This is a genomic window from uncultured Brachyspira sp. (assembly GCF_910588665.1).
GTDB lineage: Bacteria > Spirochaetota > Brachyspiria > Brachyspirales > Brachyspiraceae > Brachyspira.
The window spans coordinates 1-57,671 of the sequence record NZ_CAJUPR010000005.1 but is presented as its reverse complement, the minus strand read 5'-3'; the positions used below and the strand labels follow the sequence as shown (position 1 = coordinate 57,671).

Annotated in this window: 49 protein-coding genes, 3 tRNA genes and 1 other RNA gene (1 of these 53 running past the window's edge); 29 read left to right on the top strand and 24 right to left on the bottom strand. The window is 28.2% G+C overall.

Annotated features, from left to right (window positions below):
- On the bottom strand, positions 1-92 hold the beginning of the coding sequence (locus QZ306_RS04965; protein ID WP_295161770.1) for a hypothetical protein. It extends 529 nt beyond the left edge of the window; the window shows 92 of its 621 coding nt (coding positions 1-92); its start codon is at positions 90-92; its stop codon lies beyond the left edge, outside the window.
- A gap of 281 nt (positions 93-373) precedes the next feature.
- Positions 374-1,774, bottom strand: coding sequence for an NADPH-dependent glutamate synthase (gene gltA, locus QZ306_RS04960; RefSeq protein ID WP_295161768.1), 1,401 nt, complete (start codon positions 1,772-1,774; stop codon positions 374-376).
- A gap of 203 nt (positions 1,775-1,977) precedes the next feature.
- Here gltA and rpmB point away from each other — a divergent pair, with 203 nt between their 5' ends.
- Positions 1,978-2,169, top strand: a complete 192-nt coding sequence (gene rpmB / locus QZ306_RS04955) for a 50S ribosomal protein L28 (RefSeq protein ID WP_295161766.1) — start codon at positions 1,978-1,980, stop codon at positions 2,167-2,169.
- Positions 2,170-2,194: 25 nt separating this feature from the next.
- The gene (gene ispH, locus QZ306_RS04950) at positions 2,195-3,931 is read left to right on the top strand and encodes a 4-hydroxy-3-methylbut-2-enyl diphosphate reductase (RefSeq protein WP_295161764.1); all 1,737 of its coding nucleotides are present in this window, start codon (positions 2,195-2,197) and stop codon (positions 3,929-3,931) included.
- Between the two features lie 58 nt (positions 3,932-3,989).
- On the opposite strand, the gene QZ306_RS04945 is transcribed toward ispH, so the two are convergent.
- Complete coding sequence (locus QZ306_RS04945) at positions 3,990-4,778, bottom strand: DUF4912 domain-containing protein (RefSeq protein WP_295161762.1); 789 nt, start codon at positions 4,776-4,778, stop codon at positions 3,990-3,992.
- Between the two features lie 169 nt (positions 4,779-4,947).
- Here QZ306_RS04945 and QZ306_RS04940 point away from each other — a divergent pair, with 169 nt between their 5' ends.
- Positions 4,948-5,478 carry a hypothetical protein gene (locus QZ306_RS04940; RefSeq protein WP_295161760.1) on the top strand — a complete coding sequence of 177 codons (531 nt, stop codon included), beginning with the start codon at positions 4,948-4,950 and terminating at the stop codon, positions 5,476-5,478.
- A gap of 65 nt (positions 5,479-5,543) precedes the next feature.
- Positions 5,544-5,616 (top strand) — tRNA-Asn (locus tag QZ306_RS04935).
- A 25-nt stretch (positions 5,617-5,641) separates the two neighbouring features.
- Here the strand turns inward: QZ306_RS04935 and QZ306_RS04930 are convergent.
- From QZ306_RS04930 to QZ306_RS04900, 7 genes are all read right to left on the bottom strand, one after another.
- On the bottom strand, positions 5,642-7,318 hold the full coding sequence (locus QZ306_RS04930) for an AarF/ABC1/UbiB kinase family protein (protein WP_295161758.1): 1,677 nt from the start codon (positions 7,316-7,318) through the stop codon (positions 5,642-5,644).
- Positions 7,319-7,394: 76 nt separating this feature from the next.
- Positions 7,395-7,706: a phasin family protein gene (locus tag QZ306_RS04925; protein WP_295161757.1), complete on the bottom strand. Its 312-nt coding sequence runs from the start codon at positions 7,704-7,706 to the stop codon at positions 7,395-7,397.
- Between the two features lie 138 nt (positions 7,707-7,844).
- Positions 7,845-8,057, bottom strand: coding sequence for a hypothetical protein (locus QZ306_RS04920; RefSeq protein WP_295161756.1), 213 nt, complete (start codon positions 8,055-8,057; stop codon positions 7,845-7,847).
- A 25-nt stretch (positions 8,058-8,082) separates the two neighbouring features.
- Positions 8,083-8,859, bottom strand: coding sequence for a TM2 domain-containing protein (locus QZ306_RS04915; protein WP_295161754.1), 777 nt, complete (start codon positions 8,857-8,859; stop codon positions 8,083-8,085).
- Positions 8,860-8,933: 74 nt separating this feature from the next.
- Positions 8,934-10,232, bottom strand: coding sequence for a glutamate-5-semialdehyde dehydrogenase (locus tag QZ306_RS04910; RefSeq protein ID WP_295161752.1), 1,299 nt, complete (start codon positions 10,230-10,232; stop codon positions 8,934-8,936).
- A 57-nt stretch (positions 10,233-10,289) separates the two neighbouring features.
- Complete coding sequence (locus QZ306_RS04905; RefSeq protein ID WP_295161750.1) at positions 10,290-11,159, bottom strand: 50S ribosomal protein L11 methyltransferase; 870 nt, start codon at positions 11,157-11,159, stop codon at positions 10,290-10,292.
- 25 nt (positions 11,160-11,184) lie between these two features.
- Positions 11,185-13,167, bottom strand: coding sequence for a DUF4954 family protein (locus tag QZ306_RS04900; protein WP_295161748.1), 1,983 nt, complete (start codon positions 13,165-13,167; stop codon positions 11,185-11,187).
- A gap of 230 nt (positions 13,168-13,397) precedes the next feature.
- Between QZ306_RS04900 and QZ306_RS04895 the strand changes: the two genes are divergently transcribed.
- The 5 genes from QZ306_RS04895 (at position 13,398) to QZ306_RS04875 (ending at position 18,473) form a co-directional block, all read left to right on the top strand.
- Positions 13,398-13,766, top strand: a complete 369-nt coding sequence (locus QZ306_RS04895; RefSeq protein WP_295161746.1) for a metalloregulator ArsR/SmtB family transcription factor — start codon at positions 13,398-13,400, stop codon at positions 13,764-13,766.
- Positions 13,753-15,690 carry a heavy metal translocating P-type ATPase gene (locus tag QZ306_RS04890; RefSeq protein ID WP_295161744.1) on the top strand — a complete coding sequence of 646 codons (1,938 nt, stop codon included), beginning with the start codon at positions 13,753-13,755 and terminating at the stop codon, positions 15,688-15,690. Before QZ306_RS04895 ends, QZ306_RS04890 begins: the two co-directional genes overlap by 14 nt.
- A 179-nt stretch (positions 15,691-15,869) precedes the next feature.
- A complete protein-coding gene (gene rsgA, locus QZ306_RS04885; protein ID WP_295161742.1) occupies positions 15,870-16,976 on the top strand; it encodes a ribosome small subunit-dependent GTPase A in 1,107 nt (368 codons plus the stop codon).
- Positions 16,977-17,070: 94 nt separating this feature from the next.
- Positions 17,071-18,249 carry a hypothetical protein gene (locus QZ306_RS04880; RefSeq protein WP_295161740.1) on the top strand — a complete coding sequence of 393 codons (1,179 nt, stop codon included), beginning with the start codon at positions 17,071-17,073 and terminating at the stop codon, positions 18,247-18,249.
- 65 nt (positions 18,250-18,314) lie between these two features.
- On the top strand, positions 18,315-18,473 hold the full coding sequence (locus QZ306_RS04875; RefSeq protein ID WP_295161738.1) for a hypothetical protein: 159 nt from the start codon (positions 18,315-18,317) through the stop codon (positions 18,471-18,473).
- Positions 18,474-18,584: 111 nt separating this feature from the next.
- Here QZ306_RS04875 and QZ306_RS04870 read toward each other — a convergent pair whose 3' ends face one another.
- The 3 genes from QZ306_RS04870 to QZ306_RS04860 all read right to left on the bottom strand — a co-directional run bounded on the left by QZ306_RS04870 (position 18,585) and on the right by QZ306_RS04860 (position 23,013).
- Positions 18,585-18,974 carry a hypothetical protein gene (locus QZ306_RS04870; RefSeq protein ID WP_295161736.1) on the bottom strand — a complete coding sequence of 130 codons (390 nt, stop codon included), beginning with the start codon at positions 18,972-18,974 and terminating at the stop codon, positions 18,585-18,587.
- Positions 18,975-19,384: 410 nt separating this feature from the next.
- The gene (locus QZ306_RS04865; protein WP_295161734.1) at positions 19,385-20,935 is read right to left on the bottom strand and encodes a peptide ABC transporter substrate-binding protein; all 1,551 of its coding nucleotides are present in this window, start codon (positions 20,933-20,935) and stop codon (positions 19,385-19,387) included.
- A 128-nt stretch (positions 20,936-21,063) separates the two neighbouring features.
- Entirely contained in the window at positions 21,064-23,013 is a 1,950-nt protein-coding gene (locus QZ306_RS04860; protein ID WP_295161732.1) for a methyl-accepting chemotaxis protein, read from the bottom strand.
- Between the two features lie 367 nt (positions 23,014-23,380).
- Between QZ306_RS04860 and QZ306_RS04855 the strand changes: the two genes are divergently transcribed.
- From QZ306_RS04855 to polA, 6 genes are all read left to right on the top strand, one after another.
- Entirely contained in the window at positions 23,381-24,898 is a 1,518-nt protein-coding gene (locus QZ306_RS04855; RefSeq protein ID WP_295161730.1) for a bifunctional UDP-sugar hydrolase/5'-nucleotidase, read from the top strand.
- 28 nt (positions 24,899-24,926) lie between these two features.
- Complete coding sequence (murJ, locus tag QZ306_RS04850) at positions 24,927-26,546, top strand: murein biosynthesis integral membrane protein MurJ (RefSeq protein WP_295161729.1); 1,620 nt, start codon at positions 24,927-24,929, stop codon at positions 26,544-26,546.
- An 80-nt stretch (positions 26,547-26,626) separates the two neighbouring features.
- On the top strand, positions 26,627-29,521 hold the full coding sequence (locus tag QZ306_RS04845) for a methyl-accepting chemotaxis protein (protein ID WP_295161727.1): 2,895 nt from the start codon (positions 26,627-26,629) through the stop codon (positions 29,519-29,521).
- Positions 29,522-29,622: 101 nt separating this feature from the next.
- A complete protein-coding gene (locus QZ306_RS04840) occupies positions 29,623-29,976 on the top strand; it encodes a rod-binding protein (RefSeq protein ID WP_295161725.1) in 354 nt (117 codons plus the stop codon).
- A 29-nt stretch (positions 29,977-30,005) separates the two neighbouring features.
- Entirely contained in the window at positions 30,006-30,449 is a 444-nt protein-coding gene (locus QZ306_RS04835; protein WP_295161723.1) for a DUF2752 domain-containing protein, read from the top strand.
- Positions 30,450-30,549: 100 nt separating this feature from the next.
- Positions 30,550-33,300, top strand: a complete 2,751-nt coding sequence (polA, locus tag QZ306_RS04830; RefSeq protein WP_295161721.1) for a DNA polymerase I — start codon at positions 30,550-30,552, stop codon at positions 33,298-33,300.
- A gap of 6 nt (positions 33,301-33,306) precedes the next feature.
- Here the strand turns inward: polA and QZ306_RS04825 are convergent, their stop codons facing one another.
- The 5 genes from QZ306_RS04825 to QZ306_RS04805 form a co-directional block, all read right to left on the bottom strand.
- A complete protein-coding gene (locus tag QZ306_RS04825) occupies positions 33,307-34,260 on the bottom strand; it encodes an N-acetylmuramoyl-L-alanine amidase (RefSeq protein WP_295161719.1) in 954 nt (317 codons plus the stop codon).
- Complete coding sequence (gene topA / locus QZ306_RS04820; protein ID WP_295161717.1) at positions 34,206-36,350, bottom strand: type I DNA topoisomerase; 2,145 nt, start codon at positions 36,348-36,350, stop codon at positions 34,206-34,208. The genes QZ306_RS04825 and topA overlap by 55 nt, the downstream gene beginning before the upstream one ends.
- A 40-nt stretch (positions 36,351-36,390) precedes the next feature.
- Positions 36,391-37,638: a DNA-processing protein DprA gene (gene dprA / locus QZ306_RS04815; protein ID WP_295161715.1), complete on the bottom strand. Its 1,248-nt coding sequence runs from the start codon at positions 37,636-37,638 to the stop codon at positions 36,391-36,393.
- Positions 37,635-38,348 carry a tetratricopeptide repeat protein gene (locus QZ306_RS04810; protein ID WP_295161713.1) on the bottom strand — a complete coding sequence of 238 codons (714 nt, stop codon included), beginning with the start codon at positions 38,346-38,348 and terminating at the stop codon, positions 37,635-37,637. The genes dprA and QZ306_RS04810 overlap by 4 nt, the downstream gene beginning before the upstream one ends.
- 113 nt (positions 38,349-38,461) lie before the next feature.
- The gene (locus tag QZ306_RS04805; RefSeq protein ID WP_295161712.1) at positions 38,462-41,836 is read right to left on the bottom strand and encodes an exodeoxyribonuclease V subunit beta; all 3,375 of its coding nucleotides are present in this window, start codon (positions 41,834-41,836) and stop codon (positions 38,462-38,464) included.
- A 193-nt stretch (positions 41,837-42,029) separates the two neighbouring features.
- On the opposite strand from QZ306_RS04805, the gene QZ306_RS04800 reads away from it, so the two are divergent.
- The 6 genes from QZ306_RS04800 to QZ306_RS04775 all read left to right on the top strand — a co-directional run bounded on the left by QZ306_RS04800 (position 42,030) and on the right by QZ306_RS04775 (position 47,555).
- On the top strand, positions 42,030-43,145 hold the full coding sequence (locus tag QZ306_RS04800) for an AI-2E family transporter (RefSeq protein WP_295161710.1): 1,116 nt from the start codon (positions 42,030-42,032) through the stop codon (positions 43,143-43,145).
- Between the two features lie 12 nt (positions 43,146-43,157).
- Positions 43,158-44,147, top strand: a complete 990-nt coding sequence (locus tag QZ306_RS04795) for a glycosyltransferase family 9 protein (protein ID WP_295161709.1) — start codon at positions 43,158-43,160, stop codon at positions 44,145-44,147.
- 453 nt (positions 44,148-44,600) lie between these two features.
- Entirely contained in the window at positions 44,601-44,861 is a 261-nt protein-coding gene (locus tag QZ306_RS04790; RefSeq protein ID WP_295161707.1) for a hypothetical protein, read from the top strand.
- Positions 44,764-45,240 carry a hypothetical protein gene (locus QZ306_RS04785; protein ID WP_295161705.1) on the top strand — a complete coding sequence of 159 codons (477 nt, stop codon included), beginning with the start codon at positions 44,764-44,766 and terminating at the stop codon, positions 45,238-45,240. The genes QZ306_RS04790 and QZ306_RS04785 overlap by 98 nt, the downstream gene beginning before the upstream one ends.
- 329 nt (positions 45,241-45,569) lie before the next feature.
- Positions 45,570-46,973 (top strand): amidophosphoribosyltransferase, encoded by a 1,404-nt coding sequence (purF, locus tag QZ306_RS04780; protein WP_363322627.1) that lies wholly within the window; start codon positions 45,570-45,572, stop codon positions 46,971-46,973.
- Positions 46,974-47,075: 102 nt separating this feature from the next.
- The gene (locus QZ306_RS04775) at positions 47,076-47,555 is read left to right on the top strand and encodes a hypothetical protein (protein ID WP_295161701.1); all 480 of its coding nucleotides are present in this window, start codon (positions 47,076-47,078) and stop codon (positions 47,553-47,555) included.
- A gap of 60 nt (positions 47,556-47,615) precedes the next feature.
- On the opposite strand, the gene purC is transcribed toward QZ306_RS04775, so the two are convergent.
- The 6 genes from purC to QZ306_RS04745 form a co-directional block, all read right to left on the bottom strand.
- Complete coding sequence (gene purC, locus QZ306_RS04770) at positions 47,616-48,332, bottom strand: phosphoribosylaminoimidazolesuccinocarboxamide synthase (protein ID WP_295161700.1); 717 nt, start codon at positions 48,330-48,332, stop codon at positions 47,616-47,618.
- Between the two features lie 81 nt (positions 48,333-48,413).
- A complete protein-coding gene (purE, locus tag QZ306_RS04765; protein ID WP_295161699.1) occupies positions 48,414-48,902 on the bottom strand; it encodes a 5-(carboxyamino)imidazole ribonucleotide mutase in 489 nt (162 codons plus the stop codon).
- A 47-nt stretch (positions 48,903-48,949) separates the two neighbouring features.
- Positions 48,950-49,558, bottom strand: a complete 609-nt coding sequence (gene msrA, locus QZ306_RS04760; protein ID WP_295161697.1) for a peptide-methionine (S)-S-oxide reductase MsrA — start codon at positions 49,556-49,558, stop codon at positions 48,950-48,952.
- A 45-nt stretch (positions 49,559-49,603) separates the two neighbouring features.
- The gene (gene msrB / locus QZ306_RS04755) at positions 49,604-50,068 is read right to left on the bottom strand and encodes a peptide-methionine (R)-S-oxide reductase MsrB (protein ID WP_295161696.1); all 465 of its coding nucleotides are present in this window, start codon (positions 50,066-50,068) and stop codon (positions 49,604-49,606) included.
- A 55-nt stretch (positions 50,069-50,123) separates the two neighbouring features.
- Complete coding sequence (locus tag QZ306_RS04750) at positions 50,124-51,107, bottom strand: hypothetical protein (RefSeq protein ID WP_295161694.1); 984 nt, start codon at positions 51,105-51,107, stop codon at positions 50,124-50,126.
- Between the two features lie 14 nt (positions 51,108-51,121).
- Positions 51,122-52,096, bottom strand: coding sequence for a hypothetical protein (locus tag QZ306_RS04745; protein WP_295161692.1), 975 nt, complete (start codon positions 52,094-52,096; stop codon positions 51,122-51,124).
- 268 nt (positions 52,097-52,364) lie between these two features.
- Here QZ306_RS04745 and QZ306_RS04740 point away from each other — a divergent pair, with 268 nt between their 5' ends.
- The 8 genes from QZ306_RS04740 (at position 52,365) to QZ306_RS04705 (ending at position 57,560) form a co-directional block, all read left to right on the top strand.
- Positions 52,365-53,582: an LCP family protein gene (locus tag QZ306_RS04740; protein ID WP_295161690.1), complete on the top strand. Its 1,218-nt coding sequence runs from the start codon at positions 52,365-52,367 to the stop codon at positions 53,580-53,582.
- A complete protein-coding gene (gene rsfS, locus QZ306_RS04735; protein ID WP_295161689.1) occupies positions 53,566-54,024 on the top strand; it encodes a ribosome silencing factor in 459 nt (152 codons plus the stop codon). Before QZ306_RS04740 ends, rsfS begins: the two co-directional genes overlap by 17 nt.
- An 18-nt stretch (positions 54,025-54,042) precedes the next feature.
- On the top strand, positions 54,043-54,786 hold the full coding sequence (locus QZ306_RS04730) for a hypothetical protein (RefSeq protein ID WP_295161687.1): 744 nt from the start codon (positions 54,043-54,045) through the stop codon (positions 54,784-54,786).
- A gap of 76 nt (positions 54,787-54,862) precedes the next feature.
- A tRNA-Arg gene (locus QZ306_RS04725) sits at positions 54,863-54,936 on the top strand.
- Between the two features lie 14 nt (positions 54,937-54,950).
- A tRNA-Ser gene (locus QZ306_RS04720) sits at positions 54,951-55,035 on the top strand.
- Between the two features lie 32 nt (positions 55,036-55,067).
- An RNA gene (gene ffs, locus QZ306_RS04715) (signal recognition particle sRNA small type) lies at positions 55,068-55,162 on the top strand.
- Between the two features lie 126 nt (positions 55,163-55,288).
- The gene (gene recA, locus QZ306_RS04710) at positions 55,289-56,566 is read left to right on the top strand and encodes a recombinase RecA (protein ID WP_295161686.1); all 1,278 of its coding nucleotides are present in this window, start codon (positions 55,289-55,291) and stop codon (positions 56,564-56,566) included.
- 139 nt (positions 56,567-56,705) lie between these two features.
- Positions 56,706-57,560, top strand: coding sequence for a toxin A (locus QZ306_RS04705; protein ID WP_295161684.1), 855 nt, complete (start codon positions 56,706-56,708; stop codon positions 57,558-57,560).
- The last annotated feature ends 111 nt before the right edge of the window (positions 57,561-57,671 follow it).

The window sequence follows — 57,671 nt, the reverse complement described above, 5'->3', positions numbered from 1 at the left end:
ACTCTCTCATATTCCTTTACGGGTAAGCCGCCGCATGAAATAAATATAAAAGCTATTAATGTAATAAAACCTATTTTTAACTTTAATTTCATAATCAGATTAATCCTCCCAATTTTCATAAAATATATTTTATGGATTTAAATAAATAAAACCATAATTATTAAAATAAGAAAAAATATAATTAAATTTTATTATAAAAAATAATACAGTTATGTTAACTATATTATTAACGGTATAAAAGTCAACAACTTTTATATTTTTTTACTTTTTATAAAACATAAAAAACAGCAGTAATTTAAGATAATTTTTTTAAATTAATTAAAAAAAAAGATTAAAGACCTTATATTATTTAATTAATTATTAAAGTAATAAATTATTTACTAGATAAATATTTATCTATTCCTGCGGCTGCTTTTTTACCGTCTCCTATAGCTAGAATAACGGTAGCGGCTCCTCTTACCGCATCTCCTCCTGCGAATACGCCCTCCATAGAAGTAGCCCCTGTTTCATCATTTATAGCATAAGTACCCTTTTTTATAGTTTTTAATTCAGGCACTTTTTTTGCGATAAGCGGATTGGGAGTAGTTCCTATGGCAACTATAACAGCATCAGCTTCTATATCTTCAGTTTTATCTTTTACAGGAATTGGTTTTCTTCTTCCGTCTGAATCAGCTTCTCCAAGCTCCATTACCTGAGTTCTTATAGCTTTGACATTATCATTTTCATTGCCTAAAATTTCAATAGGTGCTCTTAAAAATCTGAAATCAACGCCTTCTTCCATAGCATGATGTATTTCTTCCAATCTTGCTGGAAGTTCATTTTCGGTTCTTCTGTAAACTATATATACTTTTTCAGCGCCTAACCTTACGGCAGTTCTGCAGGCGTCCATAGCGACATTTCCTCCGCCTAATACAGCAACTCTTTTATGTCTTATAACTGGGGTATCAACTTCAGGAAATTTATAAGCACCCATTAAATTAACTCTTGTTAAATATTCATTTGCAGAATAAACTCCGCATAAATGCTCCCCATTTATATTTAAGAATGCAGGCAGTCCAGCTCCTGTTCCTAAAAATACCGCATCATATTCTTTTCTAAGCTCTTGAAAATTTAATGATATGCCTGCAACTTCATTAATTTTAAACTTTACGCCGTCTTTTTTTAAATTTTCAACCTCATAAGCTACCAATTCTTTAGGGAGTCTGAATTCAGGAATTCCGTACATTAATACTCCGCCTATTGTATGCAAAGCTTCAAGTACAGTAACATCATATCCTAATTTTATTAAATCTCCCGCACAAGCTAAGCCTGCAGGACCTGCTCCTACTATACATACCTTTTTTCCGTTTTTTGCAACTTTTAATTCTTTATGTTCGGCATATTTTCTCTCATAGTCTGCAACAAACATTTCCAATTTTCCTATAGCAACAGGTTCAAATTTTTTACCGACTATGCATCTCTTTTCGCATTGCTCTTCCTGAGGACATACCCTTCCGCAGGCTGCGGGTAAGGCATTGGTTTCCTTAATTTTTTTAGCCGCTTCTAAAAATTTCTTTTCTGCTATAAGCTGTATGAAGTCAGGTATCTTTACTTTAGCAGGACAGCCTTCCATACAATGCGGCACTTTGCAATCTAAGCATCTTAAAGATTCCAAATACGCCTGCTCTTCGGTATAGCCAAGAGGAACTTCTTTAAAATCATTTCTGCGTTCTTCGGCGCTTCTAGTTGGCATTTCCTGTCTAGGTATTTCACCCAATTTTGATCTTGGCGGCATATATATCTCCTATTTTCAGGTATTTTTTACTTAATTTATTAAATTAAAATTATTATACTCTAATTTTAAATATTATCAATGATAATTTTATATTCATAATAATTGATTTAAAATCATTTATAATCTATTGACTAGAATTATTTTTTATAATATAATTATTTGAATAGTTATTATAAAATATAATCATTTTCTTGGAGGAAAAAATGGCAAGAGTATGTGAAATATGCGGAAAAGGCAAGCAAAACGGTCATAATGTAAGCCATTCTAATATAAAAACTAAACGATCTTTTAATGCTAATTTACAAAACATAAGAATAGAGTTAAACGGTTCTGTAAAAAAAGCATTAGTTTGTACTAAATGCATTAAAGGCAGCAAAGTATCTAAAGCTAAATAATATTAATTCTTAGTTTCTGAATATAATGAATGTAGATATAGGTAAATTTGCCGGTTTCTGCGATGGTGTGAAGCATGCTGTTGAGAATACATTTTCTCAGGCTGCTAAAAATGATAATGAAATATATATAGACGGACACTTGATACATAATCCTCAGACTCTTGATATGCTTGAAAATATCGGCGTGAAAACTTATGATGATAATGAGGATATTTCGGTATTAGACGGAAAAACTGTTATTGTAAGAGCTCATGGAATTTCGCCCAAAAGAAGAGAAGTTTTATCAAGTCATGCTAAAAAAATAATAAATCTTACATGCAAATATGTGGCAAAGATTCAGGGGCTTGTAAAAAAGCATAGCTCACTCGGATACAGAGTAATAGTAATAGGCAATCCCGGGCACCCTGAAATTATAGGAGTTTGCGGATATGCTGATAATGTTTATGTTGTATATAAGGACATAGACTTAGATAAACTTCCGAATGATTCTCAAAAAACTTTAATAGTTGCTCAGACAACCTTGCAGAAAGATATATTCAGTAAATTTGTAGAACAGATAAAAAATAAATATGCCGATGCTGAAATAATCATTAAAAATACTATATGCGAAGCTACAGAACAGAGACAAAATGAAGTGCTTGAGATAGCAAAAAGAAATGATGTTGTACTTGTTATAGGAGGATCCGAAAGCTCTAATACAAGGAATTTATACTCTATAGCATCTTCCATTAAACCAGCATTTTATGTTGAATATAAAGAAGATTTGGAAAATATTGATTTATCAAATTATAAAAATGTAGGAATTATGGCTGGCGCATCAACTCCCGATTGGCTTATAGAGGATGTTGCTCAGACTATAAAAGATAAATATTCAAGTTCTGTATATAAAACATTATCAAAAGTATTTGATTTTTTAAATTACGGATACATATTTTTTTCTTTCGGCGCTTTTCTTATGTCTTATGCCATATATGATATATTATCTCAGCCGTTTCAATATAGAATAGGAATTATAATAGCTTTATATTATATGTATATGAGTTTGTCTAATGGGTATAGTAATTATACTATAAAAGTAAGCGATAAGAGAAGATATTTATTCTATCAGAAAAATAAGATTTTCTTTATGTCATTGATAGCTGTAAGTTCATTATTAATGTTTTATTTTGCATATAAAGTTAATACAGGCATATTAATGCTTTCAATACTTTCAAGTCTGCTTGGAATAGGATATAATATAAGTTTTGAAAATAAATCCAGATTTGAATCTTCTGTTTTCTTTAAATTATTTAAGAAGTTTATACCATTTAAAGCTATAGTAATATCGGTTGCTGTTACGGTATTATTAAACGGTTCAATATTCATTATGCATAGAAATATATTAAAAGATAAGCCTTTTTTATATTTGTTTTCAGCTGTCTCTGTATTTTTATTTATGTTTATAAGACAGGCTTTAATAGAAATAAAATTTTCTCAAAGCGATAAAATAGCAGGTGCTGTAACTTTAACTACATATATAGATTCTCATAAATTAGCAATTATAACAGGAATAATACCTATAATTTTGGCTTTATTTACAGCTGCAGGTATTTTTATTTATAAATTGCCGTTAGAAATTAAATATTTTATACCTATTGTGTACAGCAGTATAATTTCATTTGTTGTGATGAAAAAGAGAATTATAACAAGCAGACATTTATTTTCTATATTAATAGATTCCCCGCTTTATATATTATTTTTAGCGGCATTAATTAATGTTTAATTTATAGAGTAAAAATTATAAAAACAGAAAAACAAGTATTATTAATACCGCTTAATATTCAATTTTTTTTCATAAAAAGAGAAGATGAAGAAGAAGCGGCAAGGTGATTTCTTCTTAAATCTATAAGCTCAAATATTGTAGCCGAAGATAAACTTTCTCTTAAAGCTTTAGGAGATTTTAAAAGCTTAATAATTTCTTCATTAACCATCCATTCTTCATCATAAACATTACTCATAGAATCTCTAGGAGCATAAATCATATTACTTCTTGCAAGCACAATAAATCTATTATTTTCATCATAATAACCAAGCTCGCCTATAAAGTATGCATGAGGCATAGCTAAGTTTACATATCTGTCGCCATAGATGTAATTTACTTCTATTTCTTTATGAATTTCTCCGTTAGTAATATCATATCCGAATACATGGAATATTCTTACAGATATTCTCTTTCCTTTTAAAGAGTGATAATTTATATCATTATCCGATATATCCCAATAGAAAAAACACCATTCAGGATCGCACATCATAAGCATTAATTTTGTTTCATTATATCTGTCGGATAATTCTCCGACTATATCAACTTCATCAGGTATGTATTCTTCTTTTTTTATTTCTTCTGTCTTTTCCGTATCTTTGACTTTTTTTTCAGTTTTTTTCTTTGATGCTGCTTTTTTAGTTGTATCTGTTTTCTTAACCGTTTTTTTAGAAGCGGCTGATTTTACAGCGGCTTTTTTAGGAGTGCTGTCAGATTTTTTTTCGGCAACTTTTTTAGTAGCAGCGGCTTTTTTAGCAGCAGTTTTTTTGACGGTTTTTTCTGCCGCCTTCTCTGTTTTTTTAGTAGCCATTAAATATCTCCATAAATTTATATTTTATAAACCATTATAGAATAAATACTTTTATTGTCAACAATTAAATTCACTTTTTTACTTTTTTAAGTTTACAGGATTTTAATTATTACGATAATAAATAATATACATATATTATTTTGTTAGTATAATTTTTATAGGAGAATAAATGAAGCTTAGGATAGTTATATTATTTATTTTTAATACTTTATTATTTTCTCAGGAAGACTTTACCGTGCCAGTAACTCCTAGCAATGATCAGGAATTAGACAGAGCTGCTGGATATGCAAGAACATTATCTGAATTTGACGGAAGTATAAATGCATATACAAAATTAAAAGCTTATATCAATGTTTTAGATTCTAAGGGAATGGAGAAATTAAAAAAGCATCCGTCATATCCTATATTAGGAGATATTTATATGTACGGAGCTTCTTATTTGTCTAAAGAGTTTAAAGAAGATAAAATAATAGAATTATATAAAAAAGCTTTAGAATTGAGAGCGGATCCTAATTCAAATTACAGACTTGCATTAATATATAAAAAAAAGTTTGATGATGCCGTAAATAAAAATGATAAAGAGAAAGAAAAAGAATACGGAAAAAATGTTTATAATTATTTAAATGCTTATTTGTCGTTATCTGGAAATAAATCTTCTAAATATAATGAAATACTTAGTTATTTTAGTTCATATAAATAAAAAATATATATTATCTATTGACATTTTTTTTATTTATGCTATAATATTTACACATTAAAGGATAATCCGAGATAGCTCAGTCGGTAGAGCAGGTGACTGTTAATCACCGGGTCGCAGGTTCGAGCCCTGTTCTCGGAGCTTTGTTAAAGCCCCTTATTGGGGCTTATTTTTTCTTGACATAATTTTTTATGAATCTGCTTATTATCATAATAAATCCCATTACTGCAGATAAAGCAAATCCTATCATTCCTATAACCGATGTTCCCTTAAATAAAGGAGGCATTTTACTTGTTATAATTAAGGCACTGGACATAATTAAAGAAGCCAAAACTATAGAATAGCTTAATCTGTCGGCTAAACCGTCTAATATGGCAGATAATGATTCTAAATTTTTATGTTCAAGCTGAATTTTCATGCTTCCCTTTTTTATCACTGAAATCAGTTCTGCTATATCGCTTGGAAACTCTTTTAATATATTAGAATACCCTGATATTAATTTTTTTAACTGCCTAAATATATTATCAGGTTTTATTTGATCTTTAACATATCTGAAGGCAAAAGGTTTAATATGTTCTATTAGTTTCACATCTTTATCTAAATTTCTAGCTACCCCTTCAAGAACTATTAAAGATTTTATTAAAAGCATAATATTGCTCGGCAAAGTTAAACGGAATTCTTTTATAATAGATATAAGCTCATTGAATACATCTTCTATATTGATATTATCCAAAGGCATATCAATATATTTGCTTACTAAAATAAATATTGCCGTATTAAATTCATCTATATTATTTATCTCGCTGTGATAGCATAGATTCAGTATAGCATTAGAAAGATCTAAATAATCTGCGGAGCTTATACTTATAATAAGAGAGGAAAAAGCTTCTTTTGAGTTCGGCGGAATAAATCCTATCATTCCGAAATCTAAAAAACATAATATATTATTTTCCAAAACCATTAGATTTCCAGGATGAGGATCAGCATGAAAAAATCCAAGCATAAAAATTTGCTCCAATACGGCATCTATTCCAATAGAGACTAGTTTTTTTCTATCATATTTTTCATCGTCAGGCGATATATCAGATATTTTTATACCATCTATATATTCCATAGTTAATATGTTTTTAGTGCTGTATTCGTCATATACTTTTGCTATTTTTATATTTTTATTATTTTTGAAATATTTTGCAAATTTTAAAGTATTGTTTTTTTCAAAATTAAAATCTAATTCCTGCAAAAGCTGAGATTTAAAAGCGCTTATTAATTTTTGCGGCTGCATTAAAGCGAATTCTTCATTATATTTTTCTATAATATTTGACAGCCATACTATAATCTCTATATCAGTAAGTATATTTTCTTCTATATCTGGTCTTTTTACTTTTATGGCAACTTTTTCGCCGTTTTTTAAAACAGCGGTATGAACCTGAGAAATAGATGCACTGGCTTTAGGAGATGCTTCAAATGATTCAAAAATATCTTCTATTTTAGCTCCGAGCTCTTCTTCTATTATTAATCTTGCAGTATTATCATCAAAAGGCTTAACATGATTTTGAAGCTTGCTTAATTCTGCTATAACATCTTTCGGAAGTATATCTGTTCTGTTTGAAATTATTTGTCCAAGTTTTATAAAAGTAGTGCCCAAATCTTCGCATGCCATTCTTATTCTTTCAGCTCTTGTATATTTTCTTAAATCTACGCCTTTATATTTTATATTGAATTTGTCTATAGGATTTTTTATTATTTTTAATATGGGAGTTATTGCTATAATATCTCTGAAGCCGTAAGCTATTATTATAGATATAATTTCTCCTGCTCTGTTTATAGATTTTATGCTATTCATTATGTTTCCTGAAGATATAATTATGTATTGTGATATAAAATAAGGAGTTTAATAATATATCAAACTCCTTATTTTATTATTGCTGATTTTTGTTTATAGATTCTTTTAATTCATCTAACTCTTTTCTCATAGCATCATATTCTTCTTTTCTTACATATCCAATTTTATCAATTACCTTCTGTACTCTTTCATCTATAAACTGAGTAACTTCATCTTTAGTTTCAGACGCTTTGTTTACCATATCCTTTACAAATTTTTCTCCCTCTTCAGCGCTTACATTCTTATCTTTAATAAACTCACGAGCCGCTTCTTCCAATTTTTCCTTTCCTTTAAGCATCATTCCAATGCCTGCATAAAATCCTGATTTAATATCTTCTGATAAAGCCATAATACTCTCCTTTAATTTTAATTAATTAACTTTTATCACTAAAATATAAAAAGTCAATACAGAAAAATTTACTTTTATAAAATATAATCATACTATATATAACCATATAAAAATATAAATAATAAAAAAAATTAATTATTATTTATCGGCAGCATTAAAATAGCATGCCATAAAATCTCCTTCTCCGTTTTCAAAATCATTTACCATAGAGGCAACTTTTTTATTAAGTTCTTTTATCATAAAATATGCCATATCCTCCGCTTTGCTTTCTGTTATATCGGCGTTATTTTTTTGAATATTTTTTATAACTTTATTGATATTAACTCTTTTATATACTGAATCGCTGTCCATATCATAATCTCCTTATAATTTATATTTAAACATATCCGTCTTTTTTTAATGTTGTTTTAAGAACATCAATATCGCTTGTAATATCTATAATATTATTTTCATATATTTTTGAAAGTATGCATTTTAAAAACTCTATAACCGATAGTATGGAATCTTTTATTTCTGATTTTACATTATTTATATTTTTATTATTTACGGCAGATGATGTTAATTCTATATAAGAGTTAATTAATTTCAATGCTGTAGGTATATTATATTCAAGCATTTTATCCAGTTCTGCTGAATTATCTGCAGATTTATCTATTATTTCTTTAAATAAACTATTTAATTGTATTACATAAGATGAAAACTCATAATTTTTTATATATATAACGGTATCATTTATTAGTTTATGATATTCTAAAGCTTTTGCAATAATATTTATCTCTTCTTTTTTATTCAAACTTACTCTATTAATTTCTTCATCGTATGCATAACTGTATTGAACTTCTATAGCATCATCAAATATATTTTGATTATCTTTTTCTTCTTTTTCATCGTTTTTACAGCAATAAAATTTTTCCATATATTCTTTATTGTATTTCAAATTAAAAGCTTCATCGCTCATAAATGAAAATCTTAATAAATCTGCTATGCAAAGCAAATAAGGTATTCCTGTCCAGAAGAATAAAACATATAATATTCCTCTCTTAGTCTGTCCCAAATAGAATTTTTGTATTCCTATTCCTCCGCAAATAAGAGAAACTGCAGAACATATTACAGTCTTAATTCTATTTTTTACCAATCTGCTTTCTTTTTTCATATTGAACCTTTTTTAATTATTTATTACTTCTATAAATTAAACTCAGCTAATTAAAATCGGCATTGTAAATATAGTTATTTTATCCTTTTATGTTTAAAATCAGACTTATGATTTACATAATCATCAACTATCTGATAATTGCCGAAAATTTTGTATTTATATATGGTTAATCCTTCCAATCCTACAGGACCTCTTGCATGCGTTTTGTTTGTTGAAATACCAACTTCTGCACCGAAACCGTATCTGAATCCGTCAGAAAATCTTGTTGAAGCATTGCAGTATACATTTGCAGAATCAACATAAGTCATAAATTTATCTATATTCTTTTTGTTCTCAGATATTATTGAATCTGTATGATGAGAGCCGTATTTGTTTATATGATTGTATGCTTCTTCTGTATCCGATACTATTTTTAATGATACTTCTTTATCTCCGTATTCAAAATGCCATTCTTTTACTTCTTCTATATCAGATTTATTAAGTATATTTATAACTTCTTCATTACCGTTCATTTTTATGCCGTTTTCTTTAAATAGCTTATAAAGTTTAGGAAGGTATTGTGAAGCTATATTTTTGTTTATAAGTATTGTTTCTGCGGCATTGCAGGCGCTTGGATACTGAGCCTTTGAGTCCAAGCATATTTTTAAAGCTTTTTCCTGATTGGCAGATTCGTCTATATATAGATGACATATACCGTCGGCATGTCCTAATACGGGTATGCTGGTATTTGATTTTATATATTGTACTAAACTATTTCCTCCTCTTGGTATTATAAGGTCTATATATTTATCCATTGATAATAATTCTTTTATATCTTCTCTTGTAAATACCAAATTGACGGAGTTTTTTGGAAATTCTTTTATATTATTTAAAGTTTCTTCTATTATCCTGAATATTGCCTTATTAGTGTTTTCTCCCTCGCTTCCGCCTTTAAGTATAACGGCATTGGAAGATTTTATACATAAAGAAGATATTTGAGATAGGCAATCTGGACGCGCTTCGAATATTACCGCTATAAGTCCTATAGGACATGATATTTTTTTTAATATTAAATTATCATCAATTTCAGTTTCTAATAATGTTTTATTAATAGGATCTTCAAGTTTTGCTACATCTTTTATGCCCGAAATAATATCCGTTAATTTATTTTCATCTAGCTTTAATCTGTTAAATATAGATTTTGAAATTTTATTCTCATAAAGAAGTTTTTCAGCATATTCTAAGTCTTTTTTATTTTCTTCAAATATTTTATCTTTATTTTCTTCTATTTTTTTTGCTATTTCAATTAAAGCATTATTTTTTATATCGCTGTTAATTGATTGTAATTTATAAGCGGCTTTCTTAGCATTTTTTACTAAATCTGTTAATTGCATAATTTGATTTCCTATTCTATTAATATATACTATATTATACATATTATAAAAATATAATCAATTATTAAGCATTAAAGATACCCAGTCATTTTTTGATTTTCTTAAAACAATACTAAGATTATTTTCTCTTACGGCATCTTTCATAAATGATTCTTTTTCCAGAAGTATGCCAGACAATATCAGTACAGAATTTGATTTTAATAATTCACTTAAGCTTGGAAGTATTTCTACTAATATGTCGGTTTCTATATTGGCAATAACTAAATCAAATTTTAACCCCATATTAATTAAATCTTTTGCTCCTGCCGTCATAACATTATCTATTTTTATATTATTGTATGATGCATTATCAAGCGTACAATTAACGGCATCATTGTCTATATCTATAGAGGTAATATTTACTGCTCCTATCTTATATGAAAAAAGCGATAATATACCGCTTCCGCATCCTATGTCGGCAATATGTTTAGATGTTATGTCATTATTTACTGCATATTCTTTAATCATTTCAAGTGCTAGCGATGTGCTTTCATGCGTTCCTGTACCGAATGCATATTGTTTTGCTATATAAAGCGGATTTTTATTTTTTTCATTATAAGATTCTTTCAGATTAGGTACTATAGTAATATCTCCGATATCAAAAGGCTTTAAAAAATCTGTATATGAAGTTAAATATTCTTCAGATTTTAACTCTTTTATGTAAATACTGTAGTCTGCAATATCTTTAATATATCCTTCTATTATAGTGAGATTGTTTTTTAATATATCTTCATTATCATTATATATATTTACTAAGGCAGTATTGCTGTCTTCGGCTGAAAACTCTGTATTAAAACCCAATATATTTAATTTTCCGTTTTCTATTACAGCTTCTATTATATCTTCAAATCCTCTTTTTAGCTTTATAGATAATGAATATATAATCATAATAACTCCGGGTATTTTTACTATATTATAATATATTTATAATATTATTAATATCATTTATTTTATTTTCCATATCTTTTCTGTATTTAATAACAAATGCATTGTCATTAACATTTCCCCTTACAGATTCAAAATCTTTTTCCATAATAGTTTTATCATCTATTCCGAAGCTTATCATTTTTGATATATCATATTCTTTTTGAATATCTTTATAAAATATATTGTATGTTTCTTCTAATAATAATTTATGCCTGTCTAATAATTTTTTTATTATGTCTTTATTTATATCTTTTATATTATATCTTGATTTTACAGTATTTATTACCCATGATTTTTCATCTTCCGAATATATATGGTATAATTTTTCAAACTCTTCTACCAAAGTTTTTATATTGTTTATTTTATTATTTTCTAAGTCTTTAATAATATTGTCTGCTCTTTGTTTTGCACATATAAGTCCGCCTATATCAATCCATTTTTCAAAGAAATTATTTTTATTGTATTGTAAATTTAATATTATTTTCTCTATGCTTTCTGAATTATTAATATATGAAAGTATTTTATTATGCAGGTATAAATCTATTGCTATAGAATATCTTTTAGAATATTTATCTAAAGAAGATTTTTTTATTATCATATTTTTGTATGTTAAAAAATCATTATTATCATTATGATTTTCTTTTTTTATATTTTCCAAAATAGATTCTGAATTAATCATCTTTGATACAGTATACGGACTAAATACATCAAATATTATTAAATCTTTTTTGTTTCCTTTTCTTCTGTCTCTTTCTCTCCATTTATTTTCATCTCTTGAAAGTCCCACTCCGAATAAATTTAAAGCGGGTATAAGTCTTGTCTGATGATACCCATGTTCTGTTATATAAGAAAAAGGAAAATCAGAAGTGTCTACATTATCATAGTGAGCTCCTATTACAGTTGAAAAAGCTCCTATGCGAGAAGGCCATATAATATATGAATTGCTCCCAGTTTTGCATCCTCTTTCCATGAAACCATGATGATAAGGTCCTAATTTATACATATGATTGCTTTGATTTGTAGCACTTCCTGCATTGAAAAATGAAAAATAGCTTGCTATTAAAAGGGTTGCTTTATGATGCGTAACCGTATAAGGTCCTGCAAATATTGAAAACATTTCTCCATGTTCTCCTTCGCAGTTTGCAAATAAAAGCGAATCCTCGCATGAAAACTGTCTTCCTAGTTTTACACCTTCTCCTATAAAAGCTTTTTTAATTAGTGTACCATCTACTATATGAGCGCCTTTAAGAACAATAGAATCTTTTAATATAACTGAAGTTCCTATATATGAAGGACATTCTTTTGTGCTTATTACAGTTGTGTTGTTAATTTCATCTGTATTTTCTATAGTGGCATAAGGATCTATTAAAGAATTTTTTATAAGCCTTGCATTTATTATTTTTGCATACTTTTTAATTTTTCCGAACTTTCTTGTTTTCTGATTTGTATAATCGTCTATAATAGAATTAATTTTTTTACGCATTAATTTTTTATGTCTGTATATTGCAGTTAAATATGCTATATGAGAATTAAGCCTGTTAAATATTTTTACGCTTCTTCCTCCGCCTTCAATAATAGGCGAAGTTTCCACTCCGTTGCCGAAGCTGCTTTTACCTTCCATGCATATTGATCCTGCATTTTCTATTATAACGCCTTTTTCTATTTTATAATTTGATATAAATCTTCCTACATTATTTATATATACATTTCCGTTTATAAATACATCTATTAAAGATGCCCTGTTTATTGAAGCGAGTAATTTTAATTTTTTATGATATTTTACAGCACCGTTAAGATCATTGATTTTTATTTTGCCATGAAACTGAACATCTTTTATTCTGCTTAAATCAACATTTTTTATGAATATTTTTTCCCAAGACTGAGAAGAACAGCCCTGAGATTTCAGAAAGTTTATTTCTTCATTAGTAAGATTCCTGAAATCTTTATCTTGTTTTTTAAAAATGTACATATCTAAAAATCCTTTAATTATTATGCCTGCTTTGTAATTTTTTGTAAAATTTGAAAATTCGTTAAAAAATGAAAAACATTAAATATTATATATTAAAAATAAATAATTTGCTATTCTTTTTTATCCATAGTTATTTATTAATAATTTTATAAAATTGTTTTTTGCTATTGACTTAATTATTATATAAGTATATTATAATATAATAATATACTTATATAAAGGAGCGTAAAATGAAAAGAGAAGATATTGTAAATGATGATGATGACTGCGAAGCGGGTATAACATATACAGGCATATCTTCATTTATTCCGAAACTTCCTGATGATGAAGAGTTTTCTCTTTTAGCAGGATTTTTTTCCGTATTTTCGGATTCTACAAGACTTAAAATCATATCAGCATTGAGCGAGAAAGAATTATGCGTGCATGAATTATCATCTTTGCTTAATATGAAGCAGCCTTCAGTTTCCCAGCATTTAAAGATGCTTTGGCAGGCTAGAGTAGTAAAAAAAAGAAAAGTTGGGCTTCATGTTTTTTACAGACTAGATGATCAGCATATAGAAAAAATTTATACTTGGGGGTATGAGCATGTTAAAGAATAAAGAAAGACTTTTATTTTTATCAGAAATTTTATTAGGTATTATAGTATTAATATTATTATATACTTTGCATAAAACTATACATGGTGCTGCGGAATATATAATTTTCTTTATACCGTATATTATTTTAGGCAGAGATGTATTTAAAAATGCAGCTTTAGATTTTATTAAGGGAAAGTTCATGCGGGAAAGTTTCCTTATGAGTATTGCTACTGTAGGAGCTATTATACTTCATGAATTTCCTGAAGCTTTAGCAGTTCTCATATTTTACAGGGTGGGTGAGTATTTTGAAGATATGGCTGTTGATAAATCAAAACGCACAATAGCGGCTTTAATGGCTATAAGACCCGATTACGCAAATATTATAAGAGAAAACGGAAATATTGAGACATTAGATATATCTGAGGTTCATATTAATGATAATATAATAATTAATCCTTTTGAAAAAATACCTCTTGATTCTGTTATATATGAAGGAGAAAGCTGGATTGATACTAAAGCTTTAACGGGTGAGAGTATGCCTGTTAACGTTAAAATTAATGATGAAATTTTAGCTGGAACTATAAACGGAGATAATACTATTAAGGCAAAAGTTATAAGAGATTACGGAGAATCATCTATAGCTAAAATTTTAAAATTAGTTCAGGATTCTCAAAGCAGAAAGGCAAATATTGAGCAGTTTATAAGTAAGTTTGCAGGTATTTATACTCCTATAGTTGTATTCAGTGCAGTTTTACTTACTGTTATACCAGTATTAATATACGGCAGAGAGTTTTTCAATGATTGGTTTCAGCGCTCTTTAACTTTATTGGTAGTATCCTGTCCATGCGCTTTTATGGTTGGAATTCCTTTAACATATTTTTCTTCTATAGGAAGAGCTTCAAAGTTCGGAATAATGGTTAAAGGCGGAATATTTTTAGATTTGCTTGCTAAGACTGATAAAGTTATTTTTGATAAAACTGGAACACTTACAAAGGGCGAGTTTTCTATAAGAGATATATATAATACAGGCATATACGATAATGATACTCTGCTTAAATATGCCGCCTATGCAGAAAAAGGTTCTTCTCACCCAATAGCAGTGTCAATATTGCAGCATTATAAAAATCATAATAACGGAATAATAAATGACAGCCTGATTTCAAGTCATAAGGATATAAGCGGAAAAGGTGCTTCATCAATAGCTGATAATAAAAATATATTGATAGGAGGTCTTGATTTGCTAAAGCACAATAATATTGAAATATCAGAAATTAAAGAAAATATAAATGTTCATATAGCAGTAGATTCTCAATATGCGGGAGGTTTTTTTATTGATGACAGTATTAAAGATGATGCCAAAGAGGCTGTTGAATTATTAAACTCTATGAATATAAAAACTGCATTGATAAGCGGAGATAATACTGACAGAGTAGAGGCATTTGCAAAAGAGATGAATATAAAATCATTTGAAGGAAGCTGTTTGCCTGAAGATAAAGTAAGCGCATTAAAAAATATGATGGAAGATTCTAAAGCTTCAATATTTGTAGGCGACGGTATTAATGATGCTCCTTCTCTAGCTGCTGCCGATATAGGCATAGCTATGGGAGGTCTGGGTTCCGATGCTGCCATAGAGAATGCCGATGTGGTTATTATGGATGATAAGCCTTCTAAAGTTGCAGCCTTAATTAAACTTGCTAAAAAAAATCATACAGTGGTTTTACAAAATATTATATTATCATTGGCTGTAAAATTTGCTGCTATTATTTTAGGAGGCTTAGGGCTTGTTTCTATGTGGCTTGCCATTTTTGCAGATACAGGCGTTACTTTAATAGTAGTGTTAAATGCTTTGAGGCTTTTATATCCTTTAGGCGAAAAAGATGATAATTATAATATAGATACTAAAACCTGCAGTATAAAAGTTACTGACTGCAGCTGCGGGCATTGATTATAAATTATATAGAGATGTATGTTTTATATATGCATCTCTGTTTTTGTTTGATATTAATTTAATACCGCTTGTTTTAAAATTAAAAAATCAAGCCTTCAAAATATTTAAATAAATTGACAAATATTTTTATATTCTGTATTATATAATTATGATATTTTATTTTGGGATTATAAATATTGAAAATAAAAGATATAGGCTTTGATGAATATTTTGAAAAATTGACGCTTGAAAGTTTAAATATTAATTCTTTGGAAGATATTAATACGGAAAAACTTGTGCCTGCAAGAGTTATAAGAATTAATAAAAGATACTATACGCTTTTTTCTGATGACGGAGAGTTTTTAGCCAGAATTAAAGGAAAAATAAGATATAATTCAGAAGTTAAAAGCGAGCTTCCTGCGGTAGGCGACTGGGTATTAATGAAGAAGTCTGATAATAATGCTTTTATTGATACTGTTCTAACTAGAAAAAATATTTTATACAGAAAAGCCAATATTAAAAAAAATGATATTCAGGCTATAGTAAGCAATATTGATTATGCTTTTATTATAGTGGGTATTGATAATGAAATGCCGATGTCGGCTATAGCAAGATATTTATCAATAGTACATACTTCTCATATAAAGCCTATAATTGCCGTAAGTAAAATTGATTTGTATAAAGATGAAGAATACAAAGAATTTCTTTCTTTAATAAAAGAAACTTATCCGAATGAAACAGCTTTTGCATACAGTTCTAGAACTGGAAAAAATACAGATACTTTTCTTAAATATATAAAAAAAAATACTTCGTCTGTATTTATAGGAGCTTCAGGAGCAGGAAAATCCACTATTATTAATTATCTTCTTAAAGATGAAAAAATGAAAACTAAAGAAGTAAGAGAATATGATTTTAAGGGAATGCATACAACAACTCATAGAGAACTTTTAGTATTAGACAGCGGCGGGGTAGTAATAGATACACCTGGTTTAAGAAATCTTGGACTTTGGGAAGATGATAAAGGCATAAAGAAAACTTTTGAAGATTTGGAAGAGTTTGCTAAAAAATGTAAGTTTAAAGACTGTACGCATCAGCATGAGCCTGACTGCCGTATATTGGAGCTGCTTGAAAATGATGAAATATCTTATGAAAGATACGATGCTTATATAACTCTTTTTAATGAAAATAGAGAATTACAGAAATCTTCTATAGAAATAAAAAAAGACAGAAAAATAGCTTTAAAAAAAATTACGAAGTATGGCAATATTTATAATAAATCGAATGCTAAAAATAAGAAATTTTAAAAGCTATAAACGGCAGTAATAAAAATTATAATCATTGATTTTATATTTTGTTAATGTATAATGAACTTCAATATTTTATATTTTCAGGATATTTATGAAAGAAATTAATAATAAAATAGGCAGTATATTAGAAAATAATTTAATATCAAATCTAATAATTATATTTTTAGGAATTATTTCTTCTTTTACTATTTCTGTTAGTATTTTTATCATATCTAATAAAGATGCTTTTATATTCAGAAATATATTTTTTTCGTATTCTAATATATTTTATTTTTTTTCTTTAAGTTTAATATTTTATATAAATAAAAATTTTAATTTAAAAAATATACTAATAATATTTTTATTATTTACTTTTATATTTATTGTTAGTTTAAGCACTGATTTTCTTACAAGTATTTTTTCTATGCACAATCCAAATATGCAAATTTATATTATTAAATATGTATTTTCTGCTTTAATATTTTTTATAATAATGGCTTTATCATATAATGGTTTTGAAGTAATTAATTCTAAAAGTATTTCAGAGTTTTTTACTTTTTTTGCAGATATATTAATATTTTCAGGTTTAATAGTTTTTTTACTTTCAGTAATATTTGTAATATTTATAGCAATAGTTATGTTTTTTATACATATAGATTATGCATATCAGGAAATTATATTAAAATTGATAATAACAGTTTGTTCTTTTATCAGCGCATTATTTCCTTTTTTGGTATATATAATTTATAAAAAAATAAAAACTAATATTTCTATATACTTATCAAGAATATTAATGCCTTTTAGTTTATTATTTATATTTATACTTTTGATTTTTCTTTTAATGCCTGATATAAGACCTTATAATAATAGAGTTGTTTTTATGCTTTATAATATTATGCTTGCAATAATTGTGTTAAATCTGCTTTTTGTAAGAGCTGATTATAAATCAGGTATATTCACAAAAGCATTATATATTGTACTTCCTATAATTACTATATTATTTGATGTATTAGTATTAACTTCCTCTTTATATAGATTAATAGAATACGGTATTAGTCCGAATAAAATAACATTAATAGGCACAAATTTAATAATGCTTGGTAATTTAATTTTTATAACTTTTTTTAATATAAAGTCAGTATTAATAGTATTTAAAAAAACTGATAATATTCCAGATATAAAAGAAATTACTATCGGAGATACAAAATCTATGCTCTATATTTATGTTTATGGTATATGGGCTTTTATAGTATGTTTTATAATGCCTCCATTAATTGTACAGTGTATTTAATGTAATACTTAAAAAAAGCATATCATAATTTTATATCAAGAACAGATGATAAACATAGCGACATAGTGCTTTTAGAATTATCTGATGAGAAAGAAAGTTATGAAATAATAAATTATCATATAATTGATAATAAGGCTAGGACTGGAAAAGAGAATAAACATAAAAAAGCTAGAATGGGAGGATGCGCATCGGATATTCCGAGTCCATCCATCATATCAATTTAGTAAACACTAAATATAACGGTAGGGAGGCTGATTTTCTGCAGTTCGCACTAGCTTTAATACAGCTGCAGTTTAATATATTTTTTATAATAAGTTAAGAAAAAATAAATAATATCAGAAAATAGTAAAAATACAAGATAATAAAGATATTCTTTGATTCTCGCCATGTGATATTTCTACTAAATCTTCAGGATACATTTGACACAGCCATTCTTTCATACATACTTTTATAGTTTCTTTTTCATCTTTTCTTAAAAAGTTATAATTAGTTTCTGCATTTTCCCAGTCTATATCTTCTTTATTTAAAGCAGGACCATAAGGTAATATTTTAAAACTAATATCTGTAATCATTGGTTCTTTAAAAAAATATCTATGATACAATTCAGCAAAAAATAATATTTTATTTGCTTTAATAGCTTTGGCTTTATTATGGTTTATATTTTTTAAATATCCGTTTATATTTAATAAATGGTATACATATGAAAAAGCATCACGTCCTTTCATCTTAATAATCCTTTAATATAAAATAGCGTATACTCTATATATAAAATAGAAATGTGTCAAGTATATTATAGTTTAGTAAAAATATTTAGCATTTTCAATAATAATTTTCAGGTTTTTTAAAAATATATTAAAAACAGGAAAATATAGATAGAATTAAAAAAATAAAAACTAGCGGGATGGATGGCCTTCTCCATCATTGTAATTTGATAAACAAAAAACGGCAGGAGAGGTTGACAAATTTTCTGCTCTTCCATTAGTTTTTATATTTATAAATAAAATATTTTTGTCAGGAAGTCAAGCGGCAGATTTGAAAAAATTAAAATAAAAAGAAAATAATTAATTAAAAAAACTCTCATAAACTAACTATTGTATAAAGACTTTTATTTTCTTTGACAAAAGCTTTTTATATATTAATCTTCCAAATAAGCTTCTGCAAAACTATGCTGTCCCATAGAGTCATACATAACTCCTTTTAATTTAGGTGATACTAATATAGGTTCATTTGAAAAGTATATTGGTATTATCGCCATATCATCTATTAATAATTCTTCGGCTTTATGCATAGTCATCATTCTATGAGAAGAGTTTGTAATTAAATTTGCTGTTTTTATTAAATCGTCGTATCTTACATTACTGTAAATACTGTTATTATTGGGAGAAGAACTTAAAAATATTGACAGAAAATTTATAGGGTCATTAAAATCCCCATTCCAGCCGCCGCTTGCAATATCGAAATTTTTGTCAAATCTATTATTAAATAAATCGGATAATTCAAGCTCCTCCAAAACCGTATTGATACCTAAATTTTCTTTCCACATTTTTTGAACAGCTTCAAATATATATTTATGATTACCGTATGTAGTTTTGAAAGTTAATGTAGGAAATCCGCTGCCGTTAGGATATCCCGCCAGCATCATAAGTTTTTTTGCCTTTTTTATATTATCTTCATATCCGCTTATGCTTATATCTATATAATCTCCTCCATTTTTTCTAAAATCTCCGAAAAAACTTGGTATGCCGTAAGGCACCAAAGCGGCTGCTGGTCTTTCTCCGTTTTTAGTTATATTTTCAACTATATGGTTTCTATCAATTACAATAGATAATGCTTTCCTTACATTTGCATCAGATAATGCACTGTTTGTAGTATTTATAAAATAGAAATATACGGCTATTCTTGGTATATTTTTTATGTATCCCGATTTCTGCAGAGAGTTTATATCTTTTATAGGAAAGTTTCTAGATAAATGCATTAATCCTTTTTTTACATTATTCAGAGAATACTGAGGATCATTTTTTAATATGAACTCTAATCTGCTTGGTATAATTTCTTTTATATTCCAATAGAATTCATTTTTTTCCATAATAATAAACTCATTTATTTTTCTTTCAACAACTTTAAAAGCTCCGTTTCCTATAAAAGTTTTCGGGCTGTCTGTCCAATTATTTTTATATGATTGTATTATATCCTCTCTTAACGGATAAAAAGTAGGGTGTGTTAATATCTCTAAAAAATATGCAGCAGGTATTTCTAAAATGATTTCCAATGTATGATTGTCTACAGCTTTTATACCTAAATATTCAGGGGCCATTTCTCCATTCATAATTTTATTGGAATTTTTTATAATATTATTCTGATATGCAAATTTACTTTCCGTATTTTTATCAAAGAGTCTTCTGAACGAATATACAAAATCATCAGCTGAGACTTTCTTGCCGTCGCTCCAATAAGCATTATCCCTAAGATAAAATGTATATACAAGTCCGTTCTCGCTTACATTCCAGCTTTTTGCGGCTGCAGGTATAATTTTACCGTTTTTATCTTTTCTTACTAATCCTTCAAATATATGATTTAAGTATATTAAATTATCTGAAGTTATATTTACGCTAGGATCCATAGTATGCGGTTCCTGGCCTATATTGATCTGTAATGAAAAATATTTATATATTTTAGGTTTTTTCATTATATCTCCGCCTTTTACGCATGATACTGCTGACAGAATGATTATAATTACTAGTATACGGTATTTGTTTAACATTGTATTTATCCAGCTATATATTATCAAAAAATATGTAATAATTGGTATATATTTTAATTTCTTAATTTAAAATATTCTATAACTTTTATTAATTTATTAGCTTCATCAAAAAGAGATTGGGAAGATGAAGCTGCCTCTTCTACTAAGGATGCATTTTTTTGTACAGAAGAATCCATATTTGTAATAGCTGAATTGACCTGTTCTATTCCTCTTTGCTGTTCCTGCGAAGCTGTATTAATTTTATCCATTATATTGGAGGCATTATCCATTTTTACAAATATGTTTCCGAATATTTCTTTTGTTTCTTTTACACTTTGAGATGCCAAATTAGTTTTTTCATTACTGTCGGATATTAAAGATGTTATGCTTTTTACAGATTCCTGAGTATTTTGAGCTAAATTTCTAACCTCGCTTGCCACAACTGCAAATCCTCTTCCCTGCTCTCCCGCTCTTGCAGCTTCAACCGAAGCGTTCAATGCAAGTATATTAGTTTGAAAAGCAATATTTTCTATAAGTTTTGTAATATCCATTATCTTAGTGCTTGCTTCATGTACATCATTCATTCTATTTACACCATCTTCAACTATAATACCAGCCTTATTTAAATATTCTTTTGCCTCTGACACCATAGAAGCTCCAAGCTCCACCCCATTTGCCGATTCTTTAATTGAGCTTGACATCTCATTCATTGATGCAGCAGTTTCCTCTAAACTGGACGCCTGCGATTCTGTTCTTACTGATAAATCGTTATTTCCTGCTAAAACCTGATTAGCTGCGGAAGATACATGCTCTGCAGAATTTTTGACTGATGAGACAACTTTATTTAAACTGCTTAATGTATTTTCCAATCCGTTTCCTATATCTCCCCATTCATCATTCATATTTAAGAATTTTCTGCTTATTTTAAAAGATATATCTCCTTCAGATATTTTTGTTATATCTCTTGCTATATATCCTATTATTTTTGTAACTTTTGCTCTTATAGTATAAGGTATCATAATAGAAGCTACTATCATAATTAATAAAGATATTATAATCATAGTATTTCTGGCTGCATTACTATACCCGAATATAGAGGAATTAGCAACCATTAATTCAAGTATCCAATACTTCCCTTCCGCCATTTCTATAGGCGTAAAAAAGTATGTGGCGTTTTCTTTATAATATTCTGTGTAATCGGTAAACGATGCTGTATTTCCTTTAGATACATTTTCAAGTACCTGATGCTCTTTATATTTAGGGTATATGCTGTATATATTTTTTGAAATATTACCTGCATTTTCATCATATAATATATTTCCGTTATGATCAAATAAAAGACCTTCCGATTTTTGAAACGGCTTTATTAATTTCATAGTTTCATTAAGCGTTTCTATTTTTATATATGCAGTTATTACAGCTATAGGTTTATTCTGATGCATTATAGGTACAGACCAAGCATACATTTTTACTAAATTATTGTTTCCTAAATTAAAACTGTATACTCCTGATAAATGCTCTTTTTGTTTTCTTATTGGCTCCGTATAATATTCCGAACTTATATCTTCGCTTGTTAATTCCCTTTCATGTATAGAGTTGTCGAAATATCTTGATATATAATAAGTCTGCCTGCCTTTATTTAAAGGATAATCATCAATATAGTTTATATCATTGCCTAATATGTCTGGTTCAAAGGCTATCATACAACCTACTGCAGTTTCAGGAAGTATATTAAAAAAAAGTTTTACGGCATCTTCGTAGTATTTTCTGTTCCGATTTCCTAAATTATACATATTTTCTAATGTATATTTAAGACCTGTTATCAGATATAAGTCTTCTTTTACAACTGTGCTTAATTGGCTTCCTTCTCCTCTTGCCGTCTCCTGTAAAATTTTATAAGATAGTTTTTGGTTTATACCCTGAACATAAATAATATTAACTATATTTGATATTAATATCATTATTAACAGCGGCAGGAGTATTGCAAGGCTGATTTTTACTTGAAGACTTAATTTTTTAAACATGAACAAAAACCCTTATTAACTGCATTTCATATATAACTTAAATATTATAAAATATAGTATAGTTAATTTAATATATATTTTCAAGCTAATAAATTATAATATTATGTATTTTATATTTAAATTGTTTATAATTAGTTTAGTTTTGTTTTTAAGTAATTTTTTAAAATATATAATAAATAATGTTAATGTTGTGCATACATTTTGAATCATTATTAAATACTGCTTCATTACTCATAATTATGCTATTTATACTTTTTTAATTATTCTATAATATCATAAACCTATTTATATTTTAGTCAAATTTTAAATTATTGACTTTAAAAGTTATTACTGTATTATTAAACTTATTATAGTTTAGGATATTAGAATGAAAAACTTATATATATTAATTATTTTAATTTCAATTTTAATTTTATCATGTTCTGATAATGAAAAAAAAGTTTTTACAATAGTTCATATTAATGATACTCATTCTAAAAATAAAGAATTTGTAAAAGTCTCAAAAGAAGACGGTTCTGCAGATGCATATGGCGGAGCTGCAAGAAGAAAAACTTTTATTGATAATATTAAAAAAGAAAATGAAAATGTTATAGTAATGCACGCAGGAGATACCATAGCTGGAAGTATATTTTCTATTGTTTATCAGGGTATGGACGAAGTTGAAATTATGAATGATATAGGAGTTCAGGTATCTTCTCTTGGAAATCATGAGTTCGATTTTGGAATAGAGCAGTTAAATAAGATTATAGCAGGCAGAAATTTTCCTACAATAGCATGCAATGTTAAAATTATAGGTACAGATGAAAATTATGTGCTTCCGTATATAGTAACAAATATTAATGCAATAAATGTTGCCGTAATAGGCGTTTTGCAAAGCGAAAAAATGAATATAATACAGGGACTTGATTATGTTTATATAGAAGATGAAATTTCTTCTTTAGAAAATCTTTTAAAAGAGACTCCTCTGAATACTACTAATGAGATTACAATTCTGCTCAGCCATGCAGGTTTTGATACCGATAAAAAAATAGCTGAAAAAATTCCGAATACTTTTAATATTATAATAGGAGGACATAGTCATACATTATTAGAAAAACCTGTAATTATAGGCAGTACAACTATAGTTCAGGCGGGAGAATACGGAGAATATATAGGCACAATCGATATGATATTTAAAAACGGAAAATATTCTCATCCTAATTATAAACTTACAAGATTAGATGAATCTGTAAAAGAAGATGAATATATACTTTCTAAAATAGATGATATGCAGATTAAAGCTGATAAAGAATTTAATGTTGAAATAGCTATGCTTCCTTATGAATTAAGCGATGAAAATATAAGAAATAAATCCGCTCCTTTAGGAAATTTTGTATCCGATATAACGGCATCATCTCAAAACGGTATTGATATAGCATTAATCAATTCAGGTTCTTTGAGAGGCTTTCTTCCAAAAGGAAAAGTTACATTGGGAAATATATATGAGTTTTTTCCTTTTGATAATTTAATAATACTTGCTACTTTAAGAGGTAAAGATTTAAAAAATATATTGGAATTATCCGCTTCAAAAAGAGGCGAGGGAGGATTTCTGCAGGTATCAAAAGACTGTATTATCAGTTATGACAGTAACGGAAAACTTTCGCAATCCTATATAAAAGGAAAACTTTTAAATGATAATGATAAATATGTGGTTGCCGCCGCAGATTATATATTTAACGGAGGCGAAAAATATATTGATGATGATGGAAAACCTTTATTTCAGTATGGAGAGAATATTATACATACAGGATTGGATATAAGAGATTTAATAATAAAAAGATTAAAAGAATATAAAAATGTTCCTGAAAGCGCTATAGACAGCTCAGAGCGTATAATATTTAAATAATTATTTTTAGTTTATAATTAAAGTAAGTATGTCTGAAAATTTTAATAAAATGTTAAGCAGAGAAAAAATAGCCAAATCCTCATTAAAAATGTCGCTTGTAACAACTGTAAGCAGAATGTTCGGGCTGGTAAGAGATCAGATACAGGCGGCATTATTAGGAACGGCATTCATAGCCGATGCTTTTGCAATAGGGTTTATGCTTCCTAATCTTTTGAGACGCTTATTTGCCGAGGGTAATATGGTTGCAAGCTTTATACCCGTATTCACCGAGCTTGAAAAAGAAAAGGGAAAGGAAGAATCAAAAAAGTTTTTTAGAGCTGTATTTACATTGCTCGGATTAATACTTATAGCTGCAGTATGCATTGGTATAGCGGCATCTCCTTTATTAGTGAGGATACTGTATAAATCTGCATACGACAATATAGAAGCTCTTAATCTTGCAAGCGACTTATCAAGGATAATGTTTCCGTATTTGTTATTCATATCTTTAGCGGCTTTAATGCAGGGGGTTCTCAATATAAGAGGATACTATTCAATATCAGCTGCAAGTCCCATACTTTTAAATACAGTAATTATATCTATGTCATTGTTTTTTTATTTCTTTTTGCCGAATTTTTTTAATAATATGTCCTATGTGTTTGCTGTTTCCGTACTTTTAGGCGGGTTTGTGCAATTTATATATCAAATGCCTTTTGTATATAGGCAGGGTTTTAGTTTTAAGCCGTATTTTAATTTTAAAGAGGCTTATGTTATAAAGATGATAAAATTATTTGCTCCCGGTATTTTGGGTGCAAGCATATATCAGATTAATTTACTTGTATCTACCGCATTTGCAGGAGCTATCGGAGAGGGCAGGGTTTCTGCTGTTACTTTTGCAACTAGGATGCATGAATTTGTTTTGGGAGTTTTTGCAGTGAGCGTGGCAACCGTAATGCTTCCATCTTTAAGCAGGCTCATAACCGATGGGAAAAAATATGAAGCCGCTGAAACTTTATCATATTCTTTAAGACTTGTGGCATTGGTTACTATTCCCGCAACTTTCGGATTTATAGTAATGGGTAAAGAAATAGTGAGAATGATATTTGAATACGGAGCTTTTTCTTCAAACTCTACTTATTTGGTATCAAGCGCTTTAAAATATTTATCTGTATCGCTTTTCTTTACGGCTAGTTATAGAATACTTGTACAGTCATTTTATGCTATGAAGGATATGAAAACTCCTGTTTATACAGCTTTTTTTGCTTTTATCATTAATGCAGTAAGTAATTATCTATGTGTATACATATTTAAATTTGATATTATAGGAATATCTATATCAAGCGTTGTTGCAAATATTACATCTTTTTGTATACTATATGTATTACTTATGAAAAGAATGGCTTTAAGCTCTATAATAAATAATAAAATAGAAGTTGTTAAAACATTAATATCCAGTATTTTTATGGCTGCGGCTGTTTACGGAATTAAATATTATTTGCTGCCTTATCAATATGATTTAAAAATATTTTTTATATTTAAAGTTTTTATAATAATAATATTAGGAGCGGTTTTTTATTCTTTAATGAATATAATATTAAGAAATGATGATTTTTTATCTTTTATTAATATGTTTACTGGAAGATTTCTAAGAAAGTTCGCAAAAAAATAATATGTATCATTCTTAATAATAATAGAAAAATATCCGATAACTTAAGTAATAATTTTTTTAATAAATAATAAGGTTTTTTTATGAGTCTGAAAAATAAGATACTTTTATTAGTTGTAATAGTTATAATTTTAGCATTATCACCAACAGTTTTTATAAATACTAAAACTAATAAGAATGCGTTATATGAATCCGCAATGAATGTTTCTCAGAATTATTTTTATGATATATACTCCGCTTTTGATAATATATTTTCTTCAACAAGCGTCGGCACAGTTTCTTTATCGGATATAGCCACAGTATCTTATGATTTATATTCAACAGGAGCTGTTACTGATGTTGCAACAAATCTTAGAAAAACCATTTATAGATTTCATAAATCGCAGACAGCTTTGCATCATATTATAGCAAACGGCATATATTTTGAACCTGATATTATAGCTGATAATACATATATGAGAGGAATTCACTCTTTATATCTTTATGATGTAGGCAATACTGGAAATATGCATCCTAAAATTGAAACCGTTCAGGATAATTATATTTCCGAAGAGTTTTATTCTTTAGCGCTTCCATACAATTGGAACAGAGAAGCTAAAAGACCTAAAAGTATTTATTATACTGCACCGTATTTAAAAAATATTGACGGACCTCAGAGAGTTATTTCTTTCTCTTCTCCCATATATTCCACTATCAATGATAATCTTATAGGGGTTGCTCTGTCAGATGTTTCTTTAGATATAGTTTATGAAATGCTTACAAATATAGTTAAAACCGGACCTTTTAATACTGTTATATTTGATTCAAGAAATGAAAAAATAGTTTATTATGATGATCCTAATTATATATTAAGTGATTTAAGTGAGATGGAATGGATTAATAATGCTGTAGAAAGTACAGCTTTCTATACTAATACAAGAATAAGAGAAAATTATCAGGTTGGAGAAAATAACTACACTTTGTTTTTTAAACAGTTTGAAATAGGTTATTATAATATATTTATGTATGTGCCTACAACTTTTTTTCACAGTGTACTTACAGCTACAAACAGAACCATATTTTTTATATTAATATTCGCTATAATTGCCATAATAATAGTATTGAATATAGCTATACCTATATCCTTAAAGCCTTTAGATAAAATATCTCAGGAATTAGAACAGGGTGTATTTAATAATAATATATTTTTAAATGTAACAAAGATTAATTCCAGAGATTCTTTAGGATATTTAAGCACTTGGATAAGAATATTCTTTGATATGGTTCAGCATGTATTTTCAAGCGTATCAAAAAATCTTAAAGTGTCAAAGGAACAAAATGAAGCTTTAAAAGATAAAATGACAGACATATCCAAAACTGCAGGAGATATGATAGAAACAGTTGGCATAATAGTGGATAATATATCATCTCAGCAAACTGAATTTAAGCATGTGGAAAGCAGTAATTTGGAAATATATAAAATTATAGCTTCAAGCTTATCCGAATTAATTTCTATTAATGATATGACAAATAATCTTCAAGGTAAAATTGACAACCAGTCTGTAAGTATAAATCAGATTAATTCGTTAACTATGGCTATGCAAAAAGATATGCAGGAGGTTTCTGTTTCTGTTGGAAAGGCTAAGGAAGAGTCTGAATATATTGTATCTTTGACGGAAGATGGTAAAGAAAAGATATTAAAAACCGAAAATATTACAAAATCATTAATAAATTCCATAAGAGGCATTACAGATTTTGTAAACTCTACTATAGACATATCTCAGCAGACTAATATGCTTGCGATGAATGCCGCTATTGAGGCTGCGCATGCAGGAGAACAGGGCAAGGGATTCGCTGTTGTTGCTGAAGAGATAAGAAAATTAGCCACCACTACAAATTTGCAGTCCGAAAAAGCATGGAAGATATTAAGAGATATAGAAAAAGAAATGAATCAAATTATGTCTATTATGACGGAGAGAATAATTTCAACTGGGGATATGCTTATAAAAATGCAGAACTTTGTTAATACTATGACTAAAGTAAAAAAAGTTGCAGATGAAAAATATGATTCTACAAAAGAAATAAGCATCTCCATAGAAAGTTTATATAATATTATTAAAGATATTAAAGAACAATATACAAATTTGCATAGCAGAATATCATTAGCTAAAGATGATTTGATAAATCTTTCCGATTTCTCTAAGAAAAATGATGAGGCTATGAAGCTTGTATCAGAGAATACTGATGATATAGTATCTAAAATTCAGGATATGGGCAAGCAGATAGGAAATGTATTTGGTCTTATAAAAGAGATAGAGCAGCTTTCTAATGTTGCAAGAGATTCTGTGGATATGCTGGGAAAAGAAATGTCGGATTATGTTATAAAAGATTTTGAAGATGTTATAAAAGAGAAAATTAAAATTATAAATGAGGGAGACAGAGCTTACAGCAGACATGTATTTGTTCAAAGTATTTATAAATTTGTCATATCTGTATTCGGAAAAGAAAAATTCCAAAAACTTTTGGAGCAAATGCCAGATGAATGCAGGAATATATTTGAAAATGCTAAGAATACAAAATTTCGAAAGAAGTATCCTTTATCTTCTTCCTGTTTTATTCCTATGACTTCAATAATGGATGAGTTTTATGACGGTGCAAGAGAAGGTATAAGAGAAAAAGCAAGATTTGATTTTAAAAAGTTTGGCGTATTCAAAAAAATATTTATAAAAATTGCTAAAAGAAATGCTTTAGCTAATATATTTGTTAATTTCAATAATAAGATGTTCAAAAATATAAATATAGAGGTGGTTAAAGCAGAGAAAAGGCGTATAATTTATCATTTGCATTATTTCCCTAATTACGACTCTATGATAGAAACCTATTATGATGAAATGATAAAAAATATATTCAGATTTAAATACCCTAATGGTTCTAAAGTTAGAATGACTAAATCAATAAGCAAAGGCTATATTTATACCGAGTATATAGTAACTTGGTAATTTAAGCTATAAAAGTTTTTATATTAACTTTTATTATTAATAGAATTATGATTATTTCCGATATTATTTAAAGATATTTTTTATTTAAAACAGGATATATTATGAATATAACTGACAAATATAATTTTAGTATGAACAATGCCGGTTTTAATAAACTTCAAAATGTAAAAAAACGCTACGGCAATGCTGAGTTTACCATAGACAGTGCAAAATATGACAAAGAATTTGAAAAAAAGCGTTTGAGGCAAGTTTCTGAAGATTTTGAAGCTTTGATGATTAATCAAATGCTTAAAGAAATGAGAAAGACAGTTGATAAAAGCGGTTTAGCAGACGGAGGAATGGCTGAGCGTATATTTGAAGATATGCTTTATGATGAGTACGCTAAAGAGTTTTCAAAAACAAAAACTTTCGGGCTTGCCGATATCATATACAATCAAATGGAAAGATATATTTAATTGTAATTCATGCATAATAGTTTAATTTTATGATTAAAATATTAAAACTTGTATTAATATCTTTTATGATGCTTTTTATGAATTATGACGGAAGTAATAATACGGATAGATATTTTATACAGTTAGGCGGATTATGTTTAATGAAAAATACCACAGGCTTTCCTTGTCCAAGCTGCGGTATGACAAGAGCATATACGGAAGCTTTTAAGCTTAATTTTAAAAAAGCATTTTATTATCATCCTTTATTTGTATTTCCTATTTTTATATTTTTACTTATAATTTTTAAGAAAAAATTTAAAATAGCGCAGTATATATACAATAATAACTATATTATAATAGGCATGCTGTTAATTTTTATAATAGTATATATAATAAGATTTATACTATTATTTCCTAATAAAGAGCCTTTTACATATAATTATAACAGTAATTTTTATATTATATTTAAAATTATTAATAATATTATTAAATAGTTTTTATATTTTTTAAGCTATTAATTATTTAAGATAGGTATTTTACAGATAGTAATTTAATATTTACTTATTTTATATAAAATAGTATAATGTTGCCATTATGAAAAAAACATTTCTTATTATTGACGCATTCGGTATACTTTACAGATACCATTTTATTTTTTTGAAAAGACCTCTTATAAACTCTAAAGGTCAGAATGTTTCATCTATTAACGGTTTTATGAGGACTTATTTTTCGCTTATCAATACCTATTCTGCAGAATATGTCGCCATAGCTTTGGACAGCTCCAGAAAAACTTTCAGAAATGAAATATATAAAGAGTATAAAGAGAATAGAGAAAGCATGCCTGATGACTTAAGAAGCCAGATTCCAATGCTTTATAATCTTATAGACGCTTTAGGAATATCAAGAATAGTGATTGATAATTATGAGGCTGACGATATTGTAGGTACTATTGCTGAGAAAAATAAAAAGGAAAATATAAAAACTATTATTTATTCTCCTGATAAAGATATGCTTCAGCTTGTATGCGATGATGTGAGAGTGATTGCAAGCAATAAAGATAATGAGCTTATGGAGTATGATATAGAAATGGTTAAAGAGAAAAGGGGAGTTTATCCAAATCAAATAATAGATTTGCTTGCATTGATGGGAGATTCTTCAGATAATATACCGGGAGTAAAAGGTGTAGGAGAAAAAACAGCTTTAAAGCTTCTTGAGGAATATAAAACTTTAGACGGTATATATGAAAATATTGATTCTATTAAAGGAAAACTTCAGGAAAAATTATTAGAATCAAAAGAAAGTGCATATATGAGCTATAAGCTTGCCACTATAGAAAGAAATATAAAAGATTTTAATTTAGATTATGGTAAGATAGCGGACAGTAAAATAAATATTGAGGAAGTTAATAAAATATTAGATGAATTAGAATTAAATCAGATTAGAGATAAAATTAATTTTTATATATACGGAACTTCCTCAAGAAAAGCGGATAAAGTAAAAATATCGGATAATTCAGATATTAAAAAAGAAGAAAGCCCGATATTAAGTGCTAAAGATAATAAAGCAGACTACTATTTAATAGAAAATGAAATAGAACTTCAGAATCTTTTAAATGATATTAAAAGCAAAAAATTGGTATGCATAGACTTTGAAACTACGGGACTTGATATATTTAAAAACTCTATTATAGGTATTTCTTTTGCAATAAAATCTAATGAAGCTTTTTATTTGGATTTAAGCGGAAGAACGGATATGAATAAAGAAAAGTGCTTAAATTATGTATTTGATATATTGTCTGAAGAAGATATAAAAATTATAGGTCATAATCTTAAATATGAATATAAGATGGCTAGGGCTGTTAATAAAAGTTTCGGAAATATATATTTTGACACTATGGTTGCCGCATATCTGATTAATCCCACAAGAGGAAGATATAATATGGACGATTTAGCTATAGCTTATCTTTCATACAATACTATCAAGTACAGCGATATAACCGATAATTCTAAAAAAACTTTATTAGATGTGCCTTTAAAAGATGTTGCGGAATATGCATGCGAAGATGCAGATATAACATTCAGATTTTATGAATACTTTGCGCCTTTATTAAAAACTCATAATCTTGAAGAATTATTTTTTAATATAGAAATGCCTTTAGTAAGCGTTCTTGCAGATATGGAGTTTGACGGAGTATATATAAGCGGAGAAAAAATGAAGTCATTATCCGATGAATATTCTTCTCTTTTAGAAAAAATTAAATTAAAAATATATTCGGAAGCTGGGGAGGAGTTTAATCTTCAGTCTCCGAAGCAGCTTGAATATATTTTATTTGAAAAGAAAGGAATACCTCCTACTAAAAAAACTAAAACAGGATTTTCTACCGATGAGGAAGTATTAACCGAATTGTCGCAGAATTATAAAATAGCAGAGTATATGCTTAAATACAGAAAATATTCAAAGTTAAAAAATACTTATCTTGATGTGTTTCCTTCTTTAATAAATGAAAAAACAGGAAGGATACATGCATCTTTTAATCAGACTGTAACAGCGACAGGGCGTTTATCATCATCTGAGCCTAATTTGCAGAATATACCTGTAAGGGGAGAAGAAGGTAGAGACATAAGAAATACATTTATAGCGGAAAAAGGAAATTTGCTTATAGCCGCAGACTACTCTCAGATAGAATTAAGATTATTAGCTCATTTCAGCAATGATCCAATATTGTCGGATGCATTTAAAAATAATGACGATATTCACAGAAAAACGGCAATGAAAATATATTCAGTAAGCAAAGATCATGTAACTGCTTCAATGAGAAATATTGCAAAAATAATAAATTTTTCTATTATTTACGGTAAAACGGCATTCGGATTGTCAAAAGAATTAGGAATAAAAAGAAAAGAGGCTGAGGATTTTATAAAAGGATATTTTTCAACTTATGCAAAGGTAAAACCGTTTTGCGAAGAAGTTGTTGAGGAAGTGAGAAGCAAAGGATATGTACAGACTATGCTTGGAAGAATTAGGGATTTGTCAAAAACTATAAATTCTTCCAATGCTATGGCTAGAAATGAAGCCGAGAGAATGGCTTTAAATACTCTTATTCAGGGAAGCGCAGCCGATATGATAAAAGTAGCTATGGTTGCCATACATAAAGAGTTTAAAAATCATTTCAAAACTGCTAAAATAGTTATGCAGGTTCATGATGAATTGGTAGTTGAAGTATCCGAAGAAGAAGCTGATAGGGCTATGATAATAATGAAGGAGATAATGGAGCATTCTGTAAAAACCAATGTCCCTATAACCGTTGATATACATAAAGGCGGAAGCTGGGGAGAAGTTCATTAAAGAAGTTTAATATGATTTTATAAAGCCTTCTGTTTTTTCAAAAAGCTCTATATATTTTTTTATTCCTTTTGCCGACGCTTTTACCATTTTAAGTCTTGTTTCTTTGGTGTTCATAAACTTAGCATCATCAGTATTTGTAATAAATCCTATCTCTATTAAAACGGAAGGCATAACTGCACCTTTTAAAACATAAAATAAAGCGTTTTGTACAGGATGCGTCCTTCTTGCAACGCCTGAAACTTTAAGCACTTCTTCGGTAATGAATTCTGCTAATAATTTGCTTTCTTTTATGTACTGTTCCACCAGCATATAATTATGTGTTATCTGAGATGAGCTGTTTTCATATTTTGAAGTATCTATATTATCAAATTTTACCAAAGCTTCATTTTCAAGCATTGATACTGCTCTTGCATATTCGCTTGATTCCTGAGCGCTTACAAAATAAGCCTCAAATCCTTTAGCATTTGGACTGAATGATGCATTTGCATGCACGCTTATGAACAAAGCATTTTCAGCTTTATCTGTATTTATTTTTGCGGTTTTATTTGCTATTTCAAAACGCTCTTCAAGAGTAGGATATATGTCTCCTGTTCTTGTAAGCACAACTTTTATATTAGGCATCAACTCTTCCAGCTCTTTTTTTAATTCTAATGAAAAATTAAGCACTATGTTTTTTTCAAATAATTTATTTACTCCTACAGCTCCCGGATCTTTTCCTCCATGTCCGGGATCTATTATTATAACAGATATGGTTTTTTCACCAAATTTATTTACGGCAGGATTAAAAGCATTTTTTAAGTCTTCTATTTTTATATTTAAATTATCAAGATTTACTTTATCATTATTCTGGCCATATAAAAAATAAGTATTAAACAGAAGTAATACCAAAGTAATGAAAAATAACTTTATTCTTCGCTTTCTTCTATTTCCTGCAAGTAACCGCAATCTTCCTTGATGCAAACCTTAAATAATCCTTTGTTTTTAATATTCTTTTCAATCATAAGCCCCCCGCATTTAGGACAAGGCTCTTGAATAGGTTTATCCCAGCTTACAAAATCGCATTTAGGATAATTGGAACATCCGTAAAACTCCCTTCCTCTTTTTGAGCGCTTTAAAGTGATGTCGCCTCCGCATTTAGGACAAATCCCGAAAGATATTCCTTTAGTATTTTTGCATTCAGGAAATCCTGAACAGGCAATAAAATAACCGTATCTTCCAAGACGCTTAATCATCTTTTTGCCGCATTTCTCGCATATAAAATCCGTTTCTTCATTGAAAAAATCTTTCATGTTGTTGATATTTTCAGCAGCCGTTTTCAATGTATCCAAAAAATGAGGGTAGAATTCTTTTAATATATTATTCCATTCTATATTATCGTCTTCTATTTTATCAAGTTTACCCTCCATGTCGGCTGTAAAGTTAATATTAACCAATTCTGGAAAATTTTCGCTTATAAGTTCATTAACAAGTTTTCCTAATTCTGTAGGAACTAACTGCTTGCCTTTTCTCTGCACATAATGCCTTGATATGATTGTTTTAATAATAGGGGCATAAGTGGAAGGTCTTCCTATTCCCGATTCTTCCAGTATTTTAACCAGTGATGCATCAGTATATCTTGGGGGAGGCGTTGTGAAATGCTGCTGAGGATTATTTTCTATAAACTCGCAGACATCATCTTTTGATAAATTAGGCATTTTTGATGCTTTTTCTTTAGCTTCTTTATCTATTGTAAGAACTTTCATAAATCCGTCGAATTCTATTTTTGACGAGGATAATGAAAACTCGCAGTCTCCTGCAGTTATTACGGCTCTTGTATTTTTCATTTTTGCGGGAAGCATCTGAGACGATACAAATCTCTCCCATATAAGCTTATATAATTTATATTGATCCGTTTTTAAATATTCTTTAATATTATCAGGGATTAAAAATACATTAGTAGGTCTTATAGCTTCATGGGCGTCCTGAGCATTCTTTTTTACAGAATATACTGGAGGCTCCGAAGGAAGATAATTTTCTCCGTATTCCCTGCCTATAAACTCTCTCGCTTGTTCCTGTGCGGCTGCTGATATTCTCACGCTGTCGGTACGCATATAGGTTATTAATCCCGTTGCCTCTCCTGCTATATCAACGCCTTCATATAAAGACTGAGCCACCTGCATAGTTTTTGAAGCACTGTATCCGAGTACGCTGCTTGCCGCCTGCTGCAGTTTACTTGTGGTGTATGGAGCTGTAGGATTTCTTAATCTGTCTTTTATCTCTATTGCTGAAACAATATAGGTTTTATCTTTAAGATGCTCCATTATATCTTCAACATCATGCTTTGTTTTTAAATCTGGTTTTTCTCCTTTATATTTCTGCAAATCAGCTGAAAACTCTTTATTTTTATGCTTTAAGAATACTCCGAAAGTCCAATATTCAGAAGAAACAAAAGTCTCAATTTCGCCTTCTCTATTGCATATTATAAGAAGTGCAACATTTTGCACTCTTCCTGCGGAAAGCCCTCTTTTAATTTTCTCCCAAAGCAGAGGACTTAAATTGTATCCGATAAGTCTGTCTAATACCCTTCTAGCCTTTTGTGCATTTACTTTTGAAATATCTATATCTCTTGGCTCTTCAATAGCTTCCTTAAGTGCATCTTTAGTTATCTCATGAAAGACTATTCTTTTTATAGGCACAGCAGAGTTTATGCCTCTGATTTTATTTCCTATATGCCAAGCTATGCTTTCTCCCTCTCTGTCATCGTCAGCGGCTAATAAAACTTCTTCCGCTTTTTTTGCCTCTTTTTTTAAATCATTTAATATTTTAGCTCTTCCTCTTATAGTTATATATTCAGGTTCGAAGCCGTTGTTTACATCTATGGCAAGCCTGCTTCTGGGCAAATCTATTAAATGTCCCATTGAAGACATTACAAGATAATCGGGTCCTAAATATCTGTTAATTGTTTTTGCTTTTGCAGGAGATTCCACTATAACAAGTTTTTTCTTTTTAGAATATTTTTTAGTATTTTTTTCCCGCTTTTTTTTTACTTTTTCTTCTGCCGCATTAGACATTATTAAATCTCCTTTTGTAGATAATCCTGATAGTTATATATTACTTTTCCGCCATATAATATTTTCCAGATAACTGCTTTATTATTCCTTTTATTTCCAACTGCATAAGTATAGAAGTTACGGTTTGTACTTTTATATTGCTTTCATCTATGACATCATCTATATGTATTTTATCTTTATTTTTTATAATATTATAAAGTACGGCTTCATCTTCCTTCAGATTGTTAATAAGATTATTATCAATATTTTTTTCTTTTCTACCTGATTTATTGTTTTTTATTTCAGATTTATTTTTTATTTTTTTATCTGTATATTTTTTTTCTTTATTTATTATTTTTGATTTTATATCTCCGCCTTCAAAGTATTTTAATTTCATTTTTACATATTCGTCATCATTTGAAAATATAGAATCAAAATCCTCCAGTATGTCTATGATATTATAAGCTATTTTTGCGCCGTCTTTATATAACTTATGATTGCCGAAATAACATCTTTTTTTTTCATCATAAGGTGCTATATAAACATCTCTTCCCTGATTAAGCGCATAATTAACGGTAATTAAAGCTCCTGACTTGCTTGCAGCTTCCACCATAACAACTGCATAAGAAAGTCCCGATATTATTCTGTTTCTTCTTGGGAAGTTTATTCTGTCAGGCTTTCTTCCTGCTTCAAACTCGCTTACTATTATTCCTTTTTCTATTAATTTATTATATATCTGCAAATTCTCAGAAGGATAAACATGATCTATACCGCTTCCCAAAACGGCTGCTGTATTTACATGCGATGACATAGCGCCAAGATGCACTTCTCTGTCTACTCCTTTCGCCATTCCTGATACAACTGTTATATTTAAAGATGATAATTTACTGGCAAGCTCAAAAGAATATTTTCGACTTTCATAGGTAGGTTCTCTTGTACCTACTATCGCAACCGCATTTCTTCTTAACTTTTTTAAATCTCCTTTATAATACAGTATATACGGAGGATTATCTATTTGCTTTAAGTTAAAAGGATAGTCTTCATCAAATAAACTTAATATTCCTATTTCATAATTATTTGATTTTTCAATTATACTTTCCGCTTTATCTAATATATCATTTTTGCTGAAATTTCCTATTTGAGATTTGAATTTTTTTTCTAATAGTTTTTTTATATTATCTTCTTTATCTTCAAAAATATTTTCTACAGATTCATAGTGACTGATAAGTTCAGATATTCTCTTATCTCCCACTTTATCAATTTGATTTAGGGCTATCAAATATTTTTTTATATCATTAATACCGCTCAATTCTGCCTTCCTATAATTTGATTAATATTATTTAATGCTGTTTGCTTTATATTATTTTCATCAGTTATATTTATTATTTTTCTGTATGCCGCTATAGCTTCATTATAATTTCCTCTGCTGTATTGTATTCTGGCTAATATAAATAAATAATCTGTATTATTCGGACTTATCTCCACAGCTTTTTTTATATTTTCAAATGCAGTATCATAATCTTCCTGCCTTATGCCTTTTAATGATGCCAAAGCTGCATAGTAATTTGCATTATTAGGATCTTTGATTATCGCAAACGATATATTGCTTTCTGCTCTATAAATAAAATTAGTCGTCTTAGCGTATGTATCTGCGCTTTCAGCCAAATTAGCATAGGATATTCCAAGTCCGTATCTTAAATAAGGGCTGTTCGGCAGTATCTTTAATGCTTCAGAGAAATATTTAGCTGAATATGCATACTGCTCTTTTATCAAACTTCTTTCTCCTAATATTCTGTAAACTGAGGCTAATCTGTCCTGAGCATATATTTTCTGATTTATAATATCATTGTATACTGATGTTATTTCAAGGAGAGATTTATCATCTTCTTCATTTTTTCCTTTTTCATATAAATTATAAGCTCTGTTTAAATTAAACCTGTTTACAAATACCTGTCTGCTGCATGAAACCGCAGATATAAAAAAAAGTATTAATACGCAATATTTAAAAATATCTCTCATCAGCTTTTCCTTATAATTATAATATATACAATATAATGCAAAAAAGTAAAGAAAATTATTAATAAAAATATTGGAAGTAATATAAACGAATAGTATTTTTTATATAAAATAATCTATTTTAAGAAAATGATATCTGTTTTTATTTTTTTCTCATCAATATTAAAAGCATGTTTGAACATATATTTATAATCTGATAATTGAGATTTGTACAGATTTATATTTTCTTTGCTGTATTCAGCTGTTTTATAATCCAAAATAAAATATTCATCATCTTTATTTTTAGTTATAATATCAATTTTTCCTGTTATCATATTTTCGCCGCTGTAATGCTGGAATGTATGTTCTCTGGATACTATCTCTTCATTTCCTGATAATATATTTTGTATATGCTCATTTTCAAATAATTTTTCAAATGCTCTGTTTAAGCTTTTCAGCAGCTGAGTTTTATTATAATGGCTATTATTTTTTAATATATATGATTTAACTTTTTCCAGATATTTTTCTTTTTCTCTGCTATATTTATCAAAATCAAAATATTCAAGCATTTCATGTATTGCCGTGCCTAAATCCTTAGGGGACATAAATATTATATTTTCATCGTATTCATATAATTTATTTATATCATTTTGAAGTTCTGACATTTTTCTATCCAGCATATCCGATATATTAATATAATTTTTATTAGATTGATTAATTTTATTTAGAGAAGGAATTATATTTTCTATAATTTTATTTTCAAATTTTCTGCTGTTACATGCACTATTGGCATCTTCTTTTATTTTTTTTATGTCAAATATATTCATTTCTTCTTTGGGCTTTATAGATAGCCCATACATATAAGTCTTAATAAATTTATTTTCAATATCTTTTAATTCCATTAATTTTTCAGTGTCTTCACTTGCAATATCCGATTTATAATTTTTTATTTCGTCATTAAAATATCTGTTTAGGTATGTTCTATAGGTTTCTCCTCTTAGATATTCTCCTGAAAGCATCAAATTATAGGATGCTCTTGTTAGGGCAACATATAATAATCTTTTTTTTTCGGATATTTCGCTTTTTTTATTATCGTCTTCATTAGATGATGAAAAATTTATACTGTAATGCTTATTTTTAACAGGCAGTTTTATGAAAGGACTTTCTTCTATAAAATCAAAATCTGATAAATACGGTCTTATATAGTTTCCCATTCCTGCTACAAATACATTATTAAACTCTAATCCTTTAGATTTATGTATAGTCATTATTTTTACAGATTCAACGGATAGTTTCGGTATGGAGGAATAAGGTTCATTGTCGTTTGTATTTTTTAAATTAAGTACAAAATCATAAATATTATTTCCTGTCTGATTTTCAAAATTATTTGCCATAGTTTTTAATTTTTCTATATTGGCATAGGAGATTTCGGCATCATTCATAGTCATTAAATAATTATAAAAATTAGTATCAATGCATATAGTTTCTATTATCTGAGAAGCGTTCATCATAGCTGTTTTATTTTCTATATTGTTTAATATTTCTTTTGCCTTTCTTAATTGATTATAATAGCTTTTAGATTCTGCTATTTTTTCAATTTCTTTATAATTATTTTCATTATATACGATTTTAGGAAAATAATCTTTGATATCTAAATTATTTATAAATAAACTGAATAAGAAATCTGATAAATTATTAATATCAATATCAAATAATTCGCTTCTAAGCAGCTGCGGAAGTTTGGCATGATCTCTTAGTATTAAATATTCTAAGAATGTTTTTACTGTCTTTATTTCTTCTCTGGAATAGAATTTATTTCCGCCGTCAATATAGTAGGGTATTTTATAATCGGATAATGCTTTTAAATACATATCCAATCTTTTGAATGTCTGAAGAAGTATAACAGTATTTTTATAGTCTCCGCTGTAATTATTTTTTATATGCTCCGCTATGGCATATGCTTCTAATTGTGTTTTATCGTCCATATATAGATGTATATTTTCATCTTCTATATTGTTGTTGAGCAGAAATACGGATACTGATTTATCTTCCGTTTTTTTGCTGTAAATAAGATCATCATCTTTTGTATATTCAATATAATCATTTAAGAAAACAATATTTTTGAAGAAGTCATTAAAAAAATCTATAAGCATGGAATTGCTTCTGTAATTATTTTTTAAATATCTGACATAACCGCTGAATTTTTTTTGATTATAAGCAAAAGTATTTATATTGGCATTTCTAAATCTGTATATGGACTGCTTTCTGTCTCCTACTATCATCAATTTTTTATCTGTTTTTACTGATTGATTTTCTATTTTTCTTTTTCCGAATACTATTAAGTTAATAAAATTAAATTGAAGAATGCTTGTATCCTGCGCTTCATCAAGTATTAATACAGATATATTGTCCCTTATTTCCTTTGAAATACTTTCATTTTCAAGAGCTTCTATTGCTTTATACATCATATCTTCATGAGAATATATTCCCATTTCCGATTTTAGCTTTTCTATATGATTATACGCTTCTTTTATAAATCTTATTACAATATTATAATTTTCTTTATTTTTTTCTATATCTATGCAGAATAATAATTGATTATAGAGATTTTTTAAATGGTCAATATTTTCTTTAAATTCTTTATTTTTATTTCCGCATGAATTTTTTTTTGATAATACAAGATTAACTGCATATTTTATATCTTCGAATTCATTTTCATTTATATTCTTTATATTATCTATATTTGATAATTTGCTTATGCTGCTTATAGTATTTTTTATTAATACTTTAAAAGATTTTATTGTATTATTTTCGCTTCCGTCATCATTTATTAAAAAATTACTGACATAAGAAATATCATTATAAATTTTACCGTATTTATCTTTAATATTTGAAGCTTCCAATGCTTTTTCTTCAAATTTTTGTATATTTTCTAATCTCGGTTTTATTTTAAGTAAGAAATTTAATATTTTATCTGCAAATATATTTTTACTTTCTTCAGTGGCTATTCTGTATAAGGAACGGATTTTTCCAGCATATTCTTCTTTTCTTAAAATATCAAAAACAGCATTTTTTAATGTTTCCTGAATTTCCATATTGTCTTCAAGTATTGACATATTCGGAGGTATGGAAAGATGCATTGCATTTTCCGCTGCTATAGAGTTTGCAAATGAGTTTATAGTTGAGATTTTAGCGCTTGTAAGTATATCTTTATAAACGCTTTGCCAGTATTTTTTTTCTTTTATGCTTTTATCATCATTTGATTCTTTTATTCCATATATTTTGTTTCTTACTTTTAATCTTATCCTGAGAAGCATTTCATTAGCAGCCGCTTTTGTGAAGGTTATAACTGCTATATCTGATACTTTTTCTTTTTTTTCTAACAGATTTAAATATAGTTCCGTTATTGTGCTTGTTTTTCCAGTTCCTGCTGAGGCATTAACAAAACATATACCGTTATCAAAAAAGCATTTTATTATATTTTCCTGAAGTTCATTCAATTCAAATTTCATATAAATATTATATGATTAATATATAAAAATTGCGAGTACCTGTCAGGCTTAGATTACAGGTTACTAAATATCAGATACAGTTTTAAAGTGATAAAATGGCTCTCTATTCTATCAGCAATATTTTATAAAATACTTGAAAAATATGTTATATATATTATCATATGAAATATTATTATTAAATTTCGGAGAGTTTATGAGTAAAAACAATATAGGTTACATATTTTTTATAGCCTTTATATTTTTGTCTATATTTATAATGTATAAATTATTAAAACCATTCGGTATGATAATATTTTTTGCCGTTGTTTTTTATGTTGTTTTAAATCCGTTATTTATAAAAGCTATGGGTAAAAGCTATAAAAAAAAAGATAATATTTCTATTATAAAAAAAAATACTTTAGCCCTGCTTTTTTCTTTAATATCGCTAATAATATTTTTACTTCCTACAAGCATATTGGCATATACAATAATAGTTCAGCTTATAGATATTTCCAATATAGGAATAAAATATTTTATGAATCTTGATGTGGATAAAGTTATGCATAATTCAAATATAAATAATTTTTTAAAATCTCTTCCGATAGATGTTTCTATGGAGACAATATTAAAAAGAATACAGGATTCCTCTCTTTCTAATTTAACTTTTATAAGTTCTTATTTAACCCACAATGTTGCCAGTTTATTAAAGAGTACTGGAGGATTTGTAAGTTCTTTTATATTTATGATGTTTTCTCTTTTTTTCTTTTTTATAGACGGCGAATATTTAATAGAGCAGGTTAGAACATTAATTCCTATAGAAAGAAAATATCTTGACAGACTTATTAAACAGGTTTCGGAAGGTATTAAAGGCATAGTATTCGGCAATTTATTTACAGGAATATTTCAGGGATTCTGTGCTTTTATAGTATATACTATATTCGGAGTTTCAAATTCTTTTACTTTTGCTTTTCTTACAATAATAGCTTCTTTTATGCCGGTAATAGGCACCACTATAATATGGCTTCCTTTAGGCATTTTATTTATTATTAAGGGTGAGATTATAAAGGCAGTTATATTTGTATTATGTTCTTGGTTTTTTATTACTATACCTGATAATTTTGTACGTCCTCTGCTTCTGGGTAATAGAATAGAGCTTCACCCTTTATTTATTTTCTTTGCCATACTTGGAGGAGTTTTATTCTTCGGACTTTCAGGTATTATACTTGGTCCTTTAAGTTTTATTTTATTTTTTGAAATTATGAAGATATATAATGAGGAGAGGCTTTTTGAGGAAAAAAAGGGAAGAATTGTCAGAAGAAGAAATTATTAGAAGATTTTATATATGAAAAATATACTGATTATAGGAATGAATTATATAGGCGATACTATTTTTATTACTCCTCTTATAAGAGCCGTTAAAAAACATTATAATGATTGTATTATTGATGTTTTAAACGGAGTTATTGGACTTGATATATTAAAAGAAAATCCGCATATAAATAATATAATAGCAAAAGATGATAATGTTCTTGAATATATAAAAAAACAAAATTATGATATAGGTTTTGCCGCCACAACTGCATTTTACGGAGCTTCTCTTTTATATAAGGCTAAAATACCAATAAGAGCTGGAGTAAACAGTGAATTAAGAGGATTTTTGCTTACAGAAAAAACCGCTTGGAAAAAACATAATAGGCATATAGTTGATACTATTTTATCTATATTAAAGCCTATGAATATAGAAACGGACGGAATTAATACTGAAATATTCTTAAATGAAGAGGAAGAGCAGTTTGCAATTAATAAGATGAGGTATTATAAAAATGCTTTATTGGTTCATGGAGGCGCCACTAGGTTAAGCAAAAGATATGATGTTGATAATTTTTCTAAACTTATAGATATGTTTTATAAAGAGTATAAAGTACCTATAATATTAATAGGCTCTAAAGATGATTTAGATTTTTCTAATGAAATGAAAAAGCGTTTAGGAAATAAAATAGCAGATGATTTTACTGATAAATTAAATATTAGAGAACTTATATCTGTAATAAAATATTCTTATGCGCTTATAGGCGGAGACAGTGCCCCTCTTCATATAGCCAATGCATGCGGCATATATTCAATAGGCATATTCGGAGACACTTTGCCTTTAATTTACGGAGTTAGGGGATATAAAGCTGTCAATATAGAAGCAAGAAAAAAATACTGCAAAGCATTAAAAAGTTTTCATTGCGAGTATATAAAAAGAGGATGCAAAACTATAGACTGCTTAAAAAAACTTATGCCTGAAGAGATTCTGCCTTCTCTCTTATATGCTTATAAAAATATATAAAACTGCTGTTAAATATAATTAATAAAAGAAAAAAACAATAAAAAATATTTTTAATCTTACTTAACTGATTTTATATTAAAAAATTATTGATATTATTATAAATTTATTTTTTAAACTATGTTAATATAAGACCTATGAAAATTAGTAATTCTATCAAAGTTATATACAGTCTACAATAAAAATTTACACTTTATATACTATGCCGTTTCTTTCGGCATTGCATCTGAATTCTTCATGATAATAATGCATTACAGCTCAAGATGTGATGCATTTATTATAAAATCAATCTATATTTTTTGTTTTTTTGGAGTGATAGTATATTATATTCCACCTCTTAAAACATTCAAAGGAGATAAAAATGAAAACTATTAAAAAGATTTTGCTGCATCTTTTATACTGCTCTCTTTCAGTGTATCAGCATTCTCAGCAAGCAGTTTCAAGGCTATACTTAATTTGCCTCTTGGTGTCAGTTTGGGTTTGCCTGCAGGAAAACAGTACAAAAATGATAAAAGTGCAAAAGTAGGAGCAGGTTTTGATGCAGGAGTTACAGCTCAGTTAGGTTATATGTTATCATTAAAAGAAGGTTTGGGATTAAGCTTTCTTGGTGAAATATGCTATGCTTATGACACTTGGACAATTAGCTACAAAAGTGATGGTTATAGTATATATGCTTCTACTTCATATCATAGTTTGCAGATTAGCAATACTTCCTAAAATTAATATTAATTCTTTCTCTATAGGTATAGGAGGCGGTGTTAAAATTCCTCTTTCAGCACAAATATATAGTAAAACTACATTTGAAGGTAAAACATTTAAACAAAAGTATAATTATAATACAAAAGGTTTAACTAGCACTGATGATGGTTTAGGCTTATCTCCTGCAGTTATAGGCTATATTAAAGCTACTTTTGATTATTCTTTCTTCTTCACTGATAATATGGCTATGAATTTAGGCTTATGCTTAGGATATGATTTTATGCCTACAAAAAAAGCCTATGATCATAATTATAATGGGACTGGTGTATATAAAAATCAGGAAGGAACTTTTGATATAGGTGTTCAGTTAGGATTTAAATTCGGATCTAAGGCTTAATTAATATTCTTTAAATAAGAGGTTTTTTCCTAATTTTCATTTTAAAAGCATATTATACATTAATTGATTTAATGTATAATATGCTTATTTTTATAAGTAAATTCTACTTTTATGGCAGAAACTGAATTTTTAGGTAAAAGTAATTAAATTAATATATATCATTTTTAATAATTTGCTTTATTTTAAAAAAATAAAAATAAAAATATTTAGGTAAATTTTGTATATAATTACATTTATTTGTCATATAATTTTTTTAATAAATCTATTGTTTTAAAATACAATTAATTATAATATTTATGAAAAATAAATGCGGTTAATAATAGTATATGATGAATAATAATATTGAAAAAAATGATAAGCTTAGAGAAGAATGCGGGGTTTTCGGTATTTACTCTAAAGAGATAAAGAAAGACATATTGAAAACTTTAAATTATGCTCTTTATTCGCTTCAGCATAGGGGGCAGGAGAGTGCAGGAATAACGATATCAAATTATAAACATTTATTTACTTATAAATCTATGGGGCTTGTGTCCGATTTATTTTCAGGAAATATTCCTAAAGACACGGAAGGAAATATTGCAATAGGACATGTACGCTATTCCACCACAGGATCAAGCAGAATAGAAAATGCTCAGCCTCTTGAAAACCTTTTCAGACTCGGACAGATTTCTATAGCTCATAACGGTAATTTAACCAATTCCGAAGAATTGAGAAATGAGCTTGAAGAGGGCGGCGCCACATTTAATGCAACTTCCGATACAGAAGTTATAATAAAACTTATAGCCAGAAAAACGGTTAATAATTTTATTGAAGGCATAAGAGAAAGCATAAATATTATAAAAGGCGCTTTTGCTTTAGTAATAGTTGTAGATGGAAAGCTTATAGGCGTAAGGGATCCATACGGCATAAGACCTTTATGTTTAGGTACAAATTCCAACGGAGATTATTTTCTAACCTCAGAATCATGCGCTTTAGATGCGGTGGGTTCTGAGTTTATAAGAGATATTGAAGCTGGAGAAATGGTTATAATAGATGATGAAGGTGTAAAGTCTTTTAAATACAGTAAAAAAGAAATAAAGCATAGCCCCTGTGCATTTGAACATATATATTTTGCACGTCCTGAAAGTAACATAGACGGCATTAATGTATATAATGTGAGGTTTCAAACTGGTGTTTTATTGGCTAGAAAAAATAAAATAGATGCTGATATAGTTATAGGAGTTCAGGACTCTGGTACTATAGCCGCGCTTGGATTTGCAAAAGAAAGCGGTATTCCATACAGCATAGGTTTGGTAAAAAACAGATATATAGGAAGAACTTTTATTATGCCCGAACAATCCACAAGAGAAGAAACTGTAAAGCTTAAATTTAATCCTTTAAAGCATTTAATATACGGAAAAAGAGTTATATTAATAGATGATTCATTAGTGAGAGGAACTACCAGCAGAATATTAATAGATATAGTAAGAAGGGCGGGTGCTAAGGAGGTTCATTTTAGGTCTGCATCTCCTGTTATTAAAAGCCCTTGTTATTACGGTGTTGATATATCTTCAAAAAAAGAACTTATAGGGGCAAAACTTTCTGTGGAAGAGATTAGAAATGAAATTAATGCTGATACTTTGGAATATCTTACAATAGAAGATATGCTTGAGGCTTTGGAAAACAATAACTATTGTACAGGCTGTTTTACGGGTAATTATCCTGCTGAAATACCTAATAAAATACAGGCTTAAAAAAAATTGCTAATATATAAAAAAATTATGCCTATTGCCTGCATTGACTTTTTTATTAATAAAATTATCATATAACTATGGTAAATGAGGTTATTAAGAATTATGAAAGATGTTTCTTATAAAATTTGTATGAATGAAGAGGAGCTTGTAAATGCTCTTATTGAGGATCAGGATATTATTTATATAGATTATAAGCTTGGAAAGAAAGTTTCTAATATTAAGAATACGGGTAAAATTGCTTGGGGAGTTCTTATAGGAGGGGCTGCGGTTGCAGCAGCTGCTGTAATATCGTCAAAAAAATTCGGAAAAGATAAAGCTTTAATAGCTTCTTTCATAGCATCTGTTCCTTCCGCAGGCATTGCCGTTATTTATATAGGTCTTCCTTCTACCATATCATTAATACAAATACTTATACATGCATATAAAAAAAATGAGTCAATCAATTATGCAAAAGATATTGTACTGAAATTAAGAAATGAATATTATATATCTGAAAAAGACAGAGAAAAATTAATATTAAAAAAGACGGCGGAAGAAAAAGTAAAAGAAGTAAAAATAACAGAAATAAAAAAAACTAAGTAAAAATAAAATATATAAAAATACTTTGGCAGATATAAAGATATCCGTCAAAGTATTTTTTTATTATAAATTATTAAGTCTATTTAAAACTTCTATATAAGCCTCTTCAATAGAACCTAAATCTCTTCTGAATCTGTCTTTGTCTAATTTTTTACCTGTTTCTTTATCCCAGAATCTGCATGTGTCTGGTGTAATCTCATCGGCTAAAAGTATTTCTCCTTTTGAATTTTTACCAAACTCCACTTTAAAATCAACTAAAGTAATGCCTATTTTATCTAAAGCTTCTTTAAGAAGATTATTAATTTTTGAAGCTGCTTCATAAATATATTTTAATTCATCATAATCTGCAAGCTTTAAAGCGGCTGCATGATGATCATTGATTAGGGGATCTCCGTATTCATCATTTTTATAGCAAATTTCAAATATAGTGTTTGCAGGAACCGTACCTTCTTCTATTCCAAGTCTTTTAGACATAGAGCCTGCAATTATATTTCTTACAATTACTTCCAATGGAAAAATTGAAACTTTTTGACATAGCTGTTCTCTGTCATTTAACTTTTCTATAAAATGAGTTTTTACTCCGTTTTTTTCAAGCATCTTAAAAAGCAATGAAGTAATTTCATTATTCATTATGCCTTTATCTTTTATAGATCCTTTTTTCTCGCCGTTAAAAGCGGTTGCATCATCTTTGTAATATACTATTATTTCATCTGCATTATCGGAAGCATAAATTTTTTTAGCTTTTCCTTCATACAGCATTTCTTTTTTTTCTTTAGACATTAATAACTCCTATTATGATTAAACTTTTATATATTTTTCTTTAATTGTATATCTTTTTTAATTATTTTCTATTAAAAATAATTAAATATCAAAGTCTATAGGCTTATCGTTATCTTTAATAAAATCTTCTTTCATTTTTTTTCTGTATTCTATAAGCTTATTTTTTATACTGCTGTATTTTAAAGCCAATATTTCTACGGCAAGCATTCCTGCATTATAGGAATTATTTATTCCTACGGTTGCAACTGTTATAGGTTTAGGCATTTGAACTATAGAAAGTAAAGAGTCCATTCCGTCAAGAACATTCGCACTTATAGGCACTCCTATTACAGGAAGTATTGTTTTTGATGCTATCACGCCCGGAAGATGCGCTGCAAGTCCCGCACCTGCAATTATAACTTCATAATTATTTTCCTCTATATGTTTAATAGTTTTTTCAAGATGTTCGGGCACTCTGTGAGCGGAAAGTATAAATGCTTTATATTCTACTCCAAACTCTTTTAAACAAGAAGCGGCGCCTTTCATTTTATCAGTATCGCTTCTGCTTCCAAATATTACAGCAGCTTTCATAGTATTATCCTTATTTTTAATATTATATATTTATTTTTTATATGTTTTTAGAATATTTTAGTATAAAAATGGCAATACGGCATAGAGCCTTTTTTAGCATAATAATCCTGATGATAATCTTCCGCTTCATAGAAGTTTTTATATTCTCTTACCGAAGTAGCCACATCATAATTTTTATCTCTTAATATTTGAACATATTTTTCGGCTATTTTCTTTTCTTCATCATTTTGATAGAAAACTGCAGATAAATACTGCGGTCCTATATCTGGACCTTGTCCGTTTTTCTGAGTAAAGTCATGCGTTTCAAAAAAAAGTTTGACTAATTCTTCATAAGAAGTTTTATCAGGATCATAAGCTACTCTTACGGTTTCTAAATGTCCTGTAAGTCCTGTACATACCTCATAATAAGTAGGATTAACTTTATGACCTCCTGCATATCCGCTGACAACAGAAAGCACTCCTTTAGATTTTTCAAACCAATATTCCGTTCCCCAAAAGCAGCCTGATGAAAAATATGCATATTTAACATTATCGGGCATCTGCGTATTTCTATTCATATTATTGTCCTCTTTATTATTAATATTTTGGCTTTTAATATTCTGAGAGCAAGATATTATTGATAATAAAGCTGAAATTATTATTGTTTTTTTTATCATATAATTTTCTCCGTCAGTATTTATTCTTTATTATCATTATATTGCTTATTTTTCTGAATTTTTATTAGTAAATTTGCTTATAAAATCTAAGGAAACCGAATTAATGCAATATCTGATGTCTTTTTTTGTAAAGTTTTCTCCGTAAAATACATGCCCTAAATGTCCGCCGCAGTTTGCGCATACCGTCTCAATTTTATTATCTTCAGGGATAAGTTTAACATTTTCTTTTATTGCATCATCAAAACTAGGCCAGCCTGTTCCAGAGTCGAATTTTGCTTCTGAGCTGAATAAAGGAGTTTCGCATATTCTGCATATATATATACCATCTTCTTTAAGATGTAAAAGATCTCCCGTGAATGGTATTTCGGTGCCTTTATTTATTAATACATGATATTCTTCATCAGATAAGTTTTTGTTTGTGCTGTATACTATGTATTCATTATTCTGTTTTTCATTGCATGAAATAATGATTGCAAGCCATATAACAGTAAATAATATATTATTTCTCATAATATTTATTATAGTAATAATTATTTTTAAATCAATAGCTTTCTTTTATATATTTCTATCTGTATGTTTTTATTGGAAATGAATATGCAGTTCTGTCTTTCAAATCAAATATATTACCTGATGCATCTATAATTTTATAATCAAACATATGAGTAAATTTTTTATATTTTATTTTAGAAGGCAGCTGTATAGCTTCTATATTGCCTGAGTATGCATCTATTCTGTATAATACCATAGAGTCAATTTGAGTGTTTGACATTTTTTCCTGAATAATAGCGGGTGTATCTAAATATACTTTATTATCTTCTTTAAGATAGAAAAAACCTCCGATATAGTAATTAACAAAAGAAAGAAATTGTATTTTCCAAATTATTTTTTTATCGCTGTACAGAGATATATATTCATTGTTGTCAATAAGAAGTAAATCTTTTCCTCCTGCATTAAATATTTTTGATGCTTTAATTTCAGAGTATTGTATTAATTCTTTTGTTTCGGTAAGTGTATTAAAGTTTAAATGATTAATAATTCTGATTTCTGAAGCAGAAGGATATGAAAATATCTCTCTTTTTTCATCAAAAGCTCCGTTTACTATTAAAATATTTTCTTTTAATGTATATACAATTTTTTTTGTATGTATATCATATATAAACACTTTCATAATATTTATATCTCTTGCTCTTATAAATATATATCTAGGATTTACTGTAAAATTCGCCTCATAAACATATAGATTTGTTATTTCTAATAAAACTTTATTCGTTCCTATTTCTATTATCTTAAATATATTATGCTGATCATCTTTGCCTGCAACCGATATTGTCATTATTGCCGTTCCGTCTAGAGATATATCAAGTATTGAATATGATCTTGCATTTTTATGAAATATTCTGCATATATCTAATTTAAAATCATATAAAAAACTATTCCAAGTTCCTTTATAATAAGGAGCGAATATGCCTTTATTATTTTTATGATCTATATAAATATAATAATCTTCTTTATCAATATCATTGTATATTACATTATGTTTTGATATCATATATTGATTATCTCCTAATTTTTTATTTTCACCGTCATCATAAGTTCTATTTCTTTTTTATCAGTATTTTCAAGTATTGCAAAATTATCATAAGTTTCTATAACTTTGGCTGAGCCTATAAAAGTTTCAATATTTTTATAGTATCTGTATTTATAAAGCATTTCGCTGGTGTACCAAACATCTCCGTTTTCATTTGTTCTAACTCCCATATATTCTTTTGTATTTTCATTTGTATGAATAAAATTTTTCGGGCTGTTGCTTATATTAGTTGAAATACTTTTTTCATTGGGTAATTCCAGTACCTTATCTGTTTTATATATATTAAATTCATCGCCTTTTTTTATATTATTTATTTTTCCTAAATTTATATAAATTTTATTATCCTCTATTCTTGTTATTATTCCAGTAAGAGGAGGATTTTTAAGAAATTCAGTAATTTTATTTGCTGTTTTATTTAAAGCTATATAAGAAGCCCTGCCAAGAGCAGTTTCTATAAAAAGAGCGTCTTCCGATGAATATACGGGGCTATTATTAGGCAATGTATAACTTCCGCTGTCTGTAAAAGACTGAACAGTTTTTAATGAGTTTATATCTATTAAATTTACTTTGAACTCTGCATTTGCCGTATCTTTTCCGCCTTTTTTTAAATTGAAGTTTAGTATTTCTCCCGTTATTATGTAATCCGAATTAAATGTTTCTTTAATAAAATCGGAAGCCACCTGCAAATTAGTCTTTAAAATTTTATATGATGCCACTATTTCATAAGAACTGAAGTACGATATGAGAAGATCATAATCGGTAGCATTTATCATTTTTGTATTTATTAATACATCTCCCAGTATTCTCGGCATACCGTCATCGGCATTATATTCTTCTATCCAAGATTCATTAATGCTTGAAAACGGAAGAATAGTTATAGTTACAGGGTATATATTAATGCTAAAGAAAAGTATCAGTAATAATGTAAATTTGTTTTTATGAAAAATCATATACTAGTAGTCTTTGTCTATTTCCTTGCAGTCTTTTCTATGTTTTCGGCATAACATTAAAGTATTTAATGATATTAACGAAAGAATTAGTCCGAAAATAAATATAATTTTTTTTAAAAAATTCATAGCAAAAATCCAATAATTTTATATGAATATATTATATTATATTATATTATATTATAAACTTTAACAATTTCAATATTTAACATAAAGATTTTTACATAAAAATATATTTGACAACTCAATTAACATAATATATTATATATAAATGAATAAAAAAGATAAAAATATTAATGATAATGCTTTAAGAATAATAAGTCAGGCTAATAAAAAAGCCGTTTTTTTAATAATTTTTTCCGCATTATTTTCATTAACTTTTATCGGTTTATTATTTTATTATTTTTTTGTAAGCAAATTGGATATAGCAAAAAGAAATGATAAGCCTTTATATTTTTCAATTTTATTTGTAGATGATAATAATATTTACGGGGCTTATGCAGGTATAGTATCCTCTCTGAATAACAGAATAGGCTTAATAGGACTTCCAAGAAATTTAGCATTACATAATAACAGAGATTCCATTTATTTAGAGCTGAATAAACTCTATAAAGAAAAAGGAGAAAAAGCAGTTTTTAAGGTTATTGAAGCTTCTTTAAATAAAAAAATAAGCTATAATATTACAGTTAATAATAGTCAAATATCTGATATCATAGATTTAATAGGCGGCATTAAAATGTATATTGAAGAGCCTATTTATTATAAAGATGAAGAAAAAGGCTATGAACTTTCATTTGATATAGGCGAATGGGTTTTTACTGGAAAAAAAACAATATCATATTTACATTATTTGAATATGAAAGGTTATGAAGATATAGAGACTTTATATAAATTGGAGGATATTATAGTTAATTCTATGATAGGCTTAATACAAAGCCATCAGCTTAGAAATATAATTAGTTCTAAGGATATGAGGAATGCTTTATTTTATAAGATAAAAAGCAATTTAAGACCTCCCGACATAAAGGCATTTATGAATATACTTGCAAACAGTAATGAAAGGACTCTGGTTATAGAAAATATAGATGCAAGAGTTAATGATGACGGAGTTTTAACACCTATATTCAACGGAAGAGCTTTTATTAAGCAGATGGAAGATTTAACTTTGTATGTGGAGCTTAAAACTCAGAAGAGCAAATTAAATAATGAAGATGTAAGCTTAACGGTTCTTAATGCCACTTCTGTTGTGGGACTTGCAGACAGAGTAAATATCAGAATGCGCTACAGAGGTTTTTCGGCTGGAGAATACGGCAATTTCGGAATTAGGCTGAATGAGAGTGTGGTTCTTATCAGAGACGGGCAGATTGAAAAAGCATTTATGGTTGCAAATGAAGAAAGGATTGCAAGAATATATGCAAAAACCGACAGAAGAGTATTAAATAATGCAGTATTAATTTTGGGGAATGATTATTATGAAATTACGCAATAATAAAAAAGAAGATAAAGAATTTTCAAATAATGATGTTAATGAAGTTTCAGAAACAAAATTGAAAAAGAGAAAGAAAAAAATTATAGATAAAAACAAAGCAAAAGAGCTGACTTTAAAAGCGGCTAAGGCTTTGCATAATAAAAAACTTGAAGATATTGTTATATTAGATTTGGAGGAAGTTACAAGTTTATCCGACTTTTTTATATTGGCTACAGCTTCTTCTTCCCCTCAGATGAAAGCGGGCTCCGATGCAGTTTATAAAGATTTAAAACTTGAAGGAGTTCTCCCTTATGCGCAGAACAATAATGATACTCAGTCCGTATGGTATTTAAGCGATTATGGATTTTTGGTTGTGCATATATTTACCGAAGAGGGCAGAGAATATTACGATTTAGATAAATTATGGCATGAGGCTAAGAAAATAGATATGCCTGAATTTTAACTTTAAGGAGTATTATATATGAGACAAAAATTAATCATTATACTATCTTTTATGCTTGTATTTTCAAAATTATCTTTTGCCGAAAGCGGCTGGCAGTTTGGAATTATGGTTCCAGTAGGTGCTAGTTTCAGTTTTTATAATGTAAACTTTTTTAAAGATGCCCCTTCAGATTATGTAAATAATTATAAGAAAAAAGTAGGCTCTGTTGGATTTGATAGCGGAATAAATATTAATGCAGGATATTTGATAACGGACGGAAATAAAGGAATAAGTTTATTATTAGATTTGGGTTATTCGCATGATACATTTTCTTTAACTGATTTTTATAATAATAACGGCGTTAATGTGAATAAAAAAGAATACTATACTTTTGAAAGCTTATCTTTGGGAATACTGCCTAAATTTCACTATAATAATTTTGCTTTCGGATTGGGCATAGGAGTAAAAATACCAATGCATTTAACACATACATTAGAATCGTCGCATGATAATACTATTACAGAAATGACTAGTTATTATAAAGTTTCCCAAATGAATGATGTCATGAAGAATGCAGTTATGACTTATATTAAACTTACATTTGACTATTCTTTTTATGTGCATAATGAAATTGCTGTTGTACTGGGTGCTTATATGGGTACTGATTTCGGTATAGATTTAAGAGGTGCTGAAAGAGAATATGTTGACAGCAGAAATTTGGCCTCATTTGATTTAGGCGTTCAGTTAGGCTTGAAATTCGGGCAGGGTATATTCGGTTTATAATATTTATGTATTATATGGTGTGGAAATTTGCAAAAAAATATCAATTATGTTATAATTTTTACACTAAAATATTTAAGTGCCTGTAGCTCAATTGGATAGAGCATCAGATTGCGGTTCTGAAGGCTGGAAGTTCAAATCTTCTCAGGCACATTGAATCCTAATAAGGAGAGATGTCCGAGCTGGCCTAAGGAGCACGATTGGAAGTCGTGTGTGCGTAAAGTACCGTGGGTTCGAATCCCACTCTCTCCGTGTATAGTTCTTTTTAATTTTTACATCTCTTATAACAGGGTTCTACGGCAATTGATGATGAATCCGCCAGGTTCGGAAGGAAGCAACGGTAAGTCAGCCCAATTGGGTGCTAGTTTTCCTGTTATAAGGGGCTTTTTATGTATATATCTTAATTTTTTTATTATTTATTAGCAAACAACTTGACAAAATAATGTATTTTTATACAATATATTATTATTATATTATTATATTATTTTTTTAGGAGAAAATATAAATGGCTACTAAAAAGAAAGAAACTTCTGAAATAAAAAAAGACGGTAAAAGCGAAGCTATTGAAGCTATTACAGATCAGATAAATAAAAAATATGGTGCTGGATCATTTATGAGGCTTGGAAGCAATAAAACCGTTAATGTTGGTGTTATTTCCACAGGAGCATTAACGCTTGATCATGCTTTAGGCGTAGGCGGAGTGCCAAGAGGAAGGATAATAGAGATTTACGGACATGAGGCATCTGGAAAAACTACTCTTACGCTTCATATTATAGCTGAGGCACAGAAGGCTGGAGGATATGCGGCTTTTATAGATGCCGAACATGCTTTGGATCCTATATATGCAAGTGCTTTAGGTGTTGATATTGATAATTTATATATTTCTCAGCCTAACAGCGGCGAAGAAGCTTTGGAAATATTAGAAAAAGTTGTTTCTTCCACAGCTTTCGATATAGTAGTTGTAGATTCTGTTGCGGCGCTTGTTTCTAAGGCGGAACTTGCGGGAGATATAGGAGACGCTCATATAGCTTTGCAAGCCAGACTTATGAGTCATGCTCTGAGAAAACTTACAGCTATAATAAGCAATACCAATACTGCTGTAATATTTATTAATCAGTTAAGACAGAATATTGCAACTACAGGTTACGGTGCAGGTCCTACTGAAACTACAACAGGCGGTAAGGCTTTGAAGTTTTATTCTTCAGTAAGGCTTGATATCAGAAGAACTGAATGGATTAAAAAAGGCGATGAAACTATAGGTCATAAAGTAAAGATAAAAGTAGTGAAAAACAAATTATCATCTCCATTTAAAATTGTTAATTTGGAAATAATATTCGGAAAAGGCATATCATCTGAGGGGCTTTTAATTGATTTGGCAATGGAGGCGAAAATAATAACAAGAAGCGGAGCTTGGTTTTATTACAACGGCGAGCAGATTGCACAGGGTAAAGAAAAGGTGAGGGAGCTTCTTGCATCGGATACTAAAATGCGTATGGAGCTTGAAATACAGATTAGAGAAACATTAAATATGGGCGGAGCGGATAAAGTAAAAGAAAAGCTTGCTGAATATTTAGAAGAGCAGAAAAACGGCGGCGTTAAAGAAGGTTCAAAAGAAGATAATGAAGATGAAAATTCAGAAATTAAATCTTCAAGCAAAAAATCTAAAAAGAAAGATGAAGATGATTCTAATCTTTTAATGAGTGTACAAGAGGCATATTCCAATGATGAAACTTACAGCGATAATGATTTTGAGGATACTATTGTAACTCCAGTAAAAAATTAATAATTATAAGTAAAATAATTTATTTTTTAATACAGGGCTTTATATTGAGCCCTTTTTTTATTTTAAATAAAAAGGCATATACATATTTTTATAAAATGATATAATATTGCTTATAAAATTAATTATAGAATGTTTTTTAATGAAGCAGATAAAATTTTTATATATTTTTATAATATATGCTTTAATAATATTTAAGCCTTTAAAAGCTCAGACTAATATGCAGGCAGGTCTCTATATAGGTGCGGATTTAAAGGGAAGATTCAGCCCTTATTTTGACGGCGGCGGAAGAATCATGCTTTTTTACAGATTTATATCTGATATGTTTCCAGGATATATTTGGGAGGGAATAAAAACCGATGTAGGTATGGAAGATCATATAAGCGCCGAAATGAATAGGCTTACATTTTTTGTTAATAGTTCTATTTCGGAGTATTTTAATATAGATGTAAAATTATCTATGCTTAATTATTATCTTTCTTATGCCAAAAGGGGATTTGTAAATTTTAATAGTCCTAATGATGATTTTTCAGTTTCAGGAATATCAAGTGCGCATAAAACTTCAAATTTATCATTTGAAGCTGAAGTTACGCCGACATTTAAAATAAGTTTTTTAAAATCCTTATTTGACGGAAGAGGATTAACTATACAGGCAGGGCTTGCTTTTAAATATGCATATAATAAATTTGGAAAGTATTATTTAGATTATGATTTATTATTAATTAGAGATCAAAATGATATATCATATAAGCTTGATTCTATGTTTATTTTTGATTTAATGCCTTTAAAAGTCGGAGTTAATTATATGCTTGCCTATATGAACAATACTAAGCAATTATGGCATTCTATAGGTGCTTATGCTAATTTTGAATATGAGTTTTTAAATAGAATATATACGGAAATTGATTTAAAAATAGGTCAGTATATAGAACATCCTAAGTTTACTGCAACATTATACTTTGATTTAAATGCTATGATAACATATAGAATAATATGATAAAGTTTTTTATTATTTTTATTATTGCTATGCCGCCATTAATGGCGCCTACTCGGTCGAACTCGGCTGATTACGGCGGGTTTATAAATAATCCCGCCGCCTCGTTCTTGC

What these genes read in the sequence shown, in the direction of transcription:
- gltA (WP_295161768.1), bottom strand. Translation starts at nt 1,774, where the DNA reads ATGCCGCCAAGATCAAAATTGGGTGAAATACCTAGACAGGAAATGCCA.
- rpmB (WP_295161766.1), top strand. Translation starts at nt 1,978, where the DNA reads ATGGCAAGAGTATGTGAAATATGCGGAAAAGGCAAGCAAAACGGTCAT.
- ispH (WP_295161764.1), top strand. Translation starts at nt 2,195, where the DNA reads ATGAATGTAGATATAGGTAAATTTGCCGGTTTCTGCGATGGTGTGAAG.
- QZ306_RS04945 (WP_295161762.1), bottom strand. Translation starts at nt 4,778, where the DNA reads ATGGCTACTAAAAAAACAGAGAAGGCGGCAGAAAAAACCGTCAAAAAA.
- QZ306_RS04940 (WP_295161760.1), top strand. Translation starts at nt 4,948, where the DNA reads ATGAAGCTTAGGATAGTTATATTATTTATTTTTAATACTTTATTATTT.
- QZ306_RS04930 (WP_295161758.1), bottom strand. Translation starts at nt 7,318, where the DNA reads ATGAATAGCATAAAATCTATAAACAGAGCAGGAGAAATTATATCTATA.
- QZ306_RS04925 (WP_295161757.1), bottom strand. Translation starts at nt 7,706, where the DNA reads ATGGCTTTATCAGAAGATATTAAATCAGGATTTTATGCAGGCATTGGA.
- QZ306_RS04920 (WP_295161756.1), bottom strand. Translation starts at nt 8,057, where the DNA reads ATGGACAGCGATTCAGTATATAAAAGAGTTAATATCAATAAAGTTATA.
- QZ306_RS04915 (WP_295161754.1), bottom strand. Translation starts at nt 8,859, where the DNA reads ATGAAAAAAGAAAGCAGATTGGTAAAAAATAGAATTAAGACTGTAATA.
- QZ306_RS04910 (WP_295161752.1), bottom strand. Translation starts at nt 10,232, where the DNA reads ATGCAATTAACAGATTTAGTAAAAAATGCTAAGAAAGCCGCTTATAAA.
- QZ306_RS04905 (WP_295161750.1), bottom strand. Translation starts at nt 11,159, where the DNA reads ATGATTATATATTCATTATCTATAAAGCTAAAAAGAGGATTTGAAGAT.
- QZ306_RS04900 (WP_295161748.1), bottom strand. Translation starts at nt 13,167, where the DNA reads ATGTACATTTTTAAAAAACAAGATAAAGATTTCAGGAATCTTACTAAT.
- QZ306_RS04895 (WP_295161746.1), top strand. Translation starts at nt 13,398, where the DNA reads ATGAAAAGAGAAGATATTGTAAATGATGATGATGACTGCGAAGCGGGT.
- QZ306_RS04890 (WP_295161744.1), top strand. Translation starts at nt 13,753, where the DNA reads ATGTTAAAGAATAAAGAAAGACTTTTATTTTTATCAGAAATTTTATTA.
- QZ306_RS04880 (WP_295161740.1), top strand. Translation starts at nt 17,071, where the DNA reads ATGAAAGAAATTAATAATAAAATAGGCAGTATATTAGAAAATAATTTA.
- QZ306_RS04870 (WP_295161736.1), bottom strand. Translation starts at nt 18,974, where the DNA reads ATGAAAGGACGTGATGCTTTTTCATATGTATACCATTTATTAAATATA.
- QZ306_RS04865 (WP_295161734.1), bottom strand. Translation starts at nt 20,935, where the DNA reads ATGAAAAAACCTAAAATATATAAATATTTTTCATTACAGATCAATATA.
- QZ306_RS04860 (WP_295161732.1), bottom strand. Translation starts at nt 23,013, where the DNA reads ATGTTTAAAAAATTAAGTCTTCAAGTAAAAATCAGCCTTGCAATACTC.
- QZ306_RS04855 (WP_295161730.1), top strand. Translation starts at nt 23,381, where the DNA reads ATGAAAAACTTATATATATTAATTATTTTAATTTCAATTTTAATTTTA.
- murJ (WP_295161729.1), top strand. Translation starts at nt 24,927, where the DNA reads ATGTCTGAAAATTTTAATAAAATGTTAAGCAGAGAAAAAATAGCCAAA.
- QZ306_RS04845 (WP_295161727.1), top strand. Translation starts at nt 26,627, where the DNA reads ATGAGTCTGAAAAATAAGATACTTTTATTAGTTGTAATAGTTATAATT.
- QZ306_RS04840 (WP_295161725.1), top strand. Translation starts at nt 29,623, where the DNA reads ATGAATATAACTGACAAATATAATTTTAGTATGAACAATGCCGGTTTT.
- QZ306_RS04835 (WP_295161723.1), top strand. Translation starts at nt 30,006, where the DNA reads ATGATTAAAATATTAAAACTTGTATTAATATCTTTTATGATGCTTTTT.
- polA (WP_295161721.1), top strand. Translation starts at nt 30,550, where the DNA reads ATGAAAAAAACATTTCTTATTATTGACGCATTCGGTATACTTTACAGA.
- topA (WP_295161717.1), bottom strand. Translation starts at nt 36,350, where the DNA reads ATGTCTAATGCGGCAGAAGAAAAAGTAAAAAAAAAGCGGGAAAAAAAT.
- QZ306_RS04810 (WP_295161713.1), bottom strand. Translation starts at nt 38,348, where the DNA reads ATGAGAGATATTTTTAAATATTGCGTATTAATACTTTTTTTTATATCT.
- QZ306_RS04805 (WP_295161712.1), bottom strand. Translation starts at nt 41,836, where the DNA reads ATGAAATTTGAATTGAATGAACTTCAGGAAAATATAATAAAATGCTTT.
- QZ306_RS04800 (WP_295161710.1), top strand. Translation starts at nt 42,030, where the DNA reads ATGAGTAAAAACAATATAGGTTACATATTTTTTATAGCCTTTATATTT.
- QZ306_RS04795 (WP_295161709.1), top strand. Translation starts at nt 43,158, where the DNA reads ATGAAAAATATACTGATTATAGGAATGAATTATATAGGCGATACTATT.
- QZ306_RS04785 (WP_295161705.1), top strand. Translation starts at nt 44,764, where the DNA reads ATGCTTATGACACTTGGACAATTAGCTACAAAAGTGATGGTTATAGTA.
- purF (WP_363322627.1), top strand. Translation starts at nt 45,570, where the DNA reads ATGAATAATAATATTGAAAAAAATGATAAGCTTAGAGAAGAATGCGGG.
- QZ306_RS04775 (WP_295161701.1), top strand. Translation starts at nt 47,076, where the DNA reads ATGAAAGATGTTTCTTATAAAATTTGTATGAATGAAGAGGAGCTTGTA.
- purC (WP_295161700.1), bottom strand. Translation starts at nt 48,332, where the DNA reads ATGTCTAAAGAAAAAAAAGAAATGCTGTATGAAGGAAAAGCTAAAAAA.
- purE (WP_295161699.1), bottom strand. Translation starts at nt 48,902, where the DNA reads ATGAAAGCTGCTGTAATATTTGGAAGCAGAAGCGATACTGATAAAATG.
- msrA (WP_295161697.1), bottom strand. Translation starts at nt 49,558, where the DNA reads ATGATAAAAAAAACAATAATAATTTCAGCTTTATTATCAATAATATCT.
- msrB (WP_295161696.1), bottom strand. Translation starts at nt 50,068, where the DNA reads ATGAGAAATAATATATTATTTACTGTTATATGGCTTGCAATCATTATT.
- QZ306_RS04750 (WP_295161694.1), bottom strand. Translation starts at nt 51,107, where the DNA reads ATGATATCAAAACATAATGTAATATACAATGATATTGATAAAGAAGAT.
- QZ306_RS04745 (WP_295161692.1), bottom strand. Translation starts at nt 52,096, where the DNA reads ATGATTTTTCATAAAAACAAATTTACATTATTACTGATACTTTTCTTT.
- QZ306_RS04740 (WP_295161690.1), top strand. Translation starts at nt 52,365, where the DNA reads ATGAATAAAAAAGATAAAAATATTAATGATAATGCTTTAAGAATAATA.
- rsfS (WP_295161689.1), top strand. Translation starts at nt 53,566, where the DNA reads ATGAAATTACGCAATAATAAAAAAGAAGATAAAGAATTTTCAAATAAT.
- QZ306_RS04730 (WP_295161687.1), top strand. Translation starts at nt 54,043, where the DNA reads ATGAGACAAAAATTAATCATTATACTATCTTTTATGCTTGTATTTTCA.
- recA (WP_295161686.1), top strand. Translation starts at nt 55,289, where the DNA reads ATGGCTACTAAAAAGAAAGAAACTTCTGAAATAAAAAAAGACGGTAAA.
- QZ306_RS04705 (WP_295161684.1), top strand. Translation starts at nt 56,706, where the DNA reads ATGAAGCAGATAAAATTTTTATATATTTTTATAATATATGCTTTAATA.